Origin of the sequence: Mycobacterium sp. 48b, from assembly GCF_048282725.1 — a bacterium.
In the GTDB taxonomy this organism is placed as follows: Bacteria; Actinomycetota; Actinomycetes; order Mycobacteriales; family Mycobacteriaceae; genus Mycobacterium.
This window is the reverse complement of record NZ_JBLVUL010000001.1, coordinates 1305415-1363085: the sequence shown is the minus strand read 5'-3', so window position 1 is coordinate 1363085 and position 57671 is coordinate 1305415. Positions and strand designations below refer to the sequence as shown.

Genomic DNA, 57671 nt, shown 5'->3' with positions numbered 1-57671 from the left:
GCAACCCGCTCAGGCCCGCACAATCAGCCCACTCCCAGACGGGTGCGTCCGCGAGTGAATGGACCCCGCCGACCGACTTGTGAATGATGACGTCATATCGGTACCGGGTCAGCTCGTTGTCGGCTTCTCCGCGCTTGACCTGGATGCCTATTCCGCCCACTGCCGGGTGGCCGGCCGCCCAGCTCGTGAAGAACTCTGGGGCCAGCAGCAACTCGGGCTCGCCGAGGATCGCGCGTTGCACTCGCTGACGGATCTCGTCGCTGTCGGCACCTTCACCGCTGCGGGCCAGCGCGATACCGGTCTGGAACGCGCCCTGCAGGCTGTGATTGCGCACATCGCCGACGAACAACGTTCCGCCCGGGGCCAACAGCTCCACGGCGTTGTCCATGACCTCGGCGAGATACGCCGAGTTCGGGAAGTACTGGATCACGGAGTTGACGATGACCGTGTCGAAGTATCCGGCGGGCAGTCCGTCGGCCACATCCGCCGGCTGTACCCGCAACCGGACCCGATCCCCCCATGGTTGTCCGGCCACCGAGGATTCCAGCTTCCGAATGGTCGGCGCGGAAAAGTCTGTCCCCCAATACTCCACGGACTCGGGGGCGATCTGGGAGAGCACGAGACCCGAACCCACACCGAGCTCAAGCACCCGCTGCGGGCGCAGTGCCAGGATCCGGTTCACGGCTCCCGCGCGCCATTCCCGCATCTGATCCAGTGGAATCGGATCCCCGGTGTAGCTGCTATTCCATCCGCGGAAGTCACTGCCGAACTCCACCGCTTCGAGATCGGCGTCATAGAGCTCGTCGTACACGTGCTGCCACTGATCGACGACTTCGGCATCGTGGTCGGCGCTACTGGCACGCTCCAACGCGACGTAGGCGACCAGATGGTCGGCGGCTTCATGGTGATAGACCGCGGCCGCAGCGCGATTGACCTGTGGGCAGGCCAGCAGGGTGTTCTCGATCTCGCCGAGTTCCAGGCGCTGCCCGCGCAACTTCACCTGGGCGTCGGCACGGCCGAAGTACTCCAGGTTGCCCTCTGTGGTCCAGCGCACCAGATCACCGGTGCGGTACAGCCGCGTCCCCGGGGCGCCAAAGGGGTTGGCCACGAAGCGATCCGCGGTCAGATCGGGTCGGCCCACATAGCCGCGGGCCAGCACCGGGCCGGCCAGGTACAACTCGCCCACCACCCCGACAGGAGCCGGGTTCAGCCGAGCATCGAGTACCAGCGCACACGTCCCCGGAACCGGGGCACCGATCCGCACCGGCTGTCCGGCCGACAGCGCACTCCAGGTGGCCCAGATGGTGACCTCAGTGGGACCGTAGGCATTGAACATCCGCCGACCGGGCGCCCACGCCGCCACCAACTCCGCCGGGCACGCCTCCCCACCGGTGACCAGAGTCTTCAATTCGGGCAGACGGCTACGGTCCAGAGTTGCCACCACCGTCGGGGTGATCAACGCCGCCTCGACCTTCTGGTCCTCGATCACCGCTGTCAGTGCGTCACCGGCGTAGGAATCCGGCGGGGCCACCACCAGCGCCGCCCCCGAAGACACCGCCCACAACCACTCGAACACCGACGCATCAAACGTCGGCGCAGCCACCATCAACACCCGCGCACCCGCACCCACCCCGAACAAATCACGATGAGCCGCAGCCACACCCAACACACCGGCATGACTGATCGCCACACCCTTGGGAACACCCGTAGACCCCGACGTGAAAATCACATACGCCGCACCGTCAACACTCAACGGCGCCAACCGATCCGCATCCGTCACCGGCTCCGCGGAGCTAGCCGAGAGGTCCAGTGACACCACATCCATGACCGGGCGCGTCCCTGATCCCTCGACGGCGTCGCTGCCACGGGCCAGAACGCACACCGCCTCGGCGGCGTCCAGTACCGTCGCGATCCGCTCGGCCGGATGCGTCCGGTCCACCGGCACGTACACACCGCCGGCCTTGAGCACGGCCCACCAGGCGATCACCAGGTCAGCCGACCGGCCCATCGCCACGCCGACCGCACGCTCAGGACCGACTCCGGCTCCTATCAGCACCCTAGCCAACCGGTTCGAGGCCTCGTCCAACTCGCGGTATGACAGCTGACGGGACCCGTCGATGATTGCGACGGCATCCGGATCGGCGGTCACCGCAGCAGTCAACAGCTCGGGGGCGAGACCCACCGGAGCGCCGACTCCGGCGCCAGACCATTCGTACGACACCAGATCCTGCTCGTCACCATCGAGCAGTGTCACCTCACCCACGACTGCCGACGGGTCGGAGACCACAGCCTCGAGTACCCGGCCGAACCAACCGACCAACCGCTCGATGCTGGAGCGGTCGAACAGATCCGTGGCGTAGGTCACGGTGCCGGCAGCACCCTCGCCGGGCATGTCCCTGAGATCGATGTCCAAATCCCATTTGGCGGTGTGGGTATCGGCCACCAATGCCTCGACGCTGGCACCTTCCAGCGCGACCTCCGGGCGCACATTGTTCTGGAAGACCATCGCGATCTGGAACAGCGGATGGTGCGAGGTGGAACGCGTCGGGTTGATCCGCTCCACTAGGCGCTCGAACGGCACGTCCTGATTGCCGTAGGCGTCCAGCGCCTTCTGCCGGACCTGCGCCACTACATCGCTGAACTGCAGACCCGACGAGACACTCACTCGCAGCACCCAAGTGTTGACGAAGAAGCCGACCAGTTCATCGAGCGCCGCGTCAGTCCGTCCGGCGATCGGGGTGCCCAATGCGACGTCCTCACCGACACCGGCCCGGTGCAGCACGACCGCCATCGCGGCCTGCAACACCATCGATACCGTCGCGTTGTGTGCTGCGGCCACCGCCTTGACACCTGACCACAACTCCGGGTCGATATGTATCGGAACGCCTTCACCGCGGTAACTGGGCACCGGCGGCCGCGGCCGATCCGCAGGCAGCGACACCACCTCGGGAAGATCCGCCAACTCCTGACGCCAGTAGGCCATCTGGGCCGCGATCACGCTGTCCGGATCAGATTCTGATCCCAGCCAATCCTGCTGCCACAACGTGTAATCGGCGTATTGCACCGGCAACGGCACCCACTCGGGAGCCTGACCGGCGCACCGATTGGCATAGGCAATCCCGACGTCGCGCACCATCGGCGCCATCGACCAGCCATCAAAGACGATGTGGTGCAACACCATTGCCAGTAAGAACTGGTTCGGACCCACCTCGTAGATCTGCGCTCGCACCGGAATCTCGGCCGACAGATCGAACCGATATTTGGCCAGCGCGATCAACTCGTCTGCCACGTCGGCTTCTGCCAGCGACAGCAGCGCCGGCCCGCCACGCCGCCACAATCCCGGCTCCGCGGGCAGCACCTTCTGGTATGCCTCACCGTCTATGTCGGGGAAGACGGTCCGCAGCGACTCATGCCGGGCGATCACATCATCTAGAGCCTTGTCCAACGCCTCGACGTCGAGCTCACCGTTGATCCGGAAAGCGGTCGGCATGTTGTATGTGGCGACCCCGCCCTCGAAACGGTTGAGGAACCACAACCTGCTCTGGGCGTACGACAACGGAACAACCGCGGGTCGCTCACCCGCCACAAGTGGCTTGCGCGAATTGGAATTCTCGCCGATGCGCGGCGCGAGCTGGGCGACCGTGGGGGCATCGAACAAGGTACGCACGGCAAGTCCGGAATCCAGGCTGGTGTTGATCGCGGCGATCACGCGCATTGCCAGCAGCGAGTCACCACCCAGGTCGAAGAACGAGTCATCGACCCCGACCCGCTCCAATCCCAGAACCTGCGCATAGATGCCGGCCAGGATCTCCTCGGTGGGGCTCGACGGGGCCCGGTAGACGGCGGCGTCCTGGTATTCCGGCGCAGGCAGGGCCCGCGTGTCCAGCTTGCCGCTGACGGTGAGCGGCAATGCCTCGAGCATCACCACCGCTGCGGGGATCATGTAGTTCGGTAGCCGTTGGGCCAGGTCCACACGCACCTGCGACGGATCGGCAGTGCCGGTGATGTAGGCAACCAGACGCTTGTCGCCCGGGCGGTCCTCACGCGCGATCACCACGGTCTGGTCGACGCCTGCCATCTCAGACAGTGCCGCTCGCACTTCGCCGAGTTCGATGCGGTACCCGCGGATCTTGACCTGCTCATCCGCACGGCCCAGATACCGCAACTGCCCGTCAGCACCCCACGACACCAGATCGCCGGTGCGATACATGCGAGTTCCGGCCCCACCGAACGGGCAGGCGACAAACCGCGACCCGGTCAACGCCGGGCGGCGCGCATACCCGCATGCAACACCCCGGCCGGCGACATACAACTCCCCAACCACACCCGGAGGCACCGGGCGCATCCGGTCGTCCAGCACGAACAACGCCGCGGTCGACACCGGAGCACCGATGGGCACCGCACTGGGCCCGTCGCTTCCGGCCGGCGTCAAGGGCGCACTCATCGACGCGTAGATCGTCGCCTCGGTCGGGCCGTAGGCGTTGATCATCACCCGGCCCGGCGCCCACCTATCCACCAACTCGGTTGGGCAATCCTCGCCACCGAGAAGCAACGCCACCGAATCCAGCCCCTCGGGCGACAGTGCCGCCACCGCCGACGGGGTCTGGGTCAGCACGTTGACCTCTTCGGCCACCAACAGGGCATGGAAATCAGTCGGCGACACCGTCACCGCTTCGGGGACCACCACCAATCGCCCGCCCGACAGCAGTGCGGCCCAGATCTCCCATACCGAGAAGTCGAACGCGTACGAGTGACACTGCGTCCATACCTGTTCCGCAGGAAGGGATGCGGGCATGGACGCGGCGACGTGCGCGAGGTTGCGGTGAGTGATCGCAACCCCCTTCGGCGTGCCGGTGGTACCCGAGGTGTAGATGAGGTAGGCAATGTCATCAGGGGCCGGCGACGGTAGCGGCGTCGCTGGGTACGCCGCCATGCGGGGATCGCCGATATCGAGGATCGGCACAGCACACCCGCGCAGTCGTTCTGCAAACCCGGCGGAAGTGAGTGCAACCACCGGCTCCGCATCGGCAGCCATGAACTGGATCCGCTCATCAGGTACCGCCGGATCGATCGCGAGGTATGCCGCCCCGGCTTTGAGCACAGCAAGCATCGCGACAACCGCGTGCGGTGAACGTTCCAGCGCCAGCGCCACCACGTCGCCGGGCCCTGCGCCCTGGTCAACCAACGCATGCGCCAACTGGTTCGATATGTCGTCGAGTTGCCGATAGGTCAACGAGCAGCCCTCGGCGGTGATCGCGACCGAATCAGGGGTACGAGCAACCTGCTGGGAGAACAGCACCGGAATCGAGATCTCGGTCTCCGGCCGGCCCAGGACGACCCGATTGCCGATCTCGTCCAGTCGGAGATGCTCGCTCTCGTCGAGCACGTCCACCGTCGACAGTCGCCGAGTGGTGTCGATGGTCATCGCCACCAGGACCCGCTGCAGCCGCTCGGTCAGGGTTCGAATGGTGTCGGCGTCGAACACATCGGTGCGGAACTCCACCGCTCCCGAGATGCCGGCGGGTGCGCCATCCGGAGTCCATCGCTCGGACAGGGAGAACGCCAAATCCATACGTGCGGTGTGTGTTTCCGCCGACAGAGGTGTGACCCGAACATCGCCCAGCGCCACATCCGTCGCGGGATCTCCGGCGAAATTCTGCCACGCGAGCATGACCTGGATCAGCGGGTGATGGGTCAGACTACGGGTGGGGTTGAGGCGGTCGACCAGCACCTCGAACGGCACATCCTGGTGTTCGTAGGCACCCAAGGCCTGCTGGCGCACCTGCTCGAACAACTCCGCGACCGTGGGATCGCCTGCCAGATCCACCCGCAACACCAATGTGTTGACGAAGAACCCGACCAGCTCGTTCAGAGCGGACTCACTGCGACCCGCTATCGGAAATCCCACCGCGACATCAGAGCTGGCACTGTGCCTCGACAGCAGCGTTGCCAGCGCAGCCTGCACCACCATGAAACCGGTCACGTTGTGCTCGCGAGCCACCCGGGCGATCTGCTGCTGCAACTCCGGTGGCCATTCCACGGCCACACTGGAGCCCCGGTAGTCGGCGACCGGCGGATATGGCCGATCCGTCGGCAACTCCAACCTCTCGGGCAGGCCATCCAACGCCTGCTCCCAGTACGCCACCTGCTCGGCGATCACACTGGCCGGATCAGACTCATCCCCCAGCCAGTCCTGTTGCCACAACGTGTAATCCACGTACTGCACCGGCAGCGGCGCCCACTCCGGGGCTTCGCCGACACAGCGGCTCGCATAGGCCTTGCCCAGATCCGCCACGAATGGTGTGACCGACCAGCCATCGGCAGCGATGTGGTGAACCACCGCCACCAACACATGCTCTTCCTCAGCGACTCGGAAAAGCGTTGCCCGCAAAGGAATCTCAGTAGCCAGATCGAAACAGTGCCGCACAGCGTCGCCGACGGCTTCCTCCAGCCGCTCAGCCGACCATTCACCGGCATCGATGACCTGCCAACCGAAATCGGCCCGCTCGGCAGGCACCACCACTTGCCGGGGCACACCGTCGACCGCAACGAACAACGTTCGCAGACTCTCTTGCCGGGCGATGACATCGGCCAGACCTGCTCCCAGCGCGTCAGCGTCGAGACCTCCGGTCAGCCGCAGCGCGACCGGCATGTTGTAGATCGGTGACGGCCCCTGCAGCTGCTCGAGGAACCACATGCGGTTTTGTGCGTAGGACAGTGGTATGACCGCGGGACGCTCACCCGCGGTCAGCGGGGCACGTCTGTCAGATCCCTCACCCAGACGCGGCGCCAACTGCGCCACGGTCGGCGCATCGAACAACGTGCGCACCGCAAGTCCGACTTCCAAGGCCGTGTTGATCGCCGAGACCACCCGCATCGCCATGATGCTGTCCCCGCCGAGGTCGAAGAAGGAGTCGTCGACCCCGACCCGTTCCAACCCCAGGACCTGGGCATAGATACCTGCCAAGATCTCCTCGGTGGCAGTCCTCGGTGCCCGGTAATGCTCGGTGTCAGCGTATTCGGGTGCGGGCAGTGCCCGCTTGTCCAGCTTGCCGTTGACGGTCAGCGGCAGAGCATCAATGACCACGACCGCGGCGGGGACCATATAGGCCGGCAACCGCTCGGCCAGCCTGGTACGTACTTCGACAGGATCGCCGGTACCGGTGATGTAACCAACCAGGCGCTTGTCACCGGGATGGTCCTCCCTCGCGACAACAACCGCCTGCTGCACACCCTCCACATCAGCCAAAACGGTTTGGACTTCGCCCAATTCGATGCGGTAGCCGCGGATCTTGACCTGCTCATCAGCGCGGCCGGCATACCGCAGCTGGCCGTCCGGACCCCAGGAGACCAGATCGCCGGTCCGATACATCCGCGATCCGGGTGCGGCGAAGGGGCAGGACACAAAGCGTGACCCGGTCAAACCGGCGCGGCGCAGGTACCCGGCGCTTACCCCGCGGCCGGCGACATACAACTCGCCCACCACACCGGGCGGGACCGGACGCAGCCATCGATCCAGGACGAACAACGCCGCACCTGGTACCGGCACGCCGATCGGGACTGCACCCGAACCAGCCTGCAGGGGCCGGCTGATCGTGGCATACACCGTGGTCTCGGTCGGACCGTAGCCGTTGATCATCACCCGACCCGGCGCCCACCGATCCACCACCTCGGCAGGGCACGGCTCAGCGGCAACCATCAGCGCTGCCGACTCCAGCCCCTCCGCAGCCAACACCCCTACCGCCGAGGGGGTCTGGCTCAAGACGGTGACGTGCTCGCTGACCAGAAGCGCTTGTAGGTCTTCTGGTGAACGTGTGACCTGTTCAGGCACCACCACCAAACGCCCACCATGCAGCAGGGCGCCCCAGATCTCCCACACCGAATAGTCGAACGCCAACGACGAGCATTGAGCCCACACCTGTTGCGGGCCCATCTCGATACCCACGTCCATACCATCGAAAAGACGGGTCACGTTCTGATGAGTGACTGCAACACCTTTCGGCACACCCGTCGTCCCCGACGTGTAGATGATGTGCGCGATATCGTCCGGCGCAGGCACCTGCGCCAATGGAGTTCCCGGCTGAGCATCGATGCGGGGATCGGCAATCTCGACCACCGGCACGTCACGTCCACGAAGCCGCTCCGCCAACTCGGCCGCGACGATCACCGCTACGGGCTCCGCATCCGTGATCATGAACTCGACGCGCGCATCAGGCACCGCCGGATCGATCGGCAAATACGCTGCCCCCGACTTGAGCACACCCAGAATCGCGACAATCGCGTCAGCCGACCGGCCCGTCAACAAACCCACTGACCTACCCGGACCCGCACCCTCACTGACCAACAACCGTGCCAACCGATTCGACGCCTCATCCAGCTCCCGATAAGACATCGAACGGCCATCAAAACTGACCGCGACCGCATCCGGAGCCTGCGCCACATGTGCCGCGAACAACGCCGGAATCGAGCACTCCACCACCGGGCGGCCCAAGACTCCCCGATGACCGACCTCGTCCAGCCGCGCACGATCGGCGGCATCGAGCACATCCACCGACGACAACAAACCATCCGGATCAGCAGCCATCGCCACCAACACCCGCCCCAGCCGGATGATCAGTGTCTCGATGCTGGCCGCGTCGAAAACATCGGTGCGGAACTCCACCATTCCGGAGATGCCTGCCGGCGTACCGGTGTCGTTGAATCGTTCTGCCAGTGAGAACACCAAATCCATACGGGCGGAATGGGTTGTCGCCTCCAACGGAGTTACCTGGACCTCGCCCAGCGCGAGTCCGGCCGCTGGGTCACTGTGCTGCCACGGCAGGTTCTGCCACGTCAACATCACCTGTACGAGCGGGTGATGGGTCAGGCTGCGGGTCGGGTTGAGCCGATCCACCAAAACCTCGAACGGCACATCTTGATGTTCAAAGGCCCCGAGGCTACGCCGGCGTACCTGCCCCAGCAACTCGGAAACGGTCGGGTCTCCAGACAGGTCCACCCGCAGCACGAGCGTGTTGACGAAGAATCCCACCAGATTGTCCAGGGCGGGCTCACCGCGGCCGGCGGAGGCGACGCCCACGGCCACATCAGTGCTGGCGCTCAACTGGCCGAGAAGTGCGGCCAACGCGGCTTGGACCACCATGAAGCTGGTCGCATTGTGCTGACGGGCCACCCGGGCGATCTGCTCCTGCAACTCGGCCGGCCATTCCACCGTCACGCTGGAGCCCTGGTAGTCGGCGACCGGAGGATACGGGCGATCGGTCGGCAATTCCAACTGTTCCGGCAGCTCAGCGAGCGCATCGCTCCAGTAGGCCAACTGGCCGGAGATCACACTGTCGGGGTCGGCGACCGAGCCCATCCAATCCTGCTGCCACAGGGTGTAATCGGCGTACTGCACGGGTAGCGGCTCCCACTCAGGCGCCTGCCCGTTGCTCCGGCTGGCGTACGCCGTTCCCAGATCCGCCACCAGAGGGGTCACCGACCAACCGTCGGCGGCGATGTGATGTACCACAGCCGCGAGCACATGCTCGTCCTCATCGACGCGGAAAAGTGTTGCCTTGATCGGGATCTCGCGCGACAGGTCAAAGCTGTAGCGCGCCGTCTCACCGATGGCCTCACCCAGTTGGCCTGCTGACCATCCGCCGGCGTCGACGACGCGCCAGCCCAAGTCAGCCTTGCCGACGCCCACGACCAGTTGGTGGGGTACCCCGTCGACTGACCCAAAGATTGTGCGCAGGCTCTCCTGCCGTTCCACGACATCCGCCAGCGCAGCCCCCAGCGCATCAGCGTCCAGGCGTCCCCGCAGTCGTAGCGCGACGGCCATGTTGTAGATCGGTGACGGTCCCTGCAGCTGCTCCAAGAACCACAACCGTTGCTGGGCATACGACAGCGGCACAGATTCGGGACGGTGGCGCGCCGTCAGCGGTGGGCGGGCAATGCCGTCCTGATGCCGATCCAGATAGTCGGCAAGGCCTCCGACGGTGGGCGCGTCGAACAGATACCGCACCGGTACGTCCCTGCCGAGCGCCGACTGAAGCCGGGTGCTCACCCGGATGGCGATCAGCGAGTCACCGCCCAAGGCGAAGAAGTCGTCGTCGAGTCCGGCTCTGCCGAGCCCCAGCACTTCCGTGAACACCTCGGCGACGATCTTTTCGGTGTCGGTCTGCGGGGACCGGAAGGAGGTGGCGGCAAACGTCGGTTCCGGCAGTGCTTTTCGGTCGATCTTTCCCGAGGAGGTCAAGGGGAACTCTTCGAGCACCATGATCTGGGTCGGCACCATGTACTCGGGTAGTTGCTCGGCCAACCACTGGCGCACCTCGCTCACCTTCGCGTTGGTGTGTGGGTCGTTGGCGTATCCGCCGTACTGACGCGAGTCGGAGGTGGGCTGGTAGAGGTCGGTGAGCGCCGGCATTCCCTCGCCATCGGCGGCGGTGACGAAAGCGGCATCCAGCGTGCCGGGTTGTGCGCCCCAGGTGACGGCTACGTGGTAGCCGGCGGCCTCACCGAGTCGATACAAGAGTTCCGGCGTGACGGAATCCTCGGAAGCGGCAACAGAGTCGGCATGGTCGAGCGCCTCGGCCAGAGGGAGCCCGGCAGCCAACGCCTGTTCGGTGACCACATCGGTGATGACTCCCGCGCGCGGAATCGCGCTGACCCGCACCGTCTGCGGGCGCTCAGCCGTCAACTCGGCGTGGAGTCCACTCAGCCCGGCGCAGTCGGTCCAAGCCCAGTTCGGCGCCCCGGCCAGCGAGCAGACCTGGGTTGGCGACTTGTGGACGATGACGTCATACCGGTACCGGGTCAGCTCATTGTCGGACTCTCCACGCTTGACCAGGATCCCGATACCCCCGACCGAGGGGTGATCAGCCGCCCAGTTCGTGAAGAACTCTGGGGACAACAGCAATTCGTGCTCGCCCACGGTCGCACGTTGAATCCGTTGACGGATCTCGTCGGTGTCGGTGCCGGCGCGACTGCGCGCCAGCGCGATACCGGTCTGGAACGCGCCCTGCAGGCTGTGGTTGCGCACATCGCCGACGAACAATGCCCCGCCCGGGGCCAACAGCTCCACTGCCTTGTCGATGACCTCGGCGAGATACCCCGCGCTCGGGAAGTACTGGATGACCGAGTTGATCACCACCACATCGAATTGGCCTTCCGGCAGTCCCTCGGTGACATGCGCCGGTCGGGTCAGCAGATGAACATGTTGTCCCCATGGCTGCCCGGCAACCGCTGCCTGTAGCTTCCGGATGGTCGGCGCGGAAAAGTCTGTCCCCCAGTACTCCCCGCATGCCGGTGCGACCTGCGAGAGTACGAGACCTGAACCCACGCCGATCTCCAGCACCCGCCGAGGCTTCAGGGCCAGGATGCGGTCGACTGCGCCCGAGCGCCATTCCCGCATCTGATCCAGCGGAATCGGCTCGTCGGTGTAGCTGCTGTTCCAGCCGCGGAAGTCGCTACCGAAATCCGCCACCTGGATGTCGGCGTCGTACAGCTCGTCATAGATGTCCTGCCACTGATCGACGACGTCGGCGTCATGATCGGCGGTGCTGGTCTGTTCGAGGGCGATGTAGCCGACCAGATGATCGACACCGGTGCTACCGCGGTGCACGGCCGCAGCCGCACGCGTGACCTGTGGGCAGGCCAGCAGGGTGTTCTCGATCTCGCCGAGTTCCAGGCGCTGCCCGCGCAACTTGATCTGCGCGTCGGCACGGCCCAGATACTCCAGACTCCCCGCCTGGGTCCAGCGCACCAGGTCACCGGTGCGGTACAGCCGCGTCCCCGGGGCGCCAAAGGGGTTGGCCACGAAGCGATCCGCGGTCAACTCCGGTCGACCCACATAGCCGCGGGCCAACACCGGGCCGGCCAGGTACAACTCGCCCACCACCCCGACAGGAGCAGGATTCAACCGCCCATCCAGCACCAACGCACACGTCCCCGGAACCGGAGCACCGATCCGGACGGGCTGTCCGGCCGACAGCGCACTCCAGGTGGCCCAGATGGTGACCTCAGTCGGCCCGTAGGCATTGAACATCCGCCGTCCCGGTGCCCACGCCGCCACCAACTCCGCCGGGCACGCCTCCCCACCGGTGACCAACGTGCCCAGTCCCTCGACACGCGCCGGATCCAGTGTCGCCAACACCGTCGGGGTGATCAGCGCGGCATTGACGTCATAGCCGGAGAGGATCCCTGTCAGTGCCTCACCGGCGTAGGAATCCGGCGGGGCCACCACCAGCGCCGCCCCCGAAGACACCGCCCACAACCACTCGAACACCGACGCATCAAACGTCGGCGCAGCCACCATCAACACCCGCGCACCCGCACCCACCCCGAACAAATCACGATGAGCCGCAGCCACACCCAACACACCGGCATGACTGATCGCCACACCCTTGGGAACACCCGTAGACCCCGACGTGAAAATCACATACGCCGCACCGTCAACACTCAACGGCGCCAACCGATCCGCATCCGTCAGCGGCTCCGTACCGTGCTCGGACAGATCCACCAGATCGAGCGGGATCACGAGTCGATCGCCGGTGCCGTCGACCGGATCGGCACCGCAGGTCAGTACGCACACCGCGTCCACGGTGTCCAGCACCGTGGCGATCCGCTCGGCCGGGTGACCCGGATCGACGGGTACGTACACACCGCCGGCCTTGAGCACGGCCCACCAGGCGATCACCAGGTCAGCCGACCGGCCCATCGCCACGCCGACCGCACGCTCAGGACCGACGCCGGCTTCGACCAATGCACGCGCCAGCCGGTTGGAAGCCTCATCCAACTCGCGATACGACAGCTCCGTGGAACCGTCCACGACGGCCAGGGCGTCCGGATCGGCGGCCACCGCCGTCGCGAGCAGCTGCGGAGCCAATCCCACGGGCGCGCTGATGTCGGTTCCAGACCACGTGTGCAGCAGTAGTTCCTGCTCATCATGGTCGAGCAGGCCCACCTCGCCCACCACCGCCGACGGATCTGCGACCACGGCCTCGACCACCCGGCCGAACCAGCTCACCAACCGCTCGATGCTGGAGCGGTCGTACAGGTCGGTCGCGAAGGCGACCGTGCCTGCGGCCATCAATGCGCCACGACCTTCGGCCGGTGCTGCCTTCAGATCGAAGAGCGCACTCGCGTCGCCGCTGGGTATTTCCCGGAGATCGAATTCCAGGTCGAATCGGGCGGTGCGAATATCTGCCGCCACCGGCTCGACGTCGAGTTCGTCGAGCTCGATTTCGGGACGCACGTTGTTCTGGAATGCCAACGCCACCTGGAACAGCGGATGATGGGAAGTGGAGCGCGTCGGGTTGAGCCTTTCGACGAGCAGTTCGAATGGCACGTCCTGGTTGGCGTAGGCATCGAGCGCCTTTTGCCGAACTCGCTCCAGCAACTCACTGAACGGCAGAGCCGGGTCGACTCCCACCCGCAGTACCCAGGTGTTGACGAAGAACCCGACCAGCTCATCGAGTGCCTGGTCCATGCGACCCGCGATCGGGGTTCCCAGCGCGATGTCTTCGCCGACCCCGGCGCGGTGCAGCGCCACCGCCATCACAGCCTGCAAAACCATCGATGCCGTGGCGTTGTGTTCCGCGGCAACCGCCTTGATTCCCGCCCACAACTCAGGATCGATGCGGAGATCAACCGCGTCACCGCGGTAGCTCGGCACCGGTGGCCGGGGACGATCCCCTGGCAACGACGACACCTCGGGAAGCTCGGCCAGCTCTCGCCGCCAATACGCCAGCTGGCGAGCGATCACACTCTCGGAATCGAGCTCCGATCCCAGCCAGTCCTGTTGCCACAGGGTATAATCGGCGTATTGCACGGGTAGCGGAGCCCACTCCGGCGCCTGACCCTGAACCCGCGCCCGATACGCGTCGCCCACATCGCGGGCCATCGGCGCCATTGACCATCCGTCGAAGGCGATGTGGTGCAACACGATTCCGAGAACGTAGCGGTCATGCCCGACCTCGTAGATCTCCGCCCGAAGGGGGATCTCGGACGACAAGTCAAAGCGGTACTCGGCCAACGAAATCAGCTCGGCGACCATGTCGGACTCCGAGATCTGTACGACCGCGGGCCCGCCGCGTCGCCAGAGACCCGGCTGCGCCGGAATGACTTGCTGCAATGGCACACCCTGAACATCGGGGAACACGGTGCGCAGCGACTCATGCCGGGCGATGACATCGTCGAGCGCCGATCCCAGAGCTTCGACATCCAGTGTTCCGTCGATTCGGAAAGCCATCGGCATGTTGTAAGTCGCCGCGCCATCCTCGAATCGGTTGAGGAACCACATGCGGTTTTGTGCGTAGGACAGTGGTATGACCGCGGGACGCTCACCCGCGGTCAGCGGGGCACGTCTGTCAGACCCCTCACCCAGACGCGGCGCCAACTGCGCCACGGTCGGCGCATCGAACAGAGTGCGCACCGCAAGTCCGACTTCCAAGGCCGTGTTGATCGCCGAGACCACCCGCATCGCCAAGATGCTGTCCCCGCCGAGGTCGAAGAAGGAGTCGTCGACCCCGACCCGCTCCAACCCCAGCACCTGGGCATAGATACCGGCCAAGATCTCCTCGGTAGCCGTGCTCGGTGCCCGGTAATGCTCGGTGCCAGCGTATTCGGGTGCGGGCAACGCACGCTTGTCCAGCTTGCCGTTGACCGTCAACGGCAGAGCATCAATGACCACGACCGCGGCAGGGACCATATAGCCCGGCAACCGCTCGGCCAGCCTGGTACGTACTTCGACCGGATCAACAGTGCCAGTGACATACCCGACCAGACGCTTATCACCAGGATGATCCTCCCGAGCGATCACCACCGCCTGCGCCACACCATCGAGATCCGCCAAAACGGTTTGCACTTCACCCAACTCGATGCGATACCCACGGATCTTGACCTGCTCATCCGCGCGACCCGCATACTGCAACTGCCCATCGGGACCCCACGACACCAAATCCCCGGTCCGATACATCCGAGCACCCGGCCCCCCGAACGGACACGGCACAAACCTCGACGCCGTCAACCCCGCCCGACCCACATACCCCGCACTGACCCCACGGCCGGCCACATACAACTCACCCACCACACCCGGAGGCACCGCACGCAACCACCGATCCAACACAAACAACCCAGCACCAGGCACCGGCACACCAATCGGCACCACCCCCGAACCAGCCTGCAACGGCGCGCTGATCGTGGCATACACCGTCGTCTCCGTCGGACCGTAACCATTGATCATCACCCGACCCGGCGCCCACCGATCCACCACATCGGCCGGACACACCTCAGCAGCCACCATCAACGCCGACACCGAACCCAGAGCTACCGGATCCAAAACCCCCACCGCAGACGGAGTCTGACTCAACACCGTCACACCCTCAGCAACAACCAACGCCTGCAACTCCAGCGGCGAACGCGTCACCGACTCCGGCACCACCACCAAACGCCCACCATGCAGCAGCGCACCCCAGATCTCCCACACCGAATAGTCAAACGCCAACGACGAACACTGAGCCCACACCTGCTGGGGCCCCAACTCAAAACCCACATCCATACCATCGAAAAGACGCGTCACATTCTGATGCGTGACCGCAACACCTTTCGGTGTCCCCGTAGTCCCCGACGTGTAAATAATGTGCGCCACATCATCCGGAGCAGGCACCGGCAACCCGGCAGAAGACTGAGCATCAATGCGCCCATCATCGAACGCCACCACCGGCACACCACAGTCGTCGAGCCGCCCCACCAACTCAGCCGTGGTCAACACCACCACCGGCCCCGCATCAGCAAGCATGAACTCCACACGCGCATCCGGCACCACCGGATCAATCGGCAAATACGCCGCCCCCGACTTGAGCACACCCAAAATCGCGACAACCGCATCCACCGAACGGCCCGCCAACAAACCCACCGACCCACCCGGACCAGCACCCTCACTGATCAACAACCGCGCCAACCGATTCGACGCCTCATCCAACTCCCGATAAGACAACGAACGACCACCACAACACACCGCCACCACATCCGGAGCCCCAACCACCTGCGCCCCAAACAACGCCGGAATCGAGCACTCCACCACCGAAGCCGACAACACCGCCCGATGCCCCACCGCATCCAACCGCGCACAATCGGCCGCATCCAACACATCAACCGACGACAACAATCCATCCGGATCAGCAGCCATCGCCACCAACACCCGCTCCAACCGCGCCGCGAGGTCGGGGACCGCAAAGCTGGAGAACGGCTGACCGGCTCCCATGGTGCTGAGAAGCAGTTCCTCTCCCGCGCTGGAGAAGATCAGACCGAAGCCACCGACAACGCCGGCGTTGGTCAACGACGCCGACGCCTTAGCCCCGCCGAAGTCCAGCGTGAACGTGGACGGGAGGAAGTTCACACTCACCCGACTGGCCATCTGGCCCGCGGCGCGTGGGTTGACCTTTCGCTCGAGTGCATGAACCGGGAATCGTTGGTGTTGAACGGTTTCCTGTATGCGAGCCTCGACGTGGTCGATGAAATCGGAAATCGACGATTCCGGTGAGGCTTTCAAAACGAGCGGTACGACGCCTGCCACCATCCCGGGAAGTGTCCGCGACTCGGGGCGTACGCGACGGCTGACCGGAAAGTCGAGCACGACATCTGAGCCGTCATCGCACCACCCGCGCACCAGGAGCGCGCACGCCGCAGTAATGACCGACGAGCGGGGAACGTTGTGCGACTGGGCCAGCCTGTCGACACTGCGGAGCAGATCAGAGTCCAATTGCACTGCGGCCGAAGGCCAATGATCTTCTTTGATGTCGATGCTGTCAGTAGACCCGTAGCGCGGGTCACTTTCCGGTGGAAGGTTTCCCTCCCAGTAAGCCTTGTCTTCGAGGTAGTCGCCAGACTCTTCGTAGTCGGATTCGCAGTCGATCAGGTCGGACAGCGAGCCGAAGATCGCAGGAGGGATCGGCGCGCCGGCGAGAAGCGACGAGTAGACCGAGGCAAGCCTGGCACCGACGAGCGCGATGCCCGTCCCGTCCACCACGATGTGATGGCAGCATGCCAACAGGAAATGCTCGTCGGCACGGGTCTTGAAGAGTGCGCAAGTGAACAACGGTCCTGTCAGAGGCATAGGCGTGCGCTGGATCGCTGCCGCCAGGTCCCGGGCTTCCTGCTCCGGATCAGCTGCGCCGGTCAGGTCATGGAATGCCAGCTCTACCTTCGGGTAGTCGACGGGCCGTTGGAAAACCTGCCCGTCCGCCTCGAAGAACGTGGCCCGAATCGGCTCGGCCTCGCGGACCACACGGCAGATCGCCCATTCGAGGGCGTCGCGGTCCACCTCGCCCGCGATTTTGACGAATAAGCCGAGTTGCCACTCCGTACCGGAACGATCGACATCTTGCGCAAGCCAGATATCGAGCTGCGCGCGCGTTACCGGCAGCGCCTGTTCAACATGCTGCATCGGATTCTCCCACCGCGATCTGTGCTGCGCCCCCCGGCCCGTTTGTTATTGGTTAGACCCCTGGCTCTGCGCCAATCTGTCGCGCAAGCTCTTCGGCCGGATGTCCGGCCAGTTCTGCTCGATATAGTCCAGACACGCAGCGCGGTCGGCTTCGCCGAACACCACCTTCCACCCGGCAGGGACGTCGGCGAAGGTCGGCCACAGACTGTGTTGCTCCTCGTCATTGATCAAGACAAGAAAACGACCGTTGTCGTCGTCAAACGGGTTGATGCTCATCTGGTCCTCCCCATCGTCGAGTTGACCAGTAAAAAAACGCCAGAGAAGCCGACGCAAGGCATCCAGCCCCGCACCTGTCCTCACGATGTCTGTTTCTTTGGCCAACTCCAGCTATGACGTGTCTTGTTGCAGAGCGCCAGCATATCCACATCTTCTTGACGGGGGTGCAGAAATTAGCGATCCCGGACTTTTCCGTTGCTGCCTTGACGGTATTCATCTTCTCATTCGACAAGCCGGCCGACTACGAGCAAATAGTGTCGACATTCCCCGCGATGGCACGACCGGCACACCTCAACTCGCGACCTTCAGGCGCCACGGGCGAAGGGCTCGCCGACCCTCGGTTCTGATGACTCGACGCGACCGCCGGGCTGCGCGTGGTAACGAAAAGACGAGGGCGCTGCGCCGGGTGCACATCGGACGAACGGCACGGTAGGCGTCTCACCACGGGGCAACCCCGTGTGGGTGGTCAGGACCGCCCCGCTCCGCTCATACAGGCGTTTCCCTGCGGAAATACTCAGCGGAGGCGACGTTTGCGCCTCCCTCGAACAGGCGCCGGACCCGGGGAACGCGTGGGGTCTCATTGACCCAGAACGGGAAATTTGGAGCCCAGATCAGCGATTCCATCCGGGCCACCCGAGGTATCTACGGCGACTCGTCGGCCCTGTCCGATATCAAGAACACGCGTGTAGTTCTATCTAGCGAAGCAGAGCGAAAAAGCACTTGAGCACCGACAGGGCCCCGACCCCGCGCATGGGCAGTACACACCGCTTGCATAGAGGTTTCAGCAAAATCTGAGCGAAACAACCCACATCCGCAACCCTGGGTGAATCACGATCGGATGCCACTGGCAGCAGTTAGCCAGCCAATCCTTAGTCATTTATCAAGATCGGTTGTTTTCAAAGTTTCCGATCGCAAAAACTAGCGAATATTTGGGCACCGATTCAGCAGCTTCGGCGCCGCACCCCGTTGATCTTCATCTCCGCTTCCTGGGCGGCCGATCGCCGCCTTCGCGCCCGGTTTCATTGGCGCGATATGTGCACGCACGTGCAGAAGCAGTAAACACTATTGATTGACTAGTGAAATAAAGACGGCACTTAATTGCTGGCAGCGTCATTTTGCACCGGCTATCGGCCGCTCAGACCGACGCTTGAAGAGTTCGCTCGCCGGGGACGCCGTTAAGGCTCCGCCGGACAACCTCAGCTGACGCTCGCCAACACCAACGGCAGAACCTCACGCACTCCGGCGGCGCGCAGCAACCGGGTGGCCATCGTCAGCGTCCATCCCGTATCGGTCATGTCATCGACCAGGAGAACGGGTCCACCGACATCAAGCTGCGGCGGTTCCCAGGCACCGTCAAGCGCTGCCACCCGATAGGCCGAATTCGCGGCGGTGACAGGCCGGTGCTGCGGGACGTAGGGCAGGATGCCCAGATTCGTCAGCCGCCCGATCGTCGCGAGGCGCTGCACCGTCGAGCCGATCAACACCGGATGTGTCAGAGAGTCCAAGCCCATCACCGCAGCCGGCCTCGTATCCCAATCCCATGCCTTGAGCACCTCGATGGCCGCGTCGATCACGTCGTCGGGCACCTCTCCGTCGGGTTCGGCGAGCAGGCGCCGAAGCCGCGCTCCCCAGCCGAGATCGGTGAGCCGGCCGATCGCCCGGCCCGGCGCGGCGCCCTCGGCGATTCGGCCCGACAGTGGCACACCCAGGGCGGCCAGTCCGGACGGCCACTGCTTGCGCGGGGCCACCAGGACACCGGGCCGGGACAACCGCGCCGCGGTATCGGTCAGGATGTCCTGCGCCACCGCGGCCTCGTAGCGCCGACCGGTGCAGTTGTCACACCGCCCACACTGCGCGCCGGGACTGAGCTCGGGATCGTCGAGCTGGCCACGCAGGAACACCATCCGGCAGCTGTCCGTGGCCTGATAGTCGAGCATCGCCTGCTGCTCCCGCCGGCGCGCCTCGTCCAGGGCCCGGTAGCGGGGCTCGTCATAACTCCAGGGCTCTCCGGTGCCGATCCAGCCGCCCTTGACCCGGCGGACCGCACCGTCCACGTCGAGCACTTTGAGCACCATCTCGAGGCGGGACCTGTTGAGATCGACCAGCGGTTCCAGCGCCTGAGTCGACTGCGCGCGATCGGTCTCCAGTGCCCCGATGACACGGCGCACCATCGGTTCGGACGGGAAGGCCACTGACGCGAAGTACCTCCAGACATCCTGATCCTCGGTGCCGGGAAGCAGGATCACCTCGGCGCTGTCAGTCGCACGCCCAGCGCGCCCCACCTGCTGGTAATAGGCGATCGGGGACGACGGCGCCCCCAGGTGCACGACGAACCCCAGGTCGGGTTTGTCGAAGCCCATGCCCAGCGCGGACGTCGCCACCAGCGCCTTGACCCGGTTGTCGAGCAGGTCGGCTTCGAGTTGTTCGCGTTCGGTGGTGTCGGTGGACCCGGTGTAAGCCGCCACCTTGTGCCCACGCTCGGCCAGAAGCGCCGCCACGTCGTGGGCCTGCGCCACCGTCAGCGTGTAGATGATGCCGGAACCGGGCAGGGAATCCAGTTGCGCCGCAATCCAGGCGGCGCGTTGCGCGGGGGTGCCCACCTGCACCACCGACAGCCGCAACGACTCGCGGTCCAGGCCACCGCGCAGCACCAGGGTGTCCGACCCGCCGACTCCCAGTTGGGCCGCGACGTCACCGACCACCCGGTCGTTGGCGGTCGCGGTGGTGGCAAGAACCGGTATCTGCGAACCCAATTCGCCGATCAAGGTACGGATGCGGCGATAGTCCGGCCGGAAGTCATGCCCCCAGTCCGAAACGCAGTGCGCCTCGTCGACCACCACCAGACCCGCATCGGCGGCCAGTGCCGGTAGGACGTTGTCACGGAAGTCGGGATTGTTGAGCCGCTCGGGGCTGACGAGAAGCACGTCGAGTTCCCCCTCGGCGACCTGTTGATGGATCCCGTCCCATTCGGTGACGTTGCCGGAGTTGATCGTCGCCGCCCGGACCCCGGCATGCTCGGCCGCAGCCACCTGGTTGCGCATCAACGCCAGCAGCGGCGAGACGATCACCGTCGGCCCTCGACCGGACGCACGCAGCAGCTTGGCCGCGATGAAGTAGACCGCCGACTTACCCCACCCCGTGCGTTGTACGACCAGCGCCCGGCGCCGCTCGACCACCAAGGCCTCGATGGCCGCCCACTGGTCATCACGCAGAACCGCCGCTGGCCCGGCCAGTTGTTCGAGGATCGACTGGGCCTGCTCACGGGTTGCCATGGCCCCAATGATGCCGGGTGCGCCCGACACCACTTACCGCACCGAACCGACATTCCCGAAAACAACAGGGCGCCTAAGCATTCCGCTTAAACATGAACATTTGTCAAGTTCGGCCGATTACCGCCCCGCGCTCACTGCCGATCCGGTAGACGTGAACACATGCATACGGGGGGATATGCAGGGCGCGTCGGCGGTTTGGCGGTAGCCCTGGGGGTTGGATCTGCTGTGGCCATGGGGTTGGGATGCGGGGTGGCCACGGCCGGCCCTACCGACACGTCGACAACCAAGGACACCGGGCCCGAGAAACCCCGTCCGGCGAAGCCGAAGACCAAGCCGTCCTCGAATCCACGCACGACAACGAACGACACCCCCGCCACACCGAGGGAAGCCGTCGACAAGGTGGGCGCCAAGCTGCGCACCGCGGTGCGCGACGCACTGGATTCGGCGGACTTCAGCCGGCCCGACGCCAACGCCACGCTCACGAGGAAGGCACGCGGCACCAAGGTCACCTCCAAGCGTGCGGCCAGAGCCGTCGAGCGCGCGCCCGAACCGGACAAGGCGACTCAACAGCCAGGGCCCGCGACCGTCACCGACGACGACCCAGCCACCGATGCCGAATCCGATGCACCCACTGCGGTCGATGTCGGACCGATCACCGCCATCCCGAGGTCCACACTCACATCCAGGGTGCGGGCGTTGCCGGCGATCGCGCCTCGTCCGGTCCCGAAGTCGACACCGCCGAGGATCGAGAAGTTCGAGGAGGCGGTTTCCGGGGCCGTCTCCACGTTGGTCAGCGCCGTCCTGAATCCGTTCTCGCTGAACTCCTCACCTGAGTCCCCCGCCGAACCTCCCGGGGCGTGGGCCATGCTGGCGTTCGCGCGCCGCGAGTTCGAGCACGCCCTCCGCAGGCCGCAGGACCTCCTGACGCATGTCGGCACCCTCACCAGCACCGTCACCGCGGAAGGACCGGTGGCTCTGGCCCCAGGAATCGTGGTGCCACCGGAACTCGCCGGCCACGTGATCACCACTCCCGCACCCTCGATCACCGACCAGATCACGGTGTTCGGGATGGAAGCCCTCAAGCAGGTGTCCCAGCTCATCGGTGTCAACATCACGATGAAACTGGGCGAGCTGATCACCACCCCCACCCCGCCGTGGTTCACCACCGTCGGTCTGACCGTCACCAGAGAGACCTACGAGGGCGGTGACGTCTGGGTGATCACCCCACCGAACCCGACCGGTGAACGGGTCATCGCGGTGCACGGCAGCGGATTCGTCTACGACCCCAACATCATTCACTGGATGGACTACACGCAGATGGCACGCCAGACCGGCGCCACGATCGTCGTGCCCCGCTATCCCCTGATCCCCGACGGCGGTAATGCGGAGAACTCGGTCCCACCGATGGCCGACTTCATCGCGGCACAGGTCGAGACCTACGGCGCCGAGAACGTCAGCGTGTACGCGGATTCGGCAGGCGGCACCCTGTCCATGCTCGCCGTGCAAAAGATCGTCCGCGACTGCAATGGTGATTCCGAGTGCCTACAGACCCGGGTCCCGTCGCGAATGGTGCTGCTCTCACCCGGGCTTCAAGGATCAGACATCTACACCGACCCGAACGTGGCGTTGGTCAACGACCCGGTCGTGTGGCTCACCGAGGCGGACAAGGAGTATTACGGCTCGTGGGCCAGCGGGCCCGAGGAGTTGTGGAACCCGATGATCGGGCCGACTGCGGGAATGCCGCCGACCACGATCTACGTGGGTTCCCGCGAGCAGGCCGCGCCGGGCGCGTTGCTCTACGCCGAGAGAATGGTCGACGCCGATCCGAATGCCGACGTCACCGTGGTGATCGGGATGGGCCAGATCCACGACTGGGCGCAAGGCGGCCCTATCCCGATCAACTCACAGTCGGCGAACTACCGCGACGACGTCTACCGCCAGCTCGGCATCGTCTCTGAGGACGACGACGCGGCAGTCAGCGTTTAGGCCTTCGCCTTCTCGGCTTCCTGTTCGCGCTTGATCTCGAGAGCGATGTCGATCAACTGGTCTTCCTGACCACCGATCAGTTTCCGCTGGCCGACACGGAGCAGCAGCTCGTGGGCAGGCACCCCATAGCGTTCGCCCTGGCGCACCGCGTGCTTGAGGAAGCTGGAGTACACCCCCGCGTAGCCCATCACGAGCGCGTTGCGGTCCAGCAGGCACTCGGCCGGCATCGCCGGTGCGACGACCTCTTCGGCGGCATCGGCGATGTCGAAGAAGTCGATGCCGGTCTTGACGCCGATCTTGTCGAACACCCCGACCAGCGCCTCGACCGGTGCGTTGCCCGCACCTGCGCCGAACCGGCGGCACGAGCCGTCGATCTGCTTGGCACCCGCACGCACAGCCTCGACCGAGTTGGCCACGCCCAGGCCCAGGTTCTCGTGACCGTGAAAACCGACCTGCGCGTCGTTACCGAGTTCGGCAACCAGAGCCGACACCCGGTCGGCGACACCTTCGAGCACCAGGGCACCGGCGGAGTCCACGACATAGACGCACTGGCAGCCGGCATCGGCCATGATGCGAGCCTGCTGGGCCAGCTTCTCCGGCGGGATGGTGTGGCTCATCATCAGGAACCCGACGGTCTCCAGGCCCAGCTCCCGGGCGAGCCCGAAGTGCTGGATCGCGACATCGGCCTCGGTGCAGTGGGTCGCGATGCGGCAGATCGAGCCACCGTTGTTCTGGGCTTCCTTGATGTCTTCCTTGGTGCCCACGCCGGGCAGCATCAGGAAGGCGATCTTGGCTTCCTTGGCCGTCTCGGCGGCCAGCTTGATCAGCTCCTGCTCCGGGGTCTTGGAGAACCCGTAGTTGAAGCTCGATCCGCCCAGCCCGTCGCCGTGGGTGACCTCGATGACCGGGACGCCTGCGGCATCCAGAGCGGCGACGATCGCGCCGACCTCGTCCTTGGTGAACTGGTGCCGCTTGTGATGCGACCCGTCGCGCAGTGACGTGTCGGTCATCCGGACGTCCCACACCGGGTTGAAGAAGATGTCACTCATGCCTGGGCTCCTTCCGAAACCGAAGCGCGCTCCTTGGCGATTTCCTCGCCGACCTTGGTCGCCGCCGCGGTCATGATGTCCAGATTTCCAGCGTAAGGCGGCAGGTAGTCCCCGGCACCTTCCACTTCCACGAACACCGTCACCAGGTGGTTCCCGCCGTTGACCACCGACGGCTCGTCGAACTGCGGTTCGTTGAGCAGGCGGTAGCCCGGCACGTAGGTCTGCACCTCGGCGACGACGTCCTTGATCGACTGCGTGATGGCAGCGTGGTCGGCATCCTCGGGGATCGCGCAGAAGATGGTGTCGCGCATGATCATCGGCGGCTCGGCCGGGTTCAGGATGATGATCGCCTTGCCGTTGCGGGCCCCACCGATGTCGCGCACGCCGGCGCTGGTGGTCTTGGTGAACTCGTCGATGTTGGCCCGGGTGCCCGGACCGGCCGAGGCCGACGACACCGACGCCACGATCTCGGCGTAGGGCACATCCACCACGCGGCTGACCGCGTAGACCATCGGGATCGTGGCCTGGCCACCGCAGGTGACCATGTTGACGTTGGGCGCATCGAGGTGCGCACGCAGGTTGGCCGGCGGGATGACGCCGGGACCGACAGCCGCGGGGGTCAGGTCGATCGCGCGGATGCCCGCCTCGGCGTAGCGCGGGGCCGCATCGCGGTGGACGTAGGCGCTGGTCGCCTCGAACACCAGATCCGGCTTCTCGTCCTGGGCGAGCAGCCAGTCCACACCCTCGTGGGAGGTCTCCAGGCCCAGTTTGCGGGCCCGGGCCAGACCTTCGGACTGCGGATCGATACCGATCATCCAGCGCGGCTCGAGCCACTCCGAACGCAGCAATTTGTACAACAGGTCGGTGCTGATGTTGCCCGACCCGACGATGGCAACTGATGCCTTTTCAGCCATATCGGCTCCCTATCCTCGAAACCTCATTCGAAAGAAAGATGCACTGAACCTAACCCGGCGAAGTCAGCGACGAAATCGCTGCCCGGAGGTGCATCTATCGCACGCGTGCACGAGCCCGGCAACACGATGTCGCCGGCCTTCAAACGCACCCCGAAGCTCTCCACCTTGCGGGCCAACCAGGCCACCGCGGTCACCGGATTTCCCAGCACCGCATCGCTGCGTCCCTCGGCCACGACCTCGCCGTGGTTGGTCAGGACTGCGTCGATGTTGCAGATATCGATGTCCTTGGGCGAGACCCGCGCTTCGCCGAGCACCCACCCGGCGCTGGAGGCGTTGTCGGCGATGGTGTCGCACAACTTGATCTGCCAGTTGGTGATGCGGGTGTCGATCAGCTCGATCGCCGGGGCGAACGCGGCCGTCGCGGCGAGTACGTCTTCCTCGGTGCATCCGGCCCCGGGCAGATCGTCGGCAAGGATGAACCCGACCTCGACCTCGACCCGCGGGTACAGGAAGTTCGACGACTTCACGGGGACGTTCTCGAAGACCTCCATCTCATCGAGGAGATGGCCGTAGTCCGGCTCGTCGACACCCATCATGTCCTGCATGGCCTTGCTGGACAGCCCGACCTTGTGGCCGATGATTCGCGCGCCCTCGGCCACCCGCTGCCGGATGTTGATCAGCTGGATCTCGTAGGCATCCACCACGTCGATGTCGCCGTGCCGATCCGTCAACGGCGTCATCGGAACCCGGCTCCGCTCGGCCTGGGCCAGGTCAGCGGCCAGCTGGGCGCGTACCTCGTCGCTAAGCATTCTGGTGAATTCCCCTCACTTCTTTGACCGGGGCGGTTGTTGGATTGCCGGTCAATTCTATAACGTGTTCTACATGACTGGACAGGAGTACGACGTTGTCGTGGTCGGCAGCGGCGCTGCCGGCATGGTCGCCGCCCTCACCGCAGCCCATCAGGGCCTCTCGACAGTAGTCGTAGAGAAGGCGCCGCACTATGGAGGTTCCACTGCGCGGTCAGGTGGTGGGGTGTGGATCCCGAACAACGAGATTCTCAAGCGTGACGGCGTAAAAGACACCGCCGACGCCGCTCGCACCTATCTGCACAAAATCATCGGTGACGTGGTGCCGGCGGAGAAGATCGACACCTATCTCGAGCGTTCGCCGGAGATGCTGTCGTTCGTCCTGAAGAACTCGCCGCTGAAGCTGTGCTGGGTGCCGGGATACTCCGACTACTACCCCGAGACGCCGGGCGGCAAGCCCACGGGCCGCTCGGTCGAGCCCAAGCCGTTCAATGCCAAGAAGCTCGGCGTTGACGAGAAGGGCCTGGAGCCGCCGTACGGCAAGGTGCCGATGAACATGGTGGTGATGCAGCAGGACTACGTCCGGCTCAACCAGCTCAAGCGTCATCCCCGCGGCGTGCTGCGCAGCATCAAGGTGGGCGTCCGCTCCGTCTGGGCCAACGCCACCGGCAAGAACCTGGTCGGCATGGGCCGCGCACTGATCGCCCCGCTGCGCATCGGCCTGCAACAGGTCGGCGTCCCGGTCCAGCTGAACACCGCGCTGACCGATCTCTACGTCGAGGACGGCGTCGTGCGCGGCGTGTACGTGGTCGATCCCCGCGACAGTTCCGCTGAGCCGCAACTGATCCGGGCGCGCCGTGGCGTGATCCTGGGCTCCGGCGGATTCGAGCACAACGAGCAGATGCGGGTGAAGTACCAGCGCGCACCCATCACCACCGAGTGGACCGTTGGCGCGGTGGCCAACACCGGCGACGGCATCCTGGCCGCCGAAAAGCAGGGCGCGGCACTCGAATTCATGGAGGACTCGTGGTGGGGCCCGACGGTCCCGCTGACCGACTCACCGTGGTTCGCGCTGTCCGAGCGCAACTCCCCCGGATCGATCATCGTCAACATGGCCGGCAAGCGGTTCATGAACGAGTCGATGCCCTATGTCGAGGCCTGCCACCACATGTACGGCGGCGAATACGGCCAGGGCGCAGGGCCCGGCGAGAACATCCCGGCCTGGCTGGTCTTCGACCAGCAGTACCGTGACCGCTTCATCTTCGCGGGTCTGCAACCCGGACAACGCATTCCGAAGAAGTGGCTGGAATCCGGCGTCATCGTCAAGGCCGACACCCTCGAAGAGCTGGCCGCCAAAACCGGCCTGCCCGCCGACGCGTTCGCCGCTACCATCGACCGGTTCAACGGCTTCGCCCGCTCCGGTGTCGACGAGGACTTCCACCGCGGCGACAGCGCCTACGACCGCTACTACGGCGATCCGACCAACAAGCCCAACCCGAACCTCGGCGAGATCAAGCACGGTCCGTACTACGCGGCCAAGATGGTGCCGGGCGACCTGGGCACCAAGGGCGGCATCCGCACCGATCTGCAGGGACGCGCACTGCGCGACGACGACTCGGTCATCGAGGGTCTGTATGCCGCAGGTAACGTCAGCTCACCGGTGATGGGTCACACCTATCCCGGCCCGGGCGGGACCATCGGACCCGCCATGACCTGGGGTTACCTCGCAGCACTAGACATTGCAGGGAAGAAGTAGATGCCAATCGATCTCGACAAGGCGCTGGGCGCCGAGCTGGAACCCATCGAGTTCTCCTGGACCAGCAGCGACATCCAGCTGTACCACCTGGGCCTCGGCGCCGGCGCCGACCCGATGGATGCACGTGAGCTGAGCTACCTCGTCGACGACACCCCACAGGTGCTGCCGACCTTCGGCAATGTCGCGGTCAGCTTCCACATGACCGAGCCGCCCAAGGTGCAGTTCCCCGGCATCGACATCGAGCTGTCCAAGGTGCTGCACGCCAGCGAGGCCGTCAGCGTGCCCGGCCCGATCCCGACCAGCGGAACCGCCAAGTCGGTGCAGCGCTTCACCGAGATCTGGGACAAGGGCAAGGCTGCCGTCATCGTCAGCGAATCCACGGTGACCGATGAATCCGGCAAGGTGCTCTGGACCACCAAGCGGTCGATCTTCGCCCGCGGCGAGGGCGGGTTCGGCGGCGAGCGCGGACCCGCGACCTCGGCCGAATTGCCTGACCGCGCACCCGATATCGAGATCTCGCTGCCGACGCTGCCGCAGCAGGCGCTGCTGTACCGGCTGTGCGGCGACCGTAACCCACTGCACTCCGACCCGGCCTTCGCCGCGGCGGCGGGCTTCGACCGGCCGATCCTGCACGGATTGTGCACCTACGGCATCGGCTGCAAGGCCATCGTCGACAACCTGCTCGACGGCGACGTCTCCCAGGTGGCTTCCTACGGTGCGCGATTCGCCGGTGTGGTGTTCCCGGGTGAGACCCTGCAGGCCAACGTCTGGAAGGAAGGCGGCAAGTTCATCGGCGTGCTGACCGCACCGTCGCGGGACAACGCCGTCGTGCTGTCCGGCGTGGAACTCGTCCCGGCCTAGTCTTCTTTCTCCATTTCTCCACCCGCTCCACCCGCTTTGTCACGCTGGAGTGGCTGTCGACCTCGACGGCCACTCCAGCGTCGTTTTGGGGGACGTTTATCGTTCGCCGCCAACGGCTTTGTCACGCCAGCGTGGCTCCCGCCGGCGACAGCCACTCTGGCGTGACAATCCGAGCGCCTCGCCAGCCGGTACACGCCGCGATAGCACAGACCCGGCGCACCGTCATCCGTCACGGCAGCGTGGCTGTGGACAACGCGCGTCACGCCTGCGCCTGTGGATAACCAACGTGACTGATATGGCACGGCCCTGCACACTTTCTCGCCATGGGGGATCCATTCGTCGGCAGTGAAGCCGTGGCCAATGGCGAGCTGGGTAAGAGCGCGCTGCGCACCAGATACACGAGAGTTTTTCGAGACGTCTATGTAAGCCCGGGTACCGAGCTCACACCGCTGATACGAGCCAGGGCCGGCTGGCTGTGGTCTCGACGCCGCGGGATCGTTGCCGGAAACTCGGCAGCAGCTGTTCACGGCGCGAAGTGGGTCGACCTTGAAGCCCCGCTGGAAATGATTCACTCCAACCGCAATCCGCTTGCAGGCCTGCATGTTCGGACCGAAACGATCGAAGATGACGAGATCGTGTGGATCGACGGGATACCCGTCACTTCATTGGCCCGTACCGCGCTCGACATTGGCAGTTGGAATACCCGGGACGACGCGGTCACCGCGCTCGATGCACTGGCCTGTGCAACCGACATCAAGGCTGCCGATGTGGATCTCCTGGCGCAGCGTTACGCCCATCGCCGGGGTATGCAGCGCGCACGTACTGCCTTGAACCTGATGGACAGCGGTGCCCAATCGCCCCGAGAGACCTGGCTGCGTTTGATACTCATCGACGGAGGTCTCCCTCGACCACAGACTCAGATCCCGGTTTACGACGGTCCCGGGGATCCATTCGCCTATCTCGACATGGGCTGGGAGGACATCAAAGTCGCAGCCGAGTACGACGGCGAGGAGCACCGCGCTAGCAGCTGGCGATACAACTGGGATCTACGACGCGCAGAGCGCATCCAGCGGCAGGGGTGGATCAACGTGCGAGTCGCCGCAGGCGAGCGCAGGGCAGACATTCTGCGCCGCGTCATTGCCGCCCGTGCCTCCCGAATGTCACGCTAGCGCGGCCGTCGCGCTCGGCAGCCACTCTGGCGTGACATTGGATGGCTGCCGATAGAGGCGACCCCACCCCAAGCCACTCTGGCGTGACTGTCGAGGGCGAGCGCCACTCCAGCGTGACAAAGGAGTCGGTGACGCCGCACCGCACCGGCACGATCCGCACCACACCGCACCGCACGAGCCGCGCCGCACCGAATACATCGACCCGCGAAACGCAGAACGCCCGTCGGGGTCACCGACGGGCGTTCATAAGCGACAGAACTACATCCGCTTCCAGAGATCGTCCCCACCGGAATGACGCGGGGCCTCCGGTGCGACCGGAACCGGGCCGGGAGCCGGCTGGCTCGGCGCCGGCGCAGCCGGCGGCGGAGCGGCGGCAGCAGGCGGAGCCGAATGCGTGGCCGGGGGTGCCGAGTGCGGTGCAGCCGACGAAGCCCCACCGGAGCGGTCGTTCATCTGGGTCTCACGCGCATCCAGGCCCGCTTCGCGCCGGTCCTGCGCAGCATCGCGGTCGTTCTGCGCGGTCTCGCGATCGTTCTGCTGCTTGTCTCGGTCGTTGAGCTTGGCCTCGCGCTCTTCCTGCTGCTGTTGCGGGTTCGGACCGCCGGGGCCACCCGGGCCGCCGGGCTGGCCGGCACCCGGCGCGCCGCCGTTCTCCGAACCGCCGCCCTTGGCGCCTTCCATGGCCTTCATCAGCGGCTCCATGAGCGAGCCGAACTGGCCGCCCATCTGGCCCGCCATCTGCGCCGGCTGGCTGGCCATCTGGCCCATCTGGCCCAGTTGCCCCATCATCTGGCCGAGCTGACCGACGCCCTGCCCACCGGATTCGTCGGCTTTCTCGTAGGCGCCCTGGGCGTCGGAAAGCTTGGCGTTGAACATGTTCTCTTTGGCCGACAGGGCCGTCACGTTCGTGGTCATCGACGCCGCCAGCGTCGGAACGATGCCGGCGATGGTCATGCTCATGGCATCTTCGCCGGCCTGGATCGACGGCATGTCCGGCAGCTGTACCGCCGCCGCGTTCCAGTTGAGTGCGCCGGGTGTCTGCATCGGTGAAGTCATCGATCCCCTCCTTGGGTCAGATCACCAATCGTCATAGTCGTCATCGCCATCGCCCATCTCGTGTTCCAGCGGAGCCGGTACGGCGAGACCGGTCGTCGTTCCCCCGCCACCGCCGGCACGCTGGCCGCCGCCCATCATGCCCATACCGCCGCCCATGCCGCCGGCCGCGTTGGCAGCGGCCACCGGCGCAACTCCACCGATCACGGCGGCGCTGGCGCCCGGGTCGACGGAAACCGGTGCGGTGGTGCCGCCGACCATCTTCGACAACAACGGGGTCTGAGGGCTTCCGCCACCGGAACCACCGGGCAGTCCGGCTGCCTTGACCATTCCGGCACCGCTGCTCGGCCCGGATCCGCCGGCCAGCGGATGATTCGAAAACGCCGAGAACGGGCTGGGTCCACCACCAGTGCCCTTGCCGCCCGAGCCCAGCATCTGTGTGAGCTGCTGCAAAGGCTGCGACAACTGCTGCAGTGGCTGGGAGAGCTGCTGGGGAATCTGCCCGAGCATCTGCGGGATCTGGCCCAGCATCTGCGGGAGCTGGCTGATCATCTGCATCATCTGCTCGCTGCCCTTCTGGGCAGCTTGGGTCGCCTGGGCCGTCGGAGGAGTGCCCACCTGCGGGAGGTTGGCTATCGACCCGAGGCTGCTGGCCATCTCAGTGCTGGCGGCCGAGACCGTCGCGATGTTCTGCGACAGCCCCATCTTGATCCGGCTCTCGATCAGCTCCTGCTTGTTGCTGAAGGGCAACGCCTGCAGGGCCGTGACCTCCTGCTGGACCTCTTCGGCGGCCGCATTGAGGGTGGTCTTGGTCTGCACCACCGCAGCCGCCATCGTGGTCAACGCGGTGGCGATGGCCTGGGCCTGCGCGGCGTTGGACTCGTGGCCGGCGATCATCGTGGTCGCCTCGCCCGAGGCGGCCACTGATGCACCGCCCTGCCACTCACCGGTCAGCTTCGACAGCTGGCTGGTCTGCTCCGGGACGACGCTGCCGCTGATCTTGGTGGCGAGTTTCGTGTACGACGCCGCAGCCGCGGTCAGCTGGTCCTCGTCGACATTCGGCCAAGCCGGTCCCTGCAACGTCTGCGACCCGTACGGGCTAGTGTCGCGCGGCATCCCCATGCCACGGCCCCCTTCTACGCGTGATGCACATGCGGAGCAAACATTACCGTGCGAATCGGGGGTGGCGATGCACCTTTATCCGAGGATCAACCCCGAAGTCGGCACTCCGGTTCCCGCGGTGACCAGCACATGCTCGACGTTGTCGACCTGGTTGACCGAGGTACCCCGCAACTGGCGCACGCCCTCGGCAATGCCGTTCATCCCGTGGATGTAGGCCTCGCCGAGCTGACCACCATGGGTGTTGATCGGCAGCCGTCCACCGATCTCGATGGCGCCCCCGGCAATGAAGTCCTTGGCCTCACCCTTGCCACAGAACCCCAGCTCCTCCAGCTGGAGCAACGTGTACGGCGTGAAGTGGTCATACAGGATCGCGGTCTGGATGTCGTCGGGCGACAGACCGCTCTGCTGCCAGAGCTGACGGCCGACCAGGCCCATCTCGGGAAGGCCGAGCTCGTCGCGGTAGTACGAGTACATCGTGAACTGATCGGTGCCCGCGCCCTGGGCAGCGGCCTCGATGATCGCCGGCCGGTGCTTGAGGTCCTTGGCCCGCTCGGGCGTGGTGACGACGATCGCCACGCCACCGTCGCTCTCCTGGCAGCAGTCCAGCAGGCGCAGCGGTTCGGCGATCCACCGCGAGTTCTGATGGTCCTCGATGGTGATCGGCTTGCCGTAGAAGAACGCCTTGGGGTTGGTGGCGGCGTGCTTGCGGTCGGCCACCGAAACGGCACCGAAATCGGCACTCGTGGCGCCGTATTCGTGCATGTAGCGCTGGGCGATCATCGCCACCGACGCGGCCGGGGTGCTCAGGCCGTGCGGGTAGGACCAGCTGTATTCGACACCGCGCGAGTCGGCGTTGACGGTCAGGCCGGTCATCACCTGGCCGAACCGGAACTCCGAGCGTTCGTTGAATGCCCGGTATGCCACAACGACTTCGGCGACACCGGTGGCGACCGCGAGGGCGGCCTGCTGGACGGTCGCGGCCGCGGCGCCGCCGCCGTAGCCGATCTGGCTGAAGAACTTCAGGTCCCCGATCCCGGTGGACCGCGCTACGGCGGTCTCCAGGTTGGAATCCATCGTGAACGTCACCAGGCCGTCGACATCGGAAGGCTTCAGGCCGGCATCGTCAAGCGCGTCCAGCACTGCCTCGGCGGCCAGCCGCAGCTCACTGCGACCGGAGTTCTTGGAGAAATCGGTGGCGCCGATACCGGCGATGGCTGCCTTGCCGGAGAGCATCAGTTGTCCCCCAAAGTGAGTGTGGACGTGGCGATGACGTGATTGCCAAGGCTGTTGGCGCCCACCACTTTCAGGGTCACCAGGTCGCCTTCGATCTCGGTGACCTCTCCGGTGAAGGTGATGGTGTCGTAGGCGTACCAGGGCACTCCGAGACGCAGCTTGATCGATTTGACGAACGCGTTCGGACCGGCCCAGTCGGTCACGTACCGACCGACCAGCCCGGTATCGGTGAGGATGTTGACGAAGATGTCCTTGGAACCCTTGGCCTGCGCCTTGTCCCGGTCGTGGTGCACATCCTGGTAGTCGCGCGTCGCGATGGCGGTGGAGACGATGAACGTCGGGTCGCCGTAGATCTTGAGTTCAGGGAGTGTGGTGCCGACTCGAACGTCGGAGACAGTCAGGCTCATGCTTGTGGCTCCCATGCGTACAACGTCCAGGCCGGGCTGATCTCACTGTCCGGGAAGTCGATATAGGTTGCGGTGACCGGCATTCCGATCTTCACCTGATCGGCGGCGATCCCCCGGAGCTCACCGAGCATCCGGACGCCCTCCTCGAGTTCGACGAGGGCGATCACGAACGGCAGGCTGCGCCCGGGCACCTTCGGGGCATGGTGCACGACGTAGCTGAACACCGTGCCCTTGCCGGACGCCACGACGTACTCGGCCGGAGCGTCTTTGTCGGCCCACACCGCAGGCACCGGCGGGTGCTGCAGCGAACCATCCGGACGCTTCTGGATCCTGAGTTCGTGGGCGTTGATGCCGTCCCAGAAGAACTTGGTGTCGCGTGAAGACGACGGCCGCATCAGCTTGTCCGGGTCGAGATCTTCTGGGATCTCATACGTTTCGGAGGCTTGCGCGGCTGCCTGCTTGCCGGCGGGAAGGAACTTCATGATGCGCCAGTCCATGTCGGCGACTTCTTCGTCACCGACATGCCAACGGATCTTCTGGTTGATGAAGTAGCCCTCACCCAGCGCAGTCTGCTTGGGGCCGACGATGCCGACGATCTCGGCGCTCATCACCACCTGTTCGCCGGGCTGGATGTAGCGGTGATAGGTCTGATCGCAGTTGGTGGCGACGACACCGACATACCCGGCGTCGTCGAACAACTTCATCGCCCTACCCAGCGGATCATCGTCAGACCGGGTACGCCCCAGCCCCATCATGGTCCAGACCTGAATCATCGCCGGTGGCGCCACGATGCCGGGATGGCCGGCAGCCTTGGCGGCTTCCTCGTCGACGTAGATCGGGTTCTTGTCACCGATCGCGTCGACCCAGTGGTGAATCATGGGCTGATTCACCGGGTCTCGAGCCACCGTCGGTTTGCTCGTCCCGGACGCGATGATCTGGTCGATACCGGCCTGCAGATTCACGCTCACCTCAATCCCTCGCTGTTACCGCGGAACCCGAGGCACCCGCAGGCCCGACGCCGCGATCATCTCGCGCATGACCTCGTTGACACCGCCGCCGAAGGTGATGACCAGGTTGCGCTTGGCCATCTTGTCGAGCCAGACCAGCAGCTCGGCGGTCTCGGGATCGGCCGGGTTGCCGTACTTGCCGACGATCTCCTCGGCCAGGCGGCTGACTTCCTGGATGCGTTCGGTGGAGAACACCTTGGTGGCGGCGGCGTCGGCCACGGCGATGGTCTCGCCGGACGCCGCGACCTGCCAGTTGAGCAGCTCGTTGATCCGCCAGATCGACTTGATCTGCCCCAGAAGGCGTTTCACGTCGTCCTGCTCGATGGGGGTGACGCCGTCCGAACCCGGCTTGGATGCCCAGCTGTGCACCTGGTCGTAGATGCCTGCGACACGACCGGCCGGACCCAGGCCGACCCGCTCGTGGTTGAGCTGGGTGGTGATGAGCTTCCAGCCGCCGTTCTCCTCACCGACGAGCATGTCGGCGGGCACGTGCACGTCGTTGTAGTACGACGCGTTGGTGTGGTGCGCCCCGTCGGACAGGATGATCGGCGTCCAGGAGTAGCCGGGGTCCTTGGTGTCGACGATCAGGATCGAGATGCCCTTGTGCTTGGCGGCTTCCGGGTCGGTGCGGCAGGCCAGCCAGATGTAGTCGGCGTCGTGGGCGCCGGTGGTCCACATCTTCTGCCCGTTGACGATGTATTCGTCGCCGTGCTTGACGGCAGTGGTGCGCAGAGACGCCAGGTCGGTACCCGCCTCGGGCTCCGAGTAGCCGATCGCGAAATGCACTTCACCGGCAAGGATTCCGGGGAGGAACTTCTTCTTCTGCTCCTCGGTACCCAGCGCCTGCAGGGTGGGACCCACGGTCTGCAGCGTCACCATCGGCAGCGGGATGTCAGCGCGGTTGGCCTCGTTGATGAAGATCTGCTGCTCGACCGGGCCGAAGCCCAGGCCGCCGTACTCCTTGGGCCAACCGACGCCGAGCTTGCCGTCGCTGCCCATGCGCTTGATCACCGCACGGTAGGCCTCGTTGTGCCGGTCGGACTCCATCGCCGCGGCCTCTTCGGGCGTGATGAGAGTCGAGAAGTATTCCCGCAGTTCGGCTTGCAGCGCGCGCTGCTCGGGCGTCAGGTCGATGAACATTACGCTCCCACCAAATCGAGGCGATGCGACGGACCGCCCAACAGCCGGGTCAGATCCTTGATCGAGGAGTAGTAGCGGTCCATCGGGTAGGTGATGTCCATACCCATACCGCCGTGCAGGTGATGGCACAGCCGCATGGCCGGCGCGGCCTGCGAGGTGAGCCAGTAGCCCAGGATGTTGAGATCCTCGTCGGCGTCCAAGCCCTCGGACAACCGCCACAGCGCCGAGGTGGACAGCAGCGAGATCGTCCGCGAGGCGATGTACACCTCGGACAGCTGCGCAGCCACGGTCTGGAACGTCGACAGCGGGCGACCGAACTGCTCACGGGTGGCGACGTAGTCGGCGGTCAGCCGCAGTGCGCCGGCCACCAATCCGGCGGCGAATGCCCCGGTCGCGGCCAGCGCCAGCTGGTTGACCCGGTGCGCGCTCGCACCGTCGAGCACGTCTGCGGCGTCGACGACGACGTCGGCGAACGTGACCACGTATTCGTCGGATCCGTTGGAGGTCGGGGTCTTGGTGACCGTCACACCGTCGGCCGCCGGCGAGACCACCACCACCGCGTTGTCGGACGTGACCACCAGCCACTTGGCCGTCTCGGCATAGGGCACACCGACTTTGGTGCCGTTGAGCTTCCCGTCCGCGAAGTTCACGGCGGGTCGCTCCGGCAACGACTGCCCCGGCTCGTTGAGTGCCGCCGAGAGCACCGCACCTGTCGCCACACCGGAGAGGTACCGGTCCTGCTGGGCATCGGAGGCAAGGTCGAGCAGCGACACCAGACCGATGCCCACGGTGGCCAGCGCCGGGCCGGTCGTGCCGTGCCGACCGATCTCGGTCAACGCGGTCGACAGCTCAGGCAGGCCCAGTCCGTCACCGCCGAGTCGTTCCGGCACTCCCAGCGCCGCGACTCCACCGGATACCAGTGCATCCCAGGTGTTGTCGCGTTCCAGAACAGAGGTCACCACGTCGGCGACAGCCTGCTGCTCCGGGTTCGGTGTGAAATCCACCCGAATCCTCCTTGATCCGTTTAGACGACAGTGTGCTCAGGCCTGATGCGCCGGCCCGCCGGCGACCGGGCACGCGCCCGTGAAGTCCACCGGCCAGTGCTTGATGCCGTTGAGCCAACCCGACTTCAGTCGCTCGGGATCCCCGACCGGCTTGAGGTCCGGCATGTGGTCGGCCACCGCGTTGAAGATCAGGTTGATCGTCAGACGGGCCAGGTTGGCACCGATGCAATAGTGCGCCCCGGTGCCGCTGAAGCCGACATGCGGGTTGGGATCGCGAAGGATGTTGAAGGTGAACGGATCGTCGAACACGTTCTCGTCGAAGTTCGCCGAGCGGTACGACATCACCACACGCTCGCCGGCCTTGATCTTGACGCCGGCGATCTCGGTGTCCTCGCTGGCAGTGCGCTGGAAGGCAGAAACCGGCGTGGCCCAACGGATGATCTCGTCGACCGCGGTCTTCGGCCGTTCCTTCTTGAACAGCTCCCACTGATCGGGGTTCTGCGAGAACGCGATCATGCCGTGCGTGATCGAGTTGCGGCTGGTCTCGTTGCCCGCGACGGCCAGCATGATGACGAAGAAGCCGAACTCGTCGTCGCTGAGCTTCTCGCCGTCGATGTCGGCCTGGATCAGCTTGGTGACGATGTCGTCGGTCGGGTTCTTGCCCCGCTCCTCGGCCATCTTCATGGCGTAGGTGATGACCTCGAACGAGGACATGGCCGGATCGACGTCGGCGTACTCGGGGTCGTCGCCCGCGGTCATCTCGTTGGACCAGCGGAACAGCTTGTCGCGGTCATCCTGAGGCACACCGAGCAGTTCGGCGATGGCCTGCAGCGGCAGCTCGCAAGAGACCTGCTCGACGAAGTCGCCGGAGTTGGAGGCAGCGGCGTTCTTGGCGATCTGCTGCGCGCGGTTGTTCAGCTCGTCCTCGAGCCGCGAGAGCGCACGCGGGGTGAAGCCACGGGAGATGATCTTGCGCAGCCGGGTGTGGTGCGGGGCGTCCATGTTGAGCAGGACCGCGCGCTGGAGATCGACGGCCTCACGGGTCATCTCCTGGGGCCAGACGGGGATCGCGCCGTTCATCGCGCTGGAGAACACCTCACTGCGCAGCGAGACGTCCTTGACGTCCTCGTGCCGGGTGACGAGCCAGTAGCCCTTGTCGCCGAAGCCTCCGGTGCCACCGGGGACGTCGACCCAGCGAACCGGCTCGGCCTTACGGAGCTCGGCGAGCTCTTCGACCGGCAGGCCCTTGAGGTTCAGCTCGGAATCGAGGAAGTCGAAATCCTTGGGGATGTTGGGGCAGCCCATGTGTCTAACTCCTAGTGTCTGTAGCAAGCCGTGCGCGTAGCCAGCAATGCTTGAAACAACGTGGTCTAGTACCAATTGAGACCATTGAAACACGGCTTGACCGCAGATCAAAGGCAGTGATACATCCGCGCTTGTCAGAGTAATGAAACGTGTTCTAGCCTGACTTCATGGGTAACCCTGTCATCGTCGAAGCCACCCGTAGCCCCATCGGCAAGCGCAACGGCTGGTTGTCCGGCCTGCACGCCACCGAGCTTCTCGGAGCCGTCCAGAAGGCCCTCATCGAGAAGGCCGGAATCGACCCCGGCAGCGTCGAGCAGGTCATCGGGGGCTGCGTCACCCAGTACGGCGAACAGGCCAACAATGTCACCCGGCAGTCCTGGCTGATCGCCGGCCTGCCCGAGCATGTCGGCGCCACCAGCATCGACTGCCAGTGCGGCAGCGCCCAGCAGGCCAACCATCTGATCGCAGGCCTGATCGCCACCGGCGCCATCGACATCGGCATTGCCTGCGGTATCGAGGCGATGAGCCGGGTCGGCCTCGGCGCCAATGGCGGCGGCGCCCGCGCCGCATCGTGGGACATCGATCTGCCCAACCAGTTCGAGGCCGCCGAGCGGATCGCCAAGCGCCGCGGCATCACCCGCGCCGATGTCGACGCGCTGGGGTTCGCCTCGCAGGCCAGGGCCAAGCAGGCCTGGGCCGAAGGTCGGTTCGACCGGGAGATCTCGCCTATCGAGGCACCGGTCATCGACGAGAACAAGCAGCCGACCGCCGAATGGAACACGGTCAGCCGTGACCAGGGCCTGCGCGACACCACCGCCGAGGGCCTGGCCTCGCTGAAGCCGGTGATGGACGGCGGTATTCACACCGCGGGAACGTCCTCGCAGATCTCCGACGGTGCCGCCGCGGTGCTGTGGATGGACGAAGACAAGGCGAAGGCCCTGGGCCTCAAGCCGCGCGCCCGCATCATCAGCCAGGCCAACGTCGGCGCCGAGACCTACTACCACCTCGACGGCCCGGTGCAGTCCACCGCCAAGGTCCTGGAGAAGGCCGGCATGAAGCTGGGCGACATCGACCTCGTCGAGATCAACGAAGCGTTCGCCTCGGTGGTGTTGTCCTGGGCCCAGGTGCACGGCGCCGACATGGACAAGGTCAACGTCAACGGCGGCGCCATCGCCCTCGGCCACCCGGTCGGCTCGACGGGTGCCCGCCTGATCACCACGGCCCTGCACGAGCTGGAGCGCACCGACAAGAGCACCGCGCTGATCACCATGTGCGCCGGCGGCGCGCTGTCGACCGGCACGATCATCGAGCGGATCTAGTGACTTTCAGCGAGACGGAGCGCATCGCGGCCGCACAGGCCTACATCGATGCGCTGGTCAGCCATCAGGCGGATGCGGTCCCGTTCGCACCGGACTGCATCCGCATCGAGATGGGGCTCAAGACCGGCCGCTCCGGAGATCATCTGCGCCGCAGCCTGAACAACGGCCCGCAGTTCAAGTTGATCGAGAAGACGACGACGCCGGAGTTCAGTGTCGACGGAGATCACGTCCGCGCGCGTTTCGACGTCCTCACCAAGCCGCGCCTGTTCGGGCGGCGGGTGTGCTCGCACGTGGACGAGACCTTCCTGATCCCGGCGTCGGACGGCAAGATTCACCACATCCGCGCCTCCCTCACCCCGTTCATCAGCCGCTAAGGTCCACCGCATGGCCAACACCCCCCGCCCGCTCAGCCCCAAACAGGTCGAACGGCTCAACGCGAAATCGACCGGCACCGCCATCAAGTGGATGTCGCGTGCCCAGACCTGGATCTTCAAGAAGTCCGGCGGGCGCATCGGCGACAAGTTCCTGCGCGGCGCCGAGGTGGGCATCCTGACCACCATCGGACGCAAGTCGGGCGAGGAGCGGGACAGCCCGTTGCTGTTCCTCCAGGAGGGCAAACGCATCGTGCTGGTCGCCTCGCAGGGCGGCCGGGCCACCAACCCGATGTGGTACCTGAACCTGGTGGCCAATCCCCGGGTGAAGTTCCAGACCAAGCACGAGACCCTGGAGCTCACCGCGCGCGACGCCACCGACGCCGAGCGCGACGAGTACTGGCCCAAGCTGGACGCCATGTACGCAGACTTCGTGAACTACCGGTCCTACACCGACCGCAAGATCCCGATCGTGATCTGCGACCCGGCATAACAGACGTTCACCCAAAGCGCCCCTGACCTCGAGGTCGGGGGCGCTTTGCGTTGCCAGGTGTCCTGGAGCTGGCCAATTACGCAACTCTCGGTAGCAGAATTGACGAGTTAACAGAATTTTGATTATGTTCTGTGAGCGCGCCCACAGTGAACGACAGGTGAGCGGCAGGCCACATTTTCGTGAACCCGATGGAGACCCTATGCAACGACCCACTCGACGCCGGGCTGCCGGTGCCGCGGCGACCACCCTGACCGCGTGTTCGCTGTTCGCCGCCGCGACACTGCCCGCCTCCGCGCTGACCGTGACGTTCATCCGGCATGCCGAGTCACAGGCCAACGCCTCGGGGTACATCGACACCAGCACGCCCGGACCCCACCTGACGAATGACGAGGTGGACCAGACTGGCGGACTGACCGGCGAACAGCAGGCGCAGAACTTCGCTGACGCGCTGTGTGCCACCTCCTGCACCGGAACGGCTGCGCCGTTCGACGCTCTCTACGCCTCGACCATGATCCGCACCCAAGAGACCGCGAAGCCGTTGTCCGACAAGACCGGGCTGCCGGTCACGATCCTGGGCTCCTACGATCCGAACAACCCGCAGCGGAACTCCGGCGTGCAGGAAATCAGTGCCGGCATATTCGAGGGCCTTTCCGAAAAAGAGGGCATCGGCCGCATCGGCTACATCCTCGCCCCATTGGCGTGGACGATGGGCTTGCAGTTCGTCCCGATCCCCGGTGGCGAGACCGGTCTCGAGTTCAACGAGCGCGTCACGAATGCGCTGGCCGATGTTGAATCCGGCACCACCGACACCAACGGTGACGGCGAGATCGACGCCGCAGTGTTCTCCCACGGTGCCACCATCATGATGTGGACGTTGATGAACGTCGACAATCCGAGCTTGACGCTCCTGGCGAACACGCTCGACAACACCGACACCGTGGTGGTCAAGAAGAACGATGACGGCAGTTGGCATCTGGTGAGCTGGAACGGCCAGGAGGTCGGCGACGCCGACTACGCGACCAAGATGTTCGTCAACGTGCGCGATCTGATCGTGGCCCCGCAGACGGCGGTCTACAACATGCGCATTCCGGTTCTCTCGCTGGATCCGGAAGCCATCGTGACCACCGGGACACAGGGCGTTCAGGACGTCGCCGAGGCCGGGGTCAAGTTCGTCAAGGATTCCGTGACCGACACCGTCAACGCGATCACCGGCATCCCGGGCTCGTTGGGCCAGCCGACAACCCAGGTGTCGAAGGTCAGCACCCTCAACGCCGCTGCCGACAGCGGCGCCCCGGCAGCGGGCGATCTCGCCGAGAAGGCGAAGGCCGCCGTCGAAAACGTCACCGAGGACGCCACGGCGGCAGTCGAAAAGGTCACCGAGCCGGTTCAGTCCAAGATCGCCGCCGCCCGTACCGCCAACGGCGCCACCAAGCTGACCAATGGCAACAAGGCGGAACCGGGCAAGGCCGTCTCGGCGGTTCGCGACCGGGTCAACCAGGCTGCGGACGACGTGCGCAGCGGGGTCGAGTCCTCGGTCAAGCAGGCACGTGAAACCGTCAAGAAGCTCGCGGGTGCCGACAAGGCCGGCAAGGCAGCCAAGGACAACAGCGCAGGCAAGCCGAAAGCGGCATCGAAGGATGCTGCGTGAAATAGGCGCCATTGCAAGGTAATACCAACCGGGTCGGTCCCCCTCCTCACGCGAGGAGGGGGATTGACCCGTCTCTGACCGGGCGTAGAGCAGCGCCCAGTTTTTGTCAAATACCTTCCCGCTCAACGGGATAACTGCTCGACCTCACAGCAGATCGCCAGACAATGTTTCTGGCCGGCCAACGCAGTGTCACCGGCAGGTCACGTGAAATCCGTACAGCCCCAATGGAGGAAACACATGAACCGCCGCAGAGGTGACGCGCCGGCGTCACGGTATCGAAGTCTACTAGGGGGTGTCGCCCTGGCCTTCCTCGCCTTCTTCCTGGCGATGCCAGTGGCCCATGCCGCCGAGGTCATGCGCGTGACATTCGTGCGTCACGCGGAGTCACAGGCCAATGCGAACCACATCATCGATACCACCATTCCCGGTCCCGGCCTTACCCAGACGGGACAGCAGCAGGCACAAGCGTTGGTGGACAAGCTCGGTGACAACAACTACGACGCCATCTACGCGTCGACCATGCTGCGCACCCAGCAGACCGCAACCCCGATGTCGCAGCACCTGGGTCTGCCGATCCAGGTGATCGACGGTATCTCGGAGATCCCCGCAGGCTCACTGGAAGGCAAATCGCAGGACCAGTACGGAACCGCGTACATCCTCGCGCCGCTGAAATGGGCCGGACTCCTGCCCGGCGCGCCCGCCGATCCCACCGCAACCCAGCCGGGCACCGACTTCGACGGCAACGACTTCAACGCCGGTGTGAACAATGCCCTGAAGACCATGTACGACAAGGGCGATCGGAACGCGATCGTGTTCTCGCACGGTGGCACGATCATGTTCTGGACGATCATGAACGCCAAGAATCTCAGCATGGCCCAGAAGGGCATGCTGCTGAGCCAGTACACGTTGGGCAACACCGACTACGTGGTCGTCGAAGGCAATCCGGAAGACGGCTGGACCCTGGTGGACTGGAACGGCCAGAAGTTCACCCCCGAACCGTCGTTCGAGCACGAGGTGGGTCTTCAGTTCCGGACCCTCAGCCGTCAGCTGCAGCAGGCCGCAGACAGTGTCGTGCAATCGTTCGCCTCGGGTAATCCCGCAACCATCGCCACCGCGATCAATCGGGGAATCGCCGCCGCGGGATTCTCGGTGCTCAAGTTCAACCGTGCGGTCAACGCCGAGATCATCAAGCGGACCACCGCCGCGATCCAGAGCAACACCCAAGAAGTGCAGCAGAAGGTGTCCACCGAGGTGGAGAACGTGAAGGCCGCGGTGAACACCGGCGTCGTCAGCCGGGAGCTCTCATCGGCCTCGGACACACCGGACGCGGCGAGTGAAAATGTCACGGCGGCAACCAAAGTCGACGAAGGCTCGTCGACCGGCACCGTGGTGAAGTCGAAGGTCAAGGACGCTCTCGGCAGCATCGGGAAGCCCCGCGGCGCGACCGATCTGTCCGATGGCAACAAGGCCCTGCCGGGCGTCACGAAGTCGCTCAGCCGTACCGGCGAGCAGGTCAAGAACGCCGTCAAGGACGCTCAGGACCAGGTGTCGTCGTCGATCAAGAAGCTCGGCGATGCGGTCAAGAAGGCCACCGGCCAAGCCGACAAGACGGCCGACAGCGACGCAGCGGGCGCCAAGGACGCCAAGGACGCCAAGGACGCCGCCTGACCCGCAGGGGTATTCGAGTCTGCGGCTAGGACAACGAGACTGCGCTCAGATCGAGAATCCGGCGGATTTCACGATCTGAGCGCAGTCTCGACGAAACAAGAGAACTCAGGCGCCGTAGACCGGGACCGCGGGGCGAGCCTTGGCCAGCAAGTCGTTGACGACCGGGCCCAGCTCGGCGGGATCCCACTTCGCGCCCTTGTCGATCTGCGGGCCGTGTGCCCAACCCTCGGCGATGCGGATCTTGCCGCCCTCGATCTCGAACATCTTGCCGGTCACGTCCTTTGACTCGACGCTGCCCAGCCACACCACCAGCGGGGAGATGTTCTCCGCGGCCATGGCATCGAATGCCTCGTCCTGGGTGGCCATCATGTCCGCGAAAACGGTCTCGGTCATCCGGGTGCGGGCCGAGGGGGCGATGCCGTTGACGGTGACGCCGTAGCGACCCATCTCGGCGGCGGCCACCAGGGTCAGCGCGGCGATGCCCGCCTTGGAGGCACTGTAGGTGGCCTGGCCGACGCTGCCCTGCAGGCCGGCGCCGGAGCTGGTGTTGATGATGCGCGCGTCGACGGTTTCGCCGGCCTTGGACTTGGCCCGCCAGTAGGCGGCGGCGTGCTTCATGGTGGCGAAGTGCCCCTTGAGGTGCACTGCGGTGACGGCGTCGAACTCCTCCTCGGTGGCGTTGGCGAACATCCGGTCGCGCACGATGCCGGCATTGTTGACCAGCACGTCGAGGGAGCCGAAAGCGTCGACGGCGTTCTGGATCAAGGCCTCGGCCTGCGCCCAGTCGGCGACGTTGGAACCATTGGCAACGGCTTCGCCTCCGGCGGCGACGATCTCGTCGACCACGTTCTGCGCAGCGCTGCCACCACCGGCCGGCGAACCGTCCAGGCCCACCCCGATGTCGTTGACCACGACGCGGGCACCTTCGGCGGCGAACGCGAGCGCGTGCTCACGCCCGATACCGCCACCGGCACCCGTCACGATGACCACGCGGCCGTCGAGCAATCCCATTGTGATTTCTCCTTTTTCGAGTTACTTGATGTCGGCGGTCGTGGTGGACAGGTAGTGCGGCGGCTCGCCGCCACCGTGCACCTCCAACGACGCACCGCTGATGTACGAGGCCGCGTCCGAGGTAAGAAACGCTGTGGCCCAGCCGATGTCGGACGGCTTGGCGAGCCGGCCCAGCGGCACATTCCGGGAGATGGCTGCGATCGACTCGGCGTCGCCGTAGAAAAGTTCGGACTGCTCGGTCTCGACCATGCCGACCACCACCGAGTTCACCCGCACTTTGGGCGCCCACTCGACGGCGAGCGTCGAGGTGAGGTTGTCGATGCCGGCTTTGGCCGCTCCATACGCGGCCGTCCCCGGGGTGGGGCGGTGGCCGCTGACGCTGGAGATGTTGACGATGGTGCCGCCCGAGTCCTGCTTCTGCATCACGGCGTTGGCATGGGTGGAAACCGAGAGCGCACCGATCAGGTTGAGCTCGATGATCTTGGTGCTGAACTTCGCCGACGCATCGGCGGCCAGCACGTAGGGCGAGCCACCGGCGTTGTTGACGACGACGTCCAAACGACCGTGCTTCTCGACGATGCTTTCGATGAGCGACTTCACCGAGTCGTCATCCCGGATGTCGCAGCTGTGGAATTCGTACGGCAGCCCCTCGACCGGGCGGCGTGCGCAGGTCACCACAGTGGCGCCCTGACCGGCGAAAACCGCGCTGATTCCAGCGCCAACCCCTCGCACTCCGCCGGTCACCAGGACCACCTTGCCGGTCAAACCCAAATTGATGGCACCAGCTTCTGGCGTATCGGTCACTGTGCTAGCGTACCAAGCAAGTGCTTGCTTAGGTAGCGACCCCTCCAGGAAGTGGATTGATGACGATCACCACCAAGACAGTCGAGCCGGGCATCGTCTCGGTCACCGTCAACTACCCGCCCGTCAACGCCATCCCGTCGGCCGGCTGGTTCGAACTCGGCGATGCGATCACCGCAGCCGGCCGCGACCGCAGCACCCACGTGGTGATCCTGCGGGCAGAGGGCCGTGGCTTCAACGCCGGCGTGGACATCAAGGAAATGCAGAACACCGAGGGCTTCACCGCACTCATCGACGCCAACCGGGGCTGCTACCACGCGTTCAAGTCCGTCTACGAGTGCGAGGTCCCCGTCGTCGCAGCGGTCAACGGATTCTGCGTGGGCGGCGGAATCGGCCTGGTCGGCAACGCCGACGTGATCGTCGCCTCCGATGACGCCAAGTTCGGCCTGCCCGAGGTCGAGCGCGGCGCGCTCGGGGCCGCCACCCACCTGTCGCGGCTGGTCCCCCAGCACCTGATGCGCCGGCTGTTCTTCACCGCCGCCACCGTTCCCGCCGAGACGCTGCACCACTTCGGGTCGGTGCACGAGGTCGTTCCGCGCGAGGAACTCGACGAGGCCGCACTGCGCGTCGCCCGCGACATCGCCAGCAAGGACACCCGGGTCATCCGGGCGGCCAAGGAGGCGCTGAACTTCATCGACGTGCAGCCCGTCAACGCGCGGTACCGCATGGAGCAGGGCTTCACCTTCGAACTCAACCTGTCCGGTGTGTCCGACGAGCACCGTGACGCCTTCGCCGGAACCGAGAAGGGATCCAAATGAGCGACAAGCGAACAACTCTCGACGAGGCCGTCGCCTCGATCGAAAGCGGGATGACCATCGGCATCGGCGGCTGGGGCTCACGGCGCAAGCCGATGGCCTTCGTCCGCGCCCTGCTGCGCACCGACGTCAAGGACTTGACCGTGGTCACCTACGGCGGCCCCGACCTGGGCCTGCTGTGCTCGGCCGGCAAGGTCAAGCGCGTCTACTACGGCTTCGTCTCGCTGGACTCGCCGCCCTTCTACGACCCGTGGTTCGCCAAGGCCCGCACCACCGGTGCGATCGAGGCCCGCGAGATGGACGAGGGCATGCTGCGCTGCGGCCTGCAGGCCGCAGCCCAGCGGCTGCCGTTCCTGCCGATCCGCGCCGGCCTCGGCAGCGACGTCCGCACCTTCTGGGGCGACGAGCTCAAGACCGTGAAGTCGCCGTACGAGACCGACGGCGCCTACGAGGAACTGATCGCGATGCCCGCGCTGAACCTGGATGCGGCATTCGTGCACATGAATCTCGGTGACGCCCAGGGCAATGCGGCCTATACCGGTATCGACCCCTACTTCGATGACCTGTTCCTCATGTCGGCCCAGCGCCGCTTCCTGTCGGTCGAGCGCGTGGTGTCCACCGAGGAACTGGTCAAGGCCGTTCCGACGCAGGCCCTGCTGATCAACCGGATGATGGTCGATTCCGTGGTCGAGGCCCCCAACGGCGCCCACTTCACCACCAACGAGCCCGATTACCGGCGCGACGAGAAGTTCCAGCGCCACTACGCCGAGGCCGCCGGCTCCGACGAGACCTGGGCCGAGTTCGTCAAGACGTATCTGTCCGGAAGCGAGGCCGACTACCAGGCGGCCGTGCGGAAGTTCAAGGAAGATCTGGAGGCCAGCAAGTGATTGCCGTGACCCGTGCCGAGGTGTGCGCCGTCGCCTGCGCCGAGCTGTTTCGCGATGCCGGCGAGATCATGGCCAGCCCCATGACCACCGTCGTCCAGATCGGTGCCCGGCTGGCCCGGCTGACCTTCTCCCCCGACATCGTGCTGACCGACGGCGAGGCCAGGATCCTGGCCGACACCCCGGCGATCGGTGCCCCCTTCACCGTCGAGGGCTGGATGCCGTTCAACCGGGTCTTCGAGACCCTGGCCTGGGGCAAGCGCCATGTGGTGATGGGTGCCAACCAGATCGACCGCTACGGCAACCAGAACCTGTCGGCGTTCGGTCCGATCCAGCACCCGACCCGCCAGATGTTCGGCGTCCGCGGCGCGCCCGGCAACAGCATCAACCACGCCACGAGCTACTTCGTGGGCAACCACACCAAGCGCGTGTTCTGCGATTCGGTGGACATCGTCTCCGGAATCGGTTGGGACAAGATCGATCCGGAGAACCCGGCCTACCGCTTCGCCAACGTCTACCGCGTGGTGTCCAACCTGGGTGTGTTCGACTTCGACGGCCCCGACCACCAGATGCGTGCGGTGTCGCTGCACCCCGGTGTCGAGGCTCAGCAGGTGGCCGACAACACCTCGTTCGAGGTGCACGGCCTGCAGGAAGCCGAGACCACCCGGCTGGCCACCGACGAAGAGCTCAAGCTGCTGCGTGAGGTCATCGATCCGAAGTCGTTGCGCGACAAAGAGGTCAAGGTCTAACGAATGGGCAAGCTCAAGACTCCGCTGACCGAGCTGGTCGGCATCGAGCATCCCGTCGTGCAGACGGGAATGGGCTGGGTGGCCGGTGCACGACTGGTCGCCGCAACCTCCAATGCCGGCGGGCTCGGCATCCTGGCGTCGGCGACCATGACGCTCGAGGAACTGCAGACCGCCGTCACCAAGGTCAAGGCCGCCACCGACAAACCCTTCGGCATCAACATGCGTGCCGATGCGGGCGATGCCGGTGCGCGCGTCGACCTCCTGATCCGCGAAGGAGTCAAAGTCGCCTCCTTCGCCCTGGCTCCCAAGCCCGAGCTGATCGCGAAGCTGAAAGACGCAGGCGTCGTGGTGATCCCCTCGGTCGGGGCGGCCAAGCACGCCAAGAAGGTGGCCGGCTGGGGTGCCGACGCCGTGATCGTGCAGGGCGGTGAGGGCGGTGGGCACACCGGTCCCGTCGCCACCACGCTCCTGCTGCCCTCGGTGCTGGATGCCGTCAAGGACACCGGCATGCCGGTGATCGCCGCGGGCGGTTTCTTCGACGGCCGCGGCCTGGCCGCCGCACTGTCCTACGGCGCAGCCGGGGTTGCCATGGGAACCCGGTTCCTGCTGACCTCGGATTCCACCGTGCCGGACGCGGTCAAGGAGCGGTACCTGCAGTCCGCGCTGGACGGCACCGTGGTGTCCACCCGCGTCGACGGTATGCCGCACCGGGTGCTGCGCACGGGGCTGGTCGAGAAGCTGGAGAGCGGTTCGCGGGCACGCGGTTTCGCCGCCGCGGTCGGCAACGCCCAGAAGTTCAAGAAGCTCTCGGGTATGACCTGGTTGTCCATGGTCAAGGACGGCCTCGCGATGCGGCACGGCAAAGAGCTCACCTGGTCGCAGGTCGTGATGGCGGCCAACACCCCGATGCTGCTCAAGGCCGGTCTGGTGGAGGGCAACACCGACGCCGGTGTGCTGGCCTCGGGACAGGTGGCGGGCATCATCAACGACCTGCCGACGTGCGCCGAGCTGGTGGAGAAGATCGTCGACGACGCCGTCGCGCACCTGCGGTCGGCGTCGGCACTGATCACCGAATAGACGACCGGTCGCCGGCCCACTGGGACGCCGGCGCGGCACAGTGGATGTATGGACATCCGTCGTGTCGGGCACCCAGTGGTCAGGCGGGCCGCCGAGGAACTGCACAACTTCAACAGCAGGCACCCGTGGAGTCACAACGACCATTTCCACGGCTGGATCCTGGCGAACCTCCCTGCACACCGGGACGCCGCGATCGATATCGGATGCGGTCAGGGCGCCTTGGTGGCCCAACTGGCCGCCCAGTTCACCCAGGTACGCGGCACGGACCTCGATGCCGGCATGCGGGCCGAAGCAGCCCGGCGCTGCGCCGCCCTGAGCAACGTCACCATCGACGACAGCCAACTGGCCCACCTCGACGGACCCGTCGACCTGATCACCATGGTGGCGGTGCTGCACCACCTCGACATCGGGCGGGCGCTGATCGACATCAAGCGGCTGCTGAGCCCGGGCGGGCGGTTTCTGGCCGTCGGGCTTGCCGCCCCCGCCTCAATCCGTGATACCGCATGGGATCTGGCGTCCGCGGTGACCAACCCGCTCATCGGTCTGATCAAGCATCCGCGACCGGCCCCCGGAGGTCCGGTGCCGCCGCCCTTCCCGGTTCGCGATCCACAGCTCAGCTTCGATCAACTGAACACGATGGTGCGGGACGTCATGCCGGGCGCACAGATGCGGCGCAGATTGGCGTTCCGGCACACCATCTCCTGGACGAAACCCGGGCGGCCGGTTTGAACGGGGCCGTCGAGATGTTTGCCATCCAAACAACCGCGTCCGGCCGCCGATTCTGTTCGTACCGCTGCTCGTCCCAGAAGTACGCGGCAACGTAGGCGGCAGACCATCGCCGGGCCACGGCTCGGGCCACGATCGGACGCATTGTTACCGCGGTGAAAAATCATCCGGCTCCGCCGGAGTGCCGGTCGCGGGATCCCGGCCCGCCCTCAAGGCGGCAGTCGGCCGAAATTACCGCAATATCCGCAGGTGAAGGCCGCAATCACGGCACGCCTACCGAATCGTCATATGACTGCCGCGTTCCCGTGAAATGACTTGTGCGTTAACGCAATTTCACAGGGCCCGGCACCCCCTCGTGCGTTCTTTTGACGCCCCCCGCGACCCCCCTACGCTCGTTGGACAACAGGTTGGAGGGACGAATCGTGGTCGATTCACTTGCAGGCGGCGCAACACCCGCCGATGCTTTGCTGCGGCTGGGCAAGTACTTCCACCGCGGTGAGATCTCCGAGGATCAGCGCACCCTGCACAAGATCGGTGGCCGCTCAGCTGACGACTTCTACCGGGACCGCTGGGCCCACGACAAAGTGGTGCGATCGACCCACGGGGTCAACTGCACCGGATCCTGCTCATGGAAGATCTACGTCAAGGACGGCGTGATCACCTGGGAGTCCCAGCAGACCGACTATCCGTCCGTCGGTGCCGACAAACCCGAGTACGAACCGCGCGGATGCCCGCGCGGTGCGTCGTTCTCGTGGTACACGTATTCGCCTGCGCGCGTTCGCTATCCGTATGTCCGCGGCGTGCTGCTGGAGTACTACCGCGAGGCCAAGGAGCGGCTGAAGGACCCCGTGCTGGCCTGGGCCGACATCGTCGAGGATCCGGAGAAGTCCCAGCGGTACAAGACCGCCCGCGGCAAGGGCGGGTTCGTCCGCGCTGAATGGTGGGAGGCGGCCGAGATCGCCGCCGCCGCCCACGTGCACACCGTCAAGAAGTACGGGCCGGACCGCGTGGCCGGCTTTTCGCCGATCCCGGCGATGTCGATGGTCAGCCATGCTGTCGGCGCCCGGTTCATCTCGCTGCTCGGCGGGTCGATGCTGTCGTTCTACGACTGGTACGCCGACCTGCCGGTGGCCTCGCCGCAGGTGTTCGGGGACCAGACCGATGTGCCCGAATCCGCCGACTGGTTCGACGCGGGCTACCTGATCATGTGGGGCTCCAACGTCCCCGTCACCCGAACTCCTGACGCGCACTACATGACCGAGGCCCGGTACCGCGGCCAGAAGGTGGTCGTGGTGTCGCCGGACTACGCCGACAACACCAAGTTCGCCGACGAATGGCTGCCCGCCCGGCCCGGCACCGACGCCGCCCTGGCCATGGCGATGGGCCACGTCATCCTCAAGGAGTTCTTCGTCGAGAGGCAGACGCCCTACTTCACCGAGTACGTCAAGAAGTACACCGACCTACCGTTCCTGGTCACCCTCACCGAGCGCGACGGACGGGTGCTGCCCGGAAAGTTCCTCACCGCGGCCGATCTTGGCGGCGAGTACGCCGAAACCGAAGCCGCCGAGTCCAAAACAGTTCTCTTGGACCAGGCCGGCAGGCCCGTGGTGCCGAACGGTTCGCTCGGGCACCGGTTCACCGCCTCCGGTGAGGGTCATTGGAACCTGGACCTCGAGGGTGTGCACCCCATGCTGACCCTGCTGGGCAACCACGACGACACCGCCACCGTGGCCCTGCCGAGGTTCGACAGCGACAAGCCCGGCGTCCTGGAGCGCGGCGTGCCGACCAGAATCATTGCCGGGCACCGCGTCACGACGGTGTTCGACCTGATGCTGGCGCAGTACGGGGTGGCCCGCGACGGTCTCGACGGGCAGTGGCCGTCGGGATACGACGATGCCTCCGAGCCCTACACCCCCGCATGGCAGGAAGAGATCACCGGCGTGCCCGCGGTGGCAGCCGAGCGGATCGCGCGGGAGTTCGCCGACAACGCCGAGCGTTCCAAGGGCCGGTCGATGATCCTGATGGGCGCGGGCACCAACCACTGGTTCCATTCCGATCAGATCTACCGGTCCTTTCTCACCCTGGTCATGCTCACCGGCTGCCAGGGCGTCAACGGCGGCGGCTGGGCGCACTACGTCGGCCAGGAGAAGTGCCGGCCCGTCACCGGTTGGGCCACCCTGGCTTTCGGCCTGGACTGGCAGCGGCCGCCACGGCAGATGCAGGGCACGGTGTTCTGGTATCTGGCGACCGACCAGTGGCGCTATGACCCCTTCACCTCGGAGGTGATGGCCTCGCCGCTGGCCGAGGGCAAGTTCGAGGGCCGCACCGCCGCCGACAACATCGCCCTGGCCAGCCGGCTCGGCTGGATGCCGAGCTACCCCACGTTCAACCGCAACCCGCTCGATCTGGCGGACGAGGCGGCCCGAATGGGCAAAGATGCCGCGGAATACGTTGTGGACGGGCTGAAGTCGGGCCATCTGCAGTTCGCCTGCGAAGATCCCGACGCCCCGGAGAACTTTCCGCGGTGCCTGACGGTGTGGCGGTCGAATCTGCTCGGCTCGTCGGCCAAGGGCAACGAGTACTTCCTCAAGCACCTGCTGGGCACCGACTCCGCCGTCGCCGCGCGGGACGAGGACGGTATCCGCCCGCAGGAGGTGCGCTGGCGCGACGAGGCGCCGGTCGGCAAGCTGGATCTGCTGCTGTCCCTGGATTTCCGCAATACCAGCACGACGCTGTTCTCCGACATCGTGCTGCCCGCGGCCACTTGGTACGAGAAGCACGACCTGTCCAGCACCGACATGCACCCGTTCGTCCACGCGTTCTCGCCGGCCATCTCACCGCCGTGGGAGACCAAGACCGATTTCGACGCCTTCCACCGCATCGCCCGCGGCTTCTCCTGGCTGGCCGAGAAGCACCTCGGCAAGCGCAAGGACATCGTGGCCATGCCACTGCAGCACGACAGTGCCGACGCCACAGCGCAACCCGGCGGTCGGGTCCTGGACTGGAAAGCCGGTGAATGCGAACCGATTCCCGGCAAGACCATGCCCCGGCTGATCATGGTGGACCGCGACTATCCCGCGGTCGCCGAGAAGATGGCCGCACTCGGGCCGATGGTGGAAACCGTCGGACTGACCACCAAGGGGGTGACCACACATCCCGACGCCGAGGTCGAGTACCTGCGTGGCGTCAACGGCACGGTGGTCAGTGGTGCCGCGATCGGCCGCCCGTCATTGGCCAAGGACACCCACGCCGCCGAGGCCATCCTCGCTTTGTCGGGCACCACGAACGGCCGCCTGGCCGTCGAGGGCTTCGAGGCCCTGGAGCGTCGCACCGGAACCGAACTGGTCGACCTGGCCAAGGAGAGCGAAGGCAAGCGGATCACGTTCGCCGACACCCAGGCCCGGCCGGTACCCGTCAACACCTCACCGGAATGGTCCGGTTCGGAGACCGGCGGGCGCCGGTACTCCCCCTTCACGATCAACACCGAGCGGCTCAAGCCGTGGCACACGTTGACCGGCCGCCAGCACTTCTACCTGGACCACGACTGGATGAGTGAGCTCGGCGAGCAACTGCCGACGTTCCGGCCGCCGCTGGACATGACGGCGCTCTTCAACGAACCCAAGGTGGGCGATACGAGCGGCGGCATCACGGTGCGCTACCTAACCCCGCACTCGAAGTGGTCGATTCACTCTGCGTACCAGGACAACCTGTACATGCTCACGCTGTCCCGGGGCGGTCAGTGCATCTGGATGTCGGACGTGGACGCCGCCAAGATCGGGGTCAAGGACAACGACTGGATCGAGTGCACCAACCGCAACGGCGTGGTCAACGCCCGGGCCATCGTCAGCCACCGGATGCCCGAGGGTCTGGTGTTCATGTACCACGCCCAGGACAAGGCCGTCGACGTACCGCGCACCGAGAAGAACGGCAAACGCGGCGGCATCCACAACGCGCTGACCCGGATCATGATCAAACCCACCCACCTCATCGGTGGATATGCGCAGCAGTCGTTCGCCCTGAATTACCACGGGCCCACCGGAAACCAACGCGATGAGGTCACCACGATCCGTCGCCGCTCGCAGGATGTGGAGTACTGACATGAGAGTCATGGCGCAACTCGCGATGGTGATGAACCTCGACAAGTGCATCGGCTGCCACACCTGCAGTGTCACGTGCAAGCAGGCGTGGACCAACCGCAGCGGTGTCGAGTACGTGTGGTTCAACAATGTGGAAACCCGTCCCGGACAGGGCTATCCGCGGCAGTACCAGGATCAGGAGCGCTGGAAGGGCGGCTGGACGCTGAACAAGCGTGGCAAGCTCACCCTCAAGTCCGGCTCCCGCTTCAAGCGGTTGCTGAACATCTTCGCCAATCCCGACCTGCCCACGGTCTCCGATTACTACGACCCGTGGACCTACGACTACGAGAACCTGCTGTCGGCGCCGGCGATGGACACCACGCCGGTGGCACGGCCCAAATCGCTGATCACCGGGCGCGACACCAAGGTCACCTGGGGAGCCAACTGGGACGACGACCTGGGCGGCGGACCCGAGCAGGTGAGCCGGGATCCATTGCTGGCCAAGGTGAACAAGGATGCCGAGGTCGCGGAGCTCTCGGCCAAGGTCAAGCTCGAGTTCGAGCAGACGTTCATGTTCTACCTGCCGCGGATCTGCGAGCACTGCCTCAACCCCGCGTGCGCCGCAGCGTGCCCCTCGGGCGCGATCTACAAGCGCTCCGAAGACGGCATCGTGCTCGTGGACCAGGACAAGTGCCGCGGCTGGCGACAGTGCGTCACCGGCTGCCCCTACAAGAAGATCTACTTCAACCACAAGACCGGCAAGGCCGAGAAGTGCACGTTCTGCTATCCGCGGGTCGAGGTCGGTATCCCGACGGTGTGTTCGGAGACGTGTGTGGGGCGGCTGCGCTACATCGGCGTGATGCTCTACGACGCGGATGCGGTGCTGGAAGCCGCTTCGGTCACCGACGACAAGGACCTCTACCCGTCACAGCTCGGGGTGTTCCTCAACCCGCACGATCCCCGGGTCGTCGCCGAAGCCGAACGGGCCGGCATCTCGCCCGAATGGATTGAGGCGGCCCAGAACTCACCGGTGTACCGGCTGATCGTCGACTACCAGGTGGCCCTGCCACTGCATCCGGAATACCGGACCATGCCGATGGTCTGGTACGTGCCGCCGCTGTCACCGGTGGTGGACATCCTGAAGGAGACCGGCCACGACGGCGAGAACAAGAACAACCTGTTCGGCGCCATCGACACACTGCGCATCCCGGTCGAGTACCTCGCCGAGTTGTTCACCGCGGGTGAGGTGGGCCCGGTCCGGGCCTCGCTGCAACGGCTGGCCGCCATGCGGGCCTACATGCGGGCAGCCAACCTCGGCGAGGAGTTCGACGAGACCATCCCCGACTCGGTGCGCTTGAGCGGCGACGAGATCGAGGCGATGTACCGGCTGTTGGCCATCGCGAAGTACCAGGACCGCTACGTCATCCCGACCGGGGCCGGATCGGACGCCCACCGCCTCGACGCCCTGGCCACCGGCTGCAGCCTGGACGGAGACGGCGGGCCGGGCATGACCGCATTCGACACCATGGTGGACAAGTTCCATCTGACCAACACCAACGACGCTGTTCCGCAGGGCGATCCGACCCGGGTCAACCTGCTCAACTGGGACGGCCGGAGCACAGACGGGTTGTTGCCGACCACATGAAGCTACTCACCCTCGGTCGCAGAACAGGTACAGGTTCCGCCCTGTCCGAGCGCCAGCAGCGATTGGTGTGGCGCATCGCCGCCCTGTTGCTCGACTACCCGACGGCAGAGACGGCCGATCTCGTCGACCAACTTGCCGCTGCCACAGCGGAACTGCCGGAAGCCGCTCGGGTACCGCTGACGGAATTCCTGCGTCAGTTCAACGAAACAGATCCGATGCGGCGTGCGTCGAACTATGTCGAGACGTTCGACATGCAGCGGCGCAGCAGCCTGCATCTGACCTACTACGCCTACGGCGACACCCGTAAACGCGGTATGGCGCTGCTGCGGTTCAAGCACGCCTACCGCCAGGCCGGCCTGGAAGTCGGTGACCTGGAGAATTCGGAGCTTCCCGACTACCTGCCCATGGTGCTCGAGTTCGCCGCGACCGTCGACCAAGTCCACGGTGAGCGCCTGCTGGCCGAACACGTGCCAGTGCTCGAGCTGCTGCGGCTCTCTTTGCAGGACAACGGGTCCTACTACACCGGGCTGATGGCCGCCGTCCTTGCCACGCTGCCGCCGGTGAACAGCGCCGACCGTCGCCGTATCGCGCAGCTCGCCGCCGAGGGCCCGCCCGATGAGGATGTCGGCCTCGACCCGTTTGCGATGGATCCGATGACGATGGATCCGATGACCTCAGGAGGTCGGCGATGAGCGCTTGCGCGAAGAGAAGAACACACCGATGAGCGCTTGCGCGAAGAGAAGAACACACCGATGAGCGCTTGCGCGAAGAGGAGAACACACCGATGAGCAACGTGTTGTGGATGACCCTGCCGTACATCGCCTTCACCTCGTTCTTGCTCGGGCACGTCTGGCGCTACAAGGCCGACCAGTTCGGTTGGACCACACGGTCTTCGCAGATTTACGAGAGCAGGCTGCTGCGGCTGGGCAGCCCGCTGTTCCACTTCGGCATCCTCGGTGTGATTGCCGGGCATGTCGTCGGGTTGTTGATCCCGGAGTCGTGGACCGCGGCAGTCGGGATTTCCGAGCACGCCTACCACCTGATGTCGGTGAGCATGGGCTCACTGGCCGGCGTGGCCGTCGTCGCCGGGCTGGCAATCCTGCTGTACCGCCGGGTCACCGTCCCCGAGGTGCGCACCGCGACCACGTTCAACGACAAGGTGATGTATCTGCTGCTGGTCGGGGCGCTGGCGACCGGCATGCTGAACACCCTGACCAACGTGTTCTCGACGTACAACTACCGCGAAACGGTATCGCCGTGGTTCCGCAGCTTGTTCACGCTGCATCCGGCGCCGCAACTGATGGCCGAAACGCCGTGGACGTTCCAGGCGCATGTCCTGATCGTCGTGGCCCTGCTCGGCGTCTGGCCCTACACGCGGTTGGTCCACATGTTCAGTGCGCCGATCGGGTACCTGGTGCGTCCCTACGTGATCTACCGCAGCCGGGACCCGCAGCGCGCGGGCAAGAACCGCTACGCCAAGGCGTGGGTGACGCCCCAGGCCCCGCCGCCGCGCAGCCGTTGGGTGTGAGCCACATCAGCTGAAACACGAAGTGCCCCAAATCCATTTGATTTGGGGCACTTTGCGATGAAGCTACACAGCGACTAGAGGCGCTCGATGATGGTGACGTTGGCGGTGCCGCCACCCTCGCACATGGTCTGCAGGCCGTAACGGCCGCCGGTGCGCTCCAGGGTGTTGAGCATCGTGGTGAACAGCTTGGCACCGGTGGCACCCAGCGGGTGACCCAGCGCGATGGCGCCGCCGCTCGGGTTGACCTTGGCCGGATCGGCCTTGGTCTCCTTGAGCCAGGCCAGCACGACCGGCGCGAAGGCCTCGTTGATCTCGACGGTGTCGATGTCGTCGATGGACAGGCCGGTCTTCTCCAGTGCGTACTGGGTGGCCGGGATCGGGCCGGTCAGCATCATCACCGGATCGTCGCCGCGAGCGCTGATGTGGTGGATGCGGGCCCGTGGCTTCAGGTTGTACTTGTTGACCGCTTCTTCCGAGGCCAGCAGCACCGCGGCAGCACCATCGGAGATCTGGCTCGCCAGTGCGGCCGTCAGCCGGCCACCCTCGACCAGCGGCTTGAGCGAGGCCAGCTTCTCCAGCGTCGACTCACGCGGTCCCTCGTCGACACCGAAGTCACCGACCGGGACGATCTCGTTGTCGAAGTGCCCGGCCCGGATCGCGGCGAACGCCCGCTGATGGCTGTTGTAGGCGAACTCCTCCATCTCCTCGCGGGAGATGTCCCACTTCTCGGCGATCAGCTCGGACCCGCGGAACTGCGAGAATCTCCTGGTCGCCGTAGCGGTGCAGCCAGTTCTTGGATTCGTTTGTGGGCGAGGTGAATCCGAACTCCTTGCCGACCACCATGGCCGAGGAGATCGGGATCCAGCTCATGTTCTGCATGCCGCCGGCCAGGATCAGGTCGGCGGTGCCGGACATGATGGCCTGGGCGCCGAAGGAGATGGCCTGCTGGCTGGAGCCGCACTGCCGGTCGACGGTGACTCCGGGGACGGCCTCGGGGTACCCGGCGGCCAGCCAGGTCAGCCGGCCGATGTTGCCGGCCTGCCCGCCGATGGCGTCGACGCAGCCGACGATG

The 57671-nt window shown here is 65.5% G+C and carries 34 protein-coding genes and 1 pseudogene (2 of these 35 only partly in view); 18 read left to right on the top strand and 17 right to left on the bottom strand.

Translation table 11 applies throughout. The features are described from left to right. The 3 genes from ACNQR1_RS06375 to ACNQR1_RS06365 all read right to left on the bottom strand — a co-directional run. Positions 1–17428, bottom strand: partial view of an amino acid adenylation domain-containing protein gene (locus tag ACNQR1_RS06375; protein WP_418044835.1) — the 5' portion only. 2138 nt of this gene lie to the left of the window's left edge; only the first 17428 of its 19566 coding nucleotides appear in the window; its start codon is at positions 17426–17428; its stop codon lies beyond the left edge, outside the window. A 45-nt stretch (positions 17429–17473) separates the two neighbouring features. Next, positions 17474–17704, bottom strand: a complete 231-nt coding sequence (locus ACNQR1_RS06370) for an MbtH family protein (protein WP_418044833.1) — start codon at positions 17702–17704, stop codon at positions 17474–17476. Positions 17705–18900: 1196 nt separating this feature from the next. Next, the gene (locus ACNQR1_RS06365) at positions 18901–20976 is read right to left on the bottom strand and encodes a RecQ family ATP-dependent DNA helicase (RefSeq protein ID WP_418044831.1); all 2076 of its coding nucleotides are present in this window, start codon (positions 20974–20976) and stop codon (positions 18901–18903) included. 231 nt (positions 20977–21207) lie between these two features. Between ACNQR1_RS06365 and ACNQR1_RS06360 the strand changes: the two genes are divergently transcribed. Continuing rightward, entirely contained in the window at positions 21208–22962 is a 1755-nt protein-coding gene (locus tag ACNQR1_RS06360) for an alpha/beta hydrolase fold domain-containing protein (protein WP_418044828.1), read from the top strand. On the opposite strand, the gene dmpG is transcribed toward ACNQR1_RS06360, so the two are convergent. The 3 genes from dmpG to ACNQR1_RS06345 are packed head-to-tail and all read right to left on the bottom strand — an operon-like array spanning position 22959 to position 25734. After that, the gene (gene dmpG, locus ACNQR1_RS06355; protein ID WP_418044826.1) at positions 22959–24011 is read right to left on the bottom strand and encodes a 4-hydroxy-2-oxovalerate aldolase; all 1053 of its coding nucleotides are present in this window, start codon (positions 24009–24011) and stop codon (positions 22959–22961) included. The genes ACNQR1_RS06360 and dmpG overlap by 4 nt on opposite strands. Further along, positions 24008–24925, bottom strand: coding sequence for an acetaldehyde dehydrogenase (acetylating) (locus ACNQR1_RS06350; protein ID WP_418044824.1), 918 nt, complete (start codon positions 24923–24925; stop codon positions 24008–24010). The genes dmpG and ACNQR1_RS06350 overlap by 4 nt, the downstream gene beginning before the upstream one ends. A gap of 23 nt (positions 24926–24948) precedes the next feature. After that, entirely contained in the window at positions 24949–25734 is a 786-nt protein-coding gene (locus ACNQR1_RS06345; protein WP_418044822.1) for a 2-keto-4-pentenoate hydratase, read from the bottom strand. Between the two features lie 73 nt (positions 25735–25807). Here ACNQR1_RS06345 and kstD point away from each other — a divergent pair, with 73 nt between their 5' ends. The 3 genes from kstD to ACNQR1_RS06330 all read left to right on the top strand — a co-directional run bounded on the left by kstD (position 25808) and on the right by ACNQR1_RS06330 (position 29517). Further along, a complete protein-coding gene (gene kstD, locus ACNQR1_RS06340) occupies positions 25808–27487 on the top strand; it encodes a 3-oxosteroid 1-dehydrogenase (RefSeq protein ID WP_418044820.1) in 1680 nt (559 codons plus the stop codon). Further along, positions 27488–28348 carry a MaoC/PaaZ C-terminal domain-containing protein gene (locus tag ACNQR1_RS06335; RefSeq protein ID WP_418044818.1) on the top strand — a complete coding sequence of 287 codons (861 nt, stop codon included), beginning with the start codon at positions 27488–27490 and terminating at the stop codon, positions 28346–28348. 323 nt (positions 28349–28671) lie between these two features. Then, positions 28672–29517, top strand: coding sequence for a hypothetical protein (locus tag ACNQR1_RS06330; RefSeq protein ID WP_418044816.1), 846 nt, complete (start codon positions 28672–28674; stop codon positions 29515–29517). A gap of 258 nt (positions 29518–29775) precedes the next feature. Here ACNQR1_RS06330 and ACNQR1_RS06325 read toward each other — a convergent pair whose 3' ends face one another. The 8 genes from ACNQR1_RS06325 to ACNQR1_RS06290 all read right to left on the bottom strand — a co-directional run bounded on the left by ACNQR1_RS06325 (position 29776) and on the right by ACNQR1_RS06290 (position 37788). Beyond that, a complete protein-coding gene (locus tag ACNQR1_RS06325) occupies positions 29776–30573 on the bottom strand; it encodes a hypothetical protein (protein WP_418044814.1) in 798 nt (265 codons plus the stop codon). A 21-nt stretch (positions 30574–30594) separates the two neighbouring features. Then, on the bottom strand, positions 30595–31692 hold the full coding sequence (locus ACNQR1_RS06320; RefSeq protein WP_418044812.1) for a hypothetical protein: 1098 nt from the start codon (positions 31690–31692) through the stop codon (positions 30595–30597). Positions 31693–31767: 75 nt separating this feature from the next. Next, positions 31768–32925 (bottom strand): lipid-transfer protein, encoded by a 1158-nt coding sequence (locus ACNQR1_RS06315; RefSeq protein WP_418044810.1) that lies wholly within the window; start codon positions 32923–32925, stop codon positions 31768–31770. Continuing rightward, a complete protein-coding gene (locus ACNQR1_RS06310) occupies positions 32925–33332 on the bottom strand; it encodes a MaoC family dehydratase (RefSeq protein ID WP_418044808.1) in 408 nt (135 codons plus the stop codon). Before ACNQR1_RS06310 ends, ACNQR1_RS06315 begins: the two co-directional genes overlap by 1 nt. Continuing rightward, positions 33329–34300: a bifunctional MaoC family dehydratase N-terminal/OB-fold nucleic acid binding domain-containing protein gene (locus ACNQR1_RS06305; RefSeq protein ID WP_418044806.1), complete on the bottom strand. Its 972-nt coding sequence runs from the start codon at positions 34298–34300 to the stop codon at positions 33329–33331. The genes ACNQR1_RS06310 and ACNQR1_RS06305 overlap by 4 nt, the downstream gene beginning before the upstream one ends. Positions 34301–34315: 15 nt before the next feature. Then, on the bottom strand, positions 34316–35479 hold the full coding sequence (gene fadE29, locus ACNQR1_RS06300; protein WP_418044804.1) for an acyl-CoA dehydrogenase FadE29: 1164 nt from the start codon (positions 35477–35479) through the stop codon (positions 34316–34318). Further along, positions 35479–36483, bottom strand: a complete 1005-nt coding sequence (locus tag ACNQR1_RS06295; RefSeq protein WP_418044802.1) for an acyl-CoA dehydrogenase family protein — start codon at positions 36481–36483, stop codon at positions 35479–35481. The genes fadE29 and ACNQR1_RS06295 overlap by 1 nt, the downstream gene beginning before the upstream one ends. Positions 36484–36519: 36 nt before the next feature. Continuing rightward, a complete protein-coding gene (locus ACNQR1_RS06290; protein WP_418044800.1) occupies positions 36520–37788 on the bottom strand; it encodes a cytochrome P450 in 1269 nt (422 codons plus the stop codon). A 167-nt stretch (positions 37789–37955) separates the two neighbouring features. Between ACNQR1_RS06290 and ACNQR1_RS06285 the strand changes: the two genes are divergently transcribed. From ACNQR1_RS06285 to ACNQR1_RS06265, 5 genes are all read left to right on the top strand, one after another. Further along, on the top strand, positions 37956–39107 hold the full coding sequence (locus ACNQR1_RS06285) for a steroid 3-ketoacyl-CoA thiolase (protein ID WP_418044798.1): 1152 nt from the start codon (positions 37956–37958) through the stop codon (positions 39105–39107). Continuing rightward, entirely contained in the window at positions 39107–39481 is a 375-nt protein-coding gene (locus tag ACNQR1_RS06280; protein WP_418044796.1) for a nuclear transport factor 2 family protein, read from the top strand. The genes ACNQR1_RS06285 and ACNQR1_RS06280 overlap by 1 nt, the downstream gene beginning before the upstream one ends. Before the next feature lie 10 nt (positions 39482–39491). Further along, complete coding sequence (locus ACNQR1_RS06275) at positions 39492–39971, top strand: nitroreductase family deazaflavin-dependent oxidoreductase (RefSeq protein WP_418044794.1); 480 nt, start codon at positions 39492–39494, stop codon at positions 39969–39971. A 199-nt stretch (positions 39972–40170) separates the two neighbouring features. Then, on the top strand, positions 40171–41619 hold the full coding sequence (locus tag ACNQR1_RS06270; protein ID WP_418044792.1) for a histidine phosphatase family protein: 1449 nt from the start codon (positions 40171–40173) through the stop codon (positions 41617–41619). Between the two features lie 237 nt (positions 41620–41856). Then, entirely contained in the window at positions 41857–43287 is a 1431-nt protein-coding gene (locus ACNQR1_RS06265) for a histidine phosphatase family protein (RefSeq protein WP_418044790.1), read from the top strand. A gap of 105 nt (positions 43288–43392) precedes the next feature. Here ACNQR1_RS06265 and ACNQR1_RS06260 read toward each other — a convergent pair whose 3' ends face one another. Beyond that, the gene (locus ACNQR1_RS06260; protein ID WP_418044788.1) at positions 43393–44298 is read right to left on the bottom strand and encodes an SDR family oxidoreductase; all 906 of its coding nucleotides are present in this window, start codon (positions 44296–44298) and stop codon (positions 43393–43395) included. Positions 44299–44319: 21 nt separating this feature from the next. After that, a complete protein-coding gene (locus ACNQR1_RS06255) occupies positions 44320–45102 on the bottom strand; it encodes an SDR family oxidoreductase (protein ID WP_418009616.1) in 783 nt (260 codons plus the stop codon). 59 nt (positions 45103–45161) lie between these two features. Here ACNQR1_RS06255 and echA20 point away from each other — a divergent pair, with 59 nt between their 5' ends. The 9 genes from echA20 to narI all read left to right on the top strand — a co-directional run bounded on the left by echA20 (position 45162) and on the right by narI (position 56599). Then, the gene (gene echA20, locus ACNQR1_RS06250; RefSeq protein ID WP_418021336.1) at positions 45162–45917 is read left to right on the top strand and encodes a (7aS)-7a-methyl-1,5-dioxo-2,3,5,6,7,7a-hexahydro-1H-indene-carboxyl-CoA hydrolase; all 756 of its coding nucleotides are present in this window, start codon (positions 45162–45164) and stop codon (positions 45915–45917) included. Then, positions 45914–46801 carry a cholesterol ring-cleaving hydrolase subunit IpdA gene (ipdA, locus tag ACNQR1_RS06245; protein ID WP_418009614.1) on the top strand — a complete coding sequence of 296 codons (888 nt, stop codon included), beginning with the start codon at positions 45914–45916 and terminating at the stop codon, positions 46799–46801. The genes echA20 and ipdA overlap by 4 nt, the downstream gene beginning before the upstream one ends. Then, on the top strand, positions 46798–47547 hold the full coding sequence (gene ipdB, locus ACNQR1_RS06240) for a cholesterol ring-cleaving hydrolase subunit IpdB (protein ID WP_418044786.1): 750 nt from the start codon (positions 46798–46800) through the stop codon (positions 47545–47547). The genes ipdA and ipdB overlap by 4 nt, the downstream gene beginning before the upstream one ends. A gap of 3 nt (positions 47548–47550) precedes the next feature. Continuing rightward, positions 47551–48624, top strand: coding sequence for a (3aS,4S,5R,7aS)-5-hydroxy-7a-methyl-1-oxo-octahydro-1H-indene-4-carboxyl-CoA dehydrogenase (gene ipdC, locus ACNQR1_RS06235; RefSeq protein WP_418024789.1), 1074 nt, complete (start codon positions 47551–47553; stop codon positions 48622–48624). 48 nt (positions 48625–48672) lie between these two features. Further along, positions 48673–49353 carry a class I SAM-dependent methyltransferase gene (locus ACNQR1_RS06230; protein ID WP_418044784.1) on the top strand — a complete coding sequence of 227 codons (681 nt, stop codon included), beginning with the start codon at positions 48673–48675 and terminating at the stop codon, positions 49351–49353. Between the two features lie 461 nt (positions 49354–49814). Continuing rightward, positions 49815–53447, top strand: coding sequence for a nitrate reductase subunit alpha (locus tag ACNQR1_RS06225; protein ID WP_418050291.1), 3633 nt, complete (start codon positions 49815–49817; stop codon positions 53445–53447). Between the two features lies 1 nt (position 53448). Next, positions 53449–55071, top strand: a complete 1623-nt coding sequence (narH, locus tag ACNQR1_RS06220; RefSeq protein WP_418044782.1) for a nitrate reductase subunit beta — start codon at positions 53449–53451, stop codon at positions 55069–55071. Then, positions 55068–55763: a nitrate reductase molybdenum cofactor assembly chaperone gene (gene narJ, locus ACNQR1_RS06215; protein WP_418044780.1), complete on the top strand. Its 696-nt coding sequence runs from the start codon at positions 55068–55070 to the stop codon at positions 55761–55763. Before narH ends, narJ begins: the two co-directional genes overlap by 4 nt. 92 nt (positions 55764–55855) lie before the next feature. Beyond that, the gene (gene narI / locus ACNQR1_RS06210; RefSeq protein ID WP_418044778.1) at positions 55856–56599 is read left to right on the top strand and encodes a respiratory nitrate reductase subunit gamma; all 744 of its coding nucleotides are present in this window, start codon (positions 55856–55858) and stop codon (positions 56597–56599) included. A gap of 74 nt (positions 56600–56673) precedes the next feature. Here narI and fadA6 read toward each other — a convergent pair. Further along, positions 56674–57671, bottom strand: a pseudogene (fadA6, locus tag ACNQR1_RS06205) (steroid 3-ketoacyl-CoA thiolase FadA6); it runs 152 nt beyond the window's last position.

What these genes read in the sequence shown, in the direction of transcription:
- ACNQR1_RS06265 (WP_418044790.1), top strand. Translation starts at nt 41,857, where the DNA reads ATGAACCGCCGCAGAGGTGACGCGCCGGCGTCACGGTATCGAAGTCTA.
- ACNQR1_RS06350 (WP_418044824.1), bottom strand. Translation starts at nt 24,925, where the DNA reads ATGGCTGAAAAGGCATCAGTTGCCATCGTCGGGTCGGGCAACATCAGC.
- ACNQR1_RS06330 (WP_418044816.1), top strand. Translation starts at nt 28,672, where the DNA reads ATGGGGGATCCATTCGTCGGCAGTGAAGCCGTGGCCAATGGCGAGCTG.
- narJ (WP_418044780.1), top strand. Translation starts at nt 55,068, where the DNA reads ATGAAGCTACTCACCCTCGGTCGCAGAACAGGTACAGGTTCCGCCCTG.
- ACNQR1_RS06345 (WP_418044822.1), bottom strand. Translation starts at nt 25,734, where the DNA reads ATGCTTAGCGACGAGGTACGCGCCCAGCTGGCCGCTGACCTGGCCCAG.
- narI (WP_418044778.1), top strand. Translation starts at nt 55,856, where the DNA reads ATGAGCAACGTGTTGTGGATGACCCTGCCGTACATCGCCTTCACCTCG.
- kstD (WP_418044820.1), top strand. Translation starts at nt 25,808, where the DNA reads ATGACTGGACAGGAGTACGACGTTGTCGTGGTCGGCAGCGGCGCTGCC.
- ACNQR1_RS06370 (WP_418044833.1), bottom strand. Translation starts at nt 17,704, where the DNA reads ATGAGCATCAACCCGTTTGACGACGACAACGGTCGTTTTCTTGTCTTG.
- ACNQR1_RS06360 (WP_418044828.1), top strand. Translation starts at nt 21,208, where the DNA reads ATGGGGTTGGGATGCGGGGTGGCCACGGCCGGCCCTACCGACACGTCG.
- ACNQR1_RS06315 (WP_418044810.1), bottom strand. Translation starts at nt 32,925, where the DNA reads ATGCTCTCCGGCAAGGCAGCCATCGCCGGTATCGGCGCCACCGATTTC.
- ACNQR1_RS06310 (WP_418044808.1), bottom strand. Translation starts at nt 33,332, where the DNA reads ATGAGCCTGACTGTCTCCGACGTTCGAGTCGGCACCACACTCCCTGAA.
- ACNQR1_RS06320 (WP_418044812.1), bottom strand. Translation starts at nt 31,692, where the DNA reads ATGGGGATGCCGCGCGACACTAGCCCGTACGGGTCGCAGACGTTGCAG.
- ACNQR1_RS06290 (WP_418044800.1), bottom strand. Translation starts at nt 37,788, where the DNA reads ATGGGCTGCCCCAACATCCCCAAGGATTTCGACTTCCTCGATTCCGAG.
- ACNQR1_RS06275 (WP_418044794.1), top strand. Translation starts at nt 39,492, where the DNA reads ATGGCCAACACCCCCCGCCCGCTCAGCCCCAAACAGGTCGAACGGCTC.
- ACNQR1_RS06230 (WP_418044784.1), top strand. Translation starts at nt 48,673, where the DNA reads ATGGACATCCGTCGTGTCGGGCACCCAGTGGTCAGGCGGGCCGCCGAG.
- ACNQR1_RS06285 (WP_418044798.1), top strand. Translation starts at nt 37,956, where the DNA reads ATGGGTAACCCTGTCATCGTCGAAGCCACCCGTAGCCCCATCGGCAAG.
- ipdC (WP_418024789.1), top strand. Translation starts at nt 47,551, where the DNA reads ATGGGCAAGCTCAAGACTCCGCTGACCGAGCTGGTCGGCATCGAGCAT.
- fadE29 (WP_418044804.1), bottom strand. Translation starts at nt 35,479, where the DNA reads ATGTTCATCGACCTGACGCCCGAGCAGCGCGCGCTGCAAGCCGAACTG.
- echA20 (WP_418021336.1), top strand. Translation starts at nt 45,162, where the DNA reads ATGACGATCACCACCAAGACAGTCGAGCCGGGCATCGTCTCGGTCACC.
- ACNQR1_RS06365 (WP_418044831.1), bottom strand. Translation starts at nt 20,976, where the DNA reads ATGGCAACCCGTGAGCAGGCCCAGTCGATCCTCGAACAACTGGCCGGG.
- ACNQR1_RS06270 (WP_418044792.1), top strand. Translation starts at nt 40,171, where the DNA reads ATGCAACGACCCACTCGACGCCGGGCTGCCGGTGCCGCGGCGACCACC.
- ACNQR1_RS06325 (WP_418044814.1), bottom strand. Translation starts at nt 30,573, where the DNA reads ATGACTTCACCGATGCAGACACCCGGCGCACTCAACTGGAACGCGGCG.
- ACNQR1_RS06260 (WP_418044788.1), bottom strand. Translation starts at nt 44,298, where the DNA reads ATGGGATTGCTCGACGGCCGCGTGGTCATCGTGACGGGTGCCGGTGGC.
- ACNQR1_RS06335 (WP_418044818.1), top strand. Translation starts at nt 27,488, where the DNA reads ATGCCAATCGATCTCGACAAGGCGCTGGGCGCCGAGCTGGAACCCATC.
- ipdA (WP_418009614.1), top strand. Translation starts at nt 45,914, where the DNA reads ATGAGCGACAAGCGAACAACTCTCGACGAGGCCGTCGCCTCGATCGAA.
- dmpG (WP_418044826.1), bottom strand. Translation starts at nt 24,011, where the DNA reads ATGAGTGACATCTTCTTCAACCCGGTGTGGGACGTCCGGATGACCGAC.
- narH (WP_418044782.1), top strand. Translation starts at nt 53,449, where the DNA reads ATGAGAGTCATGGCGCAACTCGCGATGGTGATGAACCTCGACAAGTGC.